This is a genomic window from Kribbella sp. NPDC050820, from assembly GCF_040653975.1.
GTDB lineage: Bacteria > Actinomycetota > Actinomycetes > Propionibacteriales > Kribbellaceae > Kribbella.
Map to the genome: position 1 here is coordinate 1 of NZ_JBFAHB010000011.1, position 57010 is coordinate 57010.

Annotated in this window: 53 protein-coding genes and 2 tRNA genes (1 of these 55 cut by a window edge); 31 read left to right on the forward strand and 24 right to left on the reverse strand. The window is 68.7% G+C overall.

What is annotated here, in order from left to right:
• Positions 1–152 precede the first annotated feature (152 nt).
• From AB0H36_RS12495 to AB0H36_RS12505, 3 genes are all read right to left on the reverse strand, one after another.
• Positions 153–431, reverse strand: coding sequence for a GntR family transcriptional regulator (locus AB0H36_RS12495; RefSeq protein WP_360520639.1), 279 nt, complete (start codon positions 429–431; stop codon positions 153–155).
• 471 nt (positions 432–902) lie between these two features.
• Positions 903–1604: a hypothetical protein gene (locus AB0H36_RS12500; RefSeq protein WP_360520642.1), complete on the reverse strand. Its 702-nt coding sequence runs from the start codon at positions 1602–1604 to the stop codon at positions 903–905.
• A 294-nt stretch (positions 1605–1898) separates the two neighbouring features.
• Positions 1899–1975: transfer RNA gene (locus AB0H36_RS12505), tRNA-Ile, on the reverse strand.
• A 128-nt stretch (positions 1976–2103) separates the two neighbouring features.
• Here AB0H36_RS12505 and AB0H36_RS12510 point away from each other — a divergent pair.
• Positions 2104–2247, forward strand: a complete 144-nt coding sequence (locus AB0H36_RS12510) for a hypothetical protein (protein ID WP_360520645.1) — start codon at positions 2104–2106, stop codon at positions 2245–2247.
• A gap of 194 nt (positions 2248–2441) precedes the next feature.
• On the opposite strand, the gene AB0H36_RS12515 is transcribed toward AB0H36_RS12510, so the two are convergent.
• The 6 genes from AB0H36_RS12515 to AB0H36_RS12540 form a co-directional block, all read right to left on the reverse strand.
• Positions 2442–2514, reverse strand: a tRNA-Asn gene (locus AB0H36_RS12515).
• Between the two features lie 137 nt (positions 2515–2651).
• Positions 2652–3191, reverse strand: a complete 540-nt coding sequence (locus AB0H36_RS12520; protein ID WP_360520648.1) for a hypothetical protein — start codon at positions 3189–3191, stop codon at positions 2652–2654.
• Positions 3192–3471: 280 nt separating this feature from the next.
• The gene (locus AB0H36_RS12525; protein WP_360520651.1) at positions 3472–4434 is read right to left on the reverse strand and encodes a sigma-70 family RNA polymerase sigma factor; all 963 of its coding nucleotides are present in this window, start codon (positions 4432–4434) and stop codon (positions 3472–3474) included.
• Positions 4435–4691: 257 nt separating this feature from the next.
• A complete protein-coding gene (locus tag AB0H36_RS12530; RefSeq protein ID WP_360520654.1) occupies positions 4692–5192 on the reverse strand; it encodes an SRPBCC family protein in 501 nt (166 codons plus the stop codon).
• Entirely contained in the window at positions 5189–5515 is a 327-nt protein-coding gene (locus AB0H36_RS12535; protein WP_360520657.1) for a metalloregulator ArsR/SmtB family transcription factor, read from the reverse strand. The genes AB0H36_RS12530 and AB0H36_RS12535 overlap by 4 nt, the downstream gene beginning before the upstream one ends.
• Before the next feature lie 21 nt (positions 5516–5536).
• Entirely contained in the window at positions 5537–7093 is a 1557-nt protein-coding gene (locus AB0H36_RS12540; RefSeq protein ID WP_360520660.1) for an amidohydrolase family protein, read from the reverse strand.
• An 80-nt stretch (positions 7094–7173) separates the two neighbouring features.
• Between AB0H36_RS12540 and AB0H36_RS12545 the strand changes: the two genes are divergently transcribed.
• Genes AB0H36_RS12545 through AB0H36_RS12555 form a run of 3 tightly spaced genes read left to right on the forward strand, consistent with a single transcriptional unit; the run spans position 7174 to position 9974 of the window.
• Entirely contained in the window at positions 7174–7950 is a 777-nt protein-coding gene (locus AB0H36_RS12545) for a uracil-DNA glycosylase family protein (RefSeq protein ID WP_360520663.1), read from the forward strand.
• Between the two features lie 39 nt (positions 7951–7989).
• On the forward strand, positions 7990–8859 hold the full coding sequence (locus tag AB0H36_RS12550; protein WP_360520666.1) for an exodeoxyribonuclease III: 870 nt from the start codon (positions 7990–7992) through the stop codon (positions 8857–8859).
• The gene (locus AB0H36_RS12555; protein WP_360520669.1) at positions 8859–9974 is read left to right on the forward strand and encodes a hypothetical protein; all 1116 of its coding nucleotides are present in this window, start codon (positions 8859–8861) and stop codon (positions 9972–9974) included. Before AB0H36_RS12550 ends, AB0H36_RS12555 begins: the two co-directional genes overlap by 1 nt.
• Here the strand turns inward: AB0H36_RS12555 and AB0H36_RS12560 are convergent.
• The gene (locus AB0H36_RS12560) at positions 9967–10467 is read right to left on the reverse strand and encodes a DinB family protein (protein ID WP_360520672.1); all 501 of its coding nucleotides are present in this window, start codon (positions 10465–10467) and stop codon (positions 9967–9969) included. The genes AB0H36_RS12555 and AB0H36_RS12560 overlap by 8 nt on opposite strands.
• 48 nt (positions 10468–10515) lie before the next feature.
• On the opposite strand from AB0H36_RS12560, the gene AB0H36_RS12565 reads away from it, so the two are divergent.
• The gene (locus AB0H36_RS12565) at positions 10516–11547 is read left to right on the forward strand and encodes an aldo/keto reductase (RefSeq protein WP_360520675.1); all 1032 of its coding nucleotides are present in this window, start codon (positions 10516–10518) and stop codon (positions 11545–11547) included.
• Here AB0H36_RS12565 and AB0H36_RS12570 read toward each other — a convergent pair.
• A complete protein-coding gene (locus AB0H36_RS12570; RefSeq protein ID WP_360520678.1) occupies positions 11528–12112 on the reverse strand; it encodes a hypothetical protein in 585 nt (194 codons plus the stop codon). The genes AB0H36_RS12565 and AB0H36_RS12570 overlap by 20 nt on opposite strands.
• A gap of 26 nt (positions 12113–12138) precedes the next feature.
• Here AB0H36_RS12570 and AB0H36_RS12575 point away from each other — a divergent pair, with 26 nt between their 5' ends.
• On the forward strand, positions 12139–12864 hold the full coding sequence (locus tag AB0H36_RS12575) for a DUF5995 family protein (RefSeq protein WP_360520681.1): 726 nt from the start codon (positions 12139–12141) through the stop codon (positions 12862–12864).
• Here AB0H36_RS12575 and AB0H36_RS12580 read toward each other — a convergent pair.
• Positions 12861–13565, reverse strand: a complete 705-nt coding sequence (locus AB0H36_RS12580; protein ID WP_360520684.1) for a M50 family metallopeptidase — start codon at positions 13563–13565, stop codon at positions 12861–12863. The genes AB0H36_RS12575 and AB0H36_RS12580 overlap by 4 nt on opposite strands.
• Before the next feature lie 130 nt (positions 13566–13695).
• Here AB0H36_RS12580 and AB0H36_RS12585 point away from each other — a divergent pair, with 130 nt between their 5' ends.
• The 4 genes from AB0H36_RS12585 (at position 13696) to AB0H36_RS12600 (ending at position 18324) form a co-directional block, all read left to right on the forward strand.
• Positions 13696–15762 carry a S41 family peptidase gene (locus tag AB0H36_RS12585; protein ID WP_360520687.1) on the forward strand — a complete coding sequence of 689 codons (2067 nt, stop codon included), beginning with the start codon at positions 13696–13698 and terminating at the stop codon, positions 15760–15762.
• A 159-nt stretch (positions 15763–15921) separates the two neighbouring features.
• Positions 15922–16623 (forward strand): calcium-binding protein, encoded by a 702-nt coding sequence (locus AB0H36_RS12590; RefSeq protein ID WP_360520690.1) that lies wholly within the window; start codon positions 15922–15924, stop codon positions 16621–16623.
• 25 nt (positions 16624–16648) lie between these two features.
• Positions 16649–17902, forward strand: coding sequence for an aconitase X catalytic domain-containing protein (locus tag AB0H36_RS12595; protein WP_360520693.1), 1254 nt, complete (start codon positions 16649–16651; stop codon positions 17900–17902).
• Positions 17899–18324, forward strand: coding sequence for a DUF126 domain-containing protein (locus AB0H36_RS12600; protein WP_360520696.1), 426 nt, complete (start codon positions 17899–17901; stop codon positions 18322–18324). Before AB0H36_RS12595 ends, AB0H36_RS12600 begins: the two co-directional genes overlap by 4 nt.
• On the opposite strand, the gene AB0H36_RS12605 is transcribed toward AB0H36_RS12600, so the two are convergent.
• Positions 18268–19470, reverse strand: coding sequence for an MFS transporter (locus AB0H36_RS12605; protein WP_360520699.1), 1203 nt, complete (start codon positions 19468–19470; stop codon positions 18268–18270). The two genes, AB0H36_RS12600 and AB0H36_RS12605, sit on opposite strands and share 57 nt — an antisense overlap.
• Positions 19471–19580: 110 nt before the next feature.
• Here AB0H36_RS12605 and AB0H36_RS12610 point away from each other — a divergent pair, with 110 nt between their 5' ends.
• Positions 19581–20423 (forward strand): phosphatase PAP2 family protein, encoded by an 843-nt coding sequence (locus AB0H36_RS12610; RefSeq protein ID WP_360520702.1) that lies wholly within the window; start codon positions 19581–19583, stop codon positions 20421–20423.
• Here the strand turns inward: AB0H36_RS12610 and AB0H36_RS12615 are convergent.
• On the reverse strand, positions 20366–22534 hold the full coding sequence (locus AB0H36_RS12615) for a SulP family inorganic anion transporter (RefSeq protein ID WP_360520705.1): 2169 nt from the start codon (positions 22532–22534) through the stop codon (positions 20366–20368). The genes AB0H36_RS12610 and AB0H36_RS12615 overlap by 58 nt on opposite strands.
• A 277-nt stretch (positions 22535–22811) precedes the next feature.
• Here AB0H36_RS12615 and AB0H36_RS12620 point away from each other — a divergent pair, with 277 nt between their 5' ends.
• Together AB0H36_RS12620 and AB0H36_RS12625 are read left to right on the forward strand one after the other, a co-directional pair.
• Complete coding sequence (locus AB0H36_RS12620; RefSeq protein WP_360520708.1) at positions 22812–23585, forward strand: SDR family oxidoreductase; 774 nt, start codon at positions 22812–22814, stop codon at positions 23583–23585.
• The gene (locus AB0H36_RS12625; protein WP_360520711.1) at positions 23585–23974 is read left to right on the forward strand and encodes a MerR family transcriptional regulator; all 390 of its coding nucleotides are present in this window, start codon (positions 23585–23587) and stop codon (positions 23972–23974) included. The genes AB0H36_RS12620 and AB0H36_RS12625 overlap by 1 nt, the downstream gene beginning before the upstream one ends.
• Here the strand turns inward: AB0H36_RS12625 and AB0H36_RS12630 are convergent.
• From AB0H36_RS12630 to AB0H36_RS12640, 3 genes are all read right to left on the reverse strand, one after another.
• Positions 23955–24683, reverse strand: a complete 729-nt coding sequence (locus AB0H36_RS12630; RefSeq protein WP_360520714.1) for a DUF427 domain-containing protein — start codon at positions 24681–24683, stop codon at positions 23955–23957. The genes AB0H36_RS12625 and AB0H36_RS12630 overlap by 20 nt on opposite strands.
• 64 nt (positions 24684–24747) lie before the next feature.
• Entirely contained in the window at positions 24748–26874 is a 2127-nt protein-coding gene (locus AB0H36_RS12635) for a fibronectin type III domain-containing protein (protein ID WP_360520717.1), read from the reverse strand.
• A 152-nt stretch (positions 26875–27026) separates the two neighbouring features.
• Positions 27027–28544: an MFS transporter gene (locus AB0H36_RS12640; RefSeq protein WP_360520720.1), complete on the reverse strand. Its 1518-nt coding sequence runs from the start codon at positions 28542–28544 to the stop codon at positions 27027–27029.
• A gap of 123 nt (positions 28545–28667) precedes the next feature.
• Between AB0H36_RS12640 and AB0H36_RS12645 the strand changes: the two genes are divergently transcribed.
• The gene (locus AB0H36_RS12645) at positions 28668–29540 is read left to right on the forward strand and encodes a LysR substrate-binding domain-containing protein (protein WP_360520723.1); all 873 of its coding nucleotides are present in this window, start codon (positions 28668–28670) and stop codon (positions 29538–29540) included.
• Positions 29541–29586: 46 nt separating this feature from the next.
• Positions 29587–31362 carry a thiamine pyrophosphate-requiring protein gene (locus tag AB0H36_RS12650; RefSeq protein WP_360520725.1) on the forward strand — a complete coding sequence of 592 codons (1776 nt, stop codon included), beginning with the start codon at positions 29587–29589 and terminating at the stop codon, positions 31360–31362.
• Here the strand turns inward: AB0H36_RS12650 and AB0H36_RS12655 are convergent.
• A complete protein-coding gene (locus tag AB0H36_RS12655) occupies positions 31351–32166 on the reverse strand; it encodes a UbiA family prenyltransferase (RefSeq protein WP_360520728.1) in 816 nt (271 codons plus the stop codon). The two genes, AB0H36_RS12650 and AB0H36_RS12655, sit on opposite strands and share 12 nt — an antisense overlap.
• Positions 32167–32184: 18 nt before the next feature.
• Between AB0H36_RS12655 and AB0H36_RS12660 the strand changes: the two genes are divergently transcribed.
• The 3 genes from AB0H36_RS12660 to AB0H36_RS12670 are packed head-to-tail and all read left to right on the forward strand — an operon-like array spanning position 32185 to position 34750.
• Positions 32185–33234 (forward strand): 3-oxoacyl-[acyl-carrier-protein] synthase III C-terminal domain-containing protein, encoded by a 1050-nt coding sequence (locus AB0H36_RS12660; RefSeq protein ID WP_360520731.1) that lies wholly within the window; start codon positions 32185–32187, stop codon positions 33232–33234.
• Complete coding sequence (locus AB0H36_RS12665; protein WP_360520734.1) at positions 33231–33740, forward strand: isoprenylcysteine carboxyl methyltransferase family protein; 510 nt, start codon at positions 33231–33233, stop codon at positions 33738–33740. The genes AB0H36_RS12660 and AB0H36_RS12665 overlap by 4 nt, the downstream gene beginning before the upstream one ends.
• Entirely contained in the window at positions 33737–34750 is a 1014-nt protein-coding gene (locus tag AB0H36_RS12670) for a monooxygenase (RefSeq protein ID WP_360520737.1), read from the forward strand. Before AB0H36_RS12665 ends, AB0H36_RS12670 begins: the two co-directional genes overlap by 4 nt.
• 284 nt (positions 34751–35034) lie before the next feature.
• On the opposite strand, the gene AB0H36_RS12675 is transcribed toward AB0H36_RS12670, so the two are convergent.
• A complete protein-coding gene (locus AB0H36_RS12675) occupies positions 35035–36582 on the reverse strand; it encodes a helix-turn-helix domain-containing protein (protein WP_360520740.1) in 1548 nt (515 codons plus the stop codon).
• Positions 36583–36672: 90 nt separating this feature from the next.
• Between AB0H36_RS12675 and AB0H36_RS12680 the strand changes: the two genes are divergently transcribed.
• The 3 genes from AB0H36_RS12680 to AB0H36_RS12690 all read left to right on the forward strand — a co-directional run bounded on the left by AB0H36_RS12680 (position 36673) and on the right by AB0H36_RS12690 (position 39335).
• A complete protein-coding gene (locus tag AB0H36_RS12680) occupies positions 36673–37938 on the forward strand; it encodes an FAD-dependent oxidoreductase (RefSeq protein ID WP_360520743.1) in 1266 nt (421 codons plus the stop codon).
• Between the two features lie 125 nt (positions 37939–38063).
• Positions 38064–38465 (forward strand): VOC family protein, encoded by a 402-nt coding sequence (locus tag AB0H36_RS12685; RefSeq protein WP_360520746.1) that lies wholly within the window; start codon positions 38064–38066, stop codon positions 38463–38465.
• Between the two features lie 66 nt (positions 38466–38531).
• Positions 38532–39335, forward strand: coding sequence for a hypothetical protein (locus AB0H36_RS12690; protein ID WP_360520749.1), 804 nt, complete (start codon positions 38532–38534; stop codon positions 39333–39335).
• A 33-nt stretch (positions 39336–39368) separates the two neighbouring features.
• Here AB0H36_RS12690 and trxA read toward each other — a convergent pair whose 3' ends face one another.
• Positions 39369–39758: a thioredoxin gene (trxA, locus tag AB0H36_RS12695; protein WP_360520752.1), complete on the reverse strand. Its 390-nt coding sequence runs from the start codon at positions 39756–39758 to the stop codon at positions 39369–39371.
• A 144-nt stretch (positions 39759–39902) separates the two neighbouring features.
• Positions 39903–40778, reverse strand: coding sequence for an aldo/keto reductase (locus tag AB0H36_RS12700; protein ID WP_360520754.1), 876 nt, complete (start codon positions 40776–40778; stop codon positions 39903–39905).
• Between the two features lie 416 nt (positions 40779–41194).
• On the opposite strand from AB0H36_RS12700, the gene AB0H36_RS12705 reads away from it, so the two are divergent.
• The 8 genes from AB0H36_RS12705 (at position 41195) to AB0H36_RS12740 (ending at position 51638) form a co-directional block, all read left to right on the forward strand.
• The gene (locus tag AB0H36_RS12705) at positions 41195–42427 is read left to right on the forward strand and encodes a conjugal transfer protein (protein ID WP_360520757.1); all 1233 of its coding nucleotides are present in this window, start codon (positions 41195–41197) and stop codon (positions 42425–42427) included.
• A gap of 49 nt (positions 42428–42476) precedes the next feature.
• Entirely contained in the window at positions 42477–42764 is a 288-nt protein-coding gene (locus AB0H36_RS12710) for a hypothetical protein (RefSeq protein ID WP_132207221.1), read from the forward strand.
• Entirely contained in the window at positions 42764–43345 is a 582-nt protein-coding gene (locus AB0H36_RS12715) for a hypothetical protein (RefSeq protein ID WP_360520760.1), read from the forward strand. Before AB0H36_RS12710 ends, AB0H36_RS12715 begins: the two co-directional genes overlap by 1 nt.
• Positions 43342–46377 (forward strand): ATP-binding protein, encoded by a 3036-nt coding sequence (locus tag AB0H36_RS12720; protein ID WP_360520763.1) that lies wholly within the window; start codon positions 43342–43344, stop codon positions 46375–46377. Before AB0H36_RS12715 ends, AB0H36_RS12720 begins: the two co-directional genes overlap by 4 nt.
• Complete coding sequence (locus AB0H36_RS12725; RefSeq protein ID WP_360520766.1) at positions 46374–48380, forward strand: hypothetical protein; 2007 nt, start codon at positions 46374–46376, stop codon at positions 48378–48380. The genes AB0H36_RS12720 and AB0H36_RS12725 overlap by 4 nt, the downstream gene beginning before the upstream one ends.
• A 6-nt stretch (positions 48381–48386) precedes the next feature.
• Complete coding sequence (locus AB0H36_RS12730; RefSeq protein WP_360520769.1) at positions 48387–49343, forward strand: hypothetical protein; 957 nt, start codon at positions 48387–48389, stop codon at positions 49341–49343.
• Between the two features lie 21 nt (positions 49344–49364).
• The gene (locus tag AB0H36_RS12735; protein ID WP_360520772.1) at positions 49365–50507 is read left to right on the forward strand and encodes a hypothetical protein; all 1143 of its coding nucleotides are present in this window, start codon (positions 49365–49367) and stop codon (positions 50505–50507) included.
• Between the two features lie 279 nt (positions 50508–50786).
• The gene (locus AB0H36_RS12740; RefSeq protein ID WP_360520775.1) at positions 50787–51638 is read left to right on the forward strand and encodes a M48 family metalloprotease; all 852 of its coding nucleotides are present in this window, start codon (positions 50787–50789) and stop codon (positions 51636–51638) included.
• A gap of 27 nt (positions 51639–51665) precedes the next feature.
• Here the strand turns inward: AB0H36_RS12740 and AB0H36_RS12745 are convergent, their stop codons facing one another.
• The 3 genes from AB0H36_RS12745 to AB0H36_RS12755 form a co-directional block, all read right to left on the reverse strand.
• Positions 51666–52766: a winged helix DNA-binding domain-containing protein gene (locus tag AB0H36_RS12745; RefSeq protein ID WP_360520778.1), complete on the reverse strand. Its 1101-nt coding sequence runs from the start codon at positions 52764–52766 to the stop codon at positions 51666–51668.
• Between the two features lie 78 nt (positions 52767–52844).
• Positions 52845–53957 carry an SDR family NAD(P)-dependent oxidoreductase gene (locus AB0H36_RS12750; protein WP_360520781.1) on the reverse strand — a complete coding sequence of 371 codons (1113 nt, stop codon included), beginning with the start codon at positions 53955–53957 and terminating at the stop codon, positions 52845–52847.
• Positions 53954–55420, reverse strand: a complete 1467-nt coding sequence (locus AB0H36_RS12755; RefSeq protein ID WP_360520784.1) for an NAD(P)/FAD-dependent oxidoreductase — start codon at positions 55418–55420, stop codon at positions 53954–53956. Before AB0H36_RS12755 ends, AB0H36_RS12750 begins: the two co-directional genes overlap by 4 nt.
• A 73-nt stretch (positions 55421–55493) precedes the next feature.
• Between AB0H36_RS12755 and AB0H36_RS12760 the strand changes: the two genes are divergently transcribed.
• Positions 55494–56081 carry a TetR/AcrR family transcriptional regulator gene (locus AB0H36_RS12760; RefSeq protein WP_360520787.1) on the forward strand — a complete coding sequence of 196 codons (588 nt, stop codon included), beginning with the start codon at positions 55494–55496 and terminating at the stop codon, positions 56079–56081.
• A gap of 109 nt (positions 56082–56190) precedes the next feature.
• Positions 56191–57010, forward strand: partial view of a M36 family metallopeptidase gene (locus AB0H36_RS12765; RefSeq protein WP_360520789.1) — the 5' portion only. 635 nt of this gene lie beyond the right edge of the window; 820 of the gene's 1455 nt are visible here — the first part of the coding sequence; it begins with the start codon at positions 56191–56193; its stop codon lies off the right edge, out of view.

Below are 57010 nucleotides of genomic sequence, written 5' to 3' on the forward strand. Positions count from 1 at the left end.
GCCGCATCCCGGCACCGGTCGACACCAACTAACCAACCGCAGAGGGGTCCATATTCAACCGTCGACAAAGGGTCCGTTTTCAGCCGTCGTTGACAAATCCCATGAAACGTGGGCCTGGCGGTTCGGCAGGCTCGCTTGTCTCTAGCTTCATTTCAGCTCTGTGAAGCACACGGCGATCTGAGCTCGGTGACCGACGCGAATGGTTGCCCATCGCCACCAGCTACAGTCGCGCGCTTTCCACGTGAAGCTGTGACGAGTCCTGCCGCAACCAGTAGCGCGACAGCTTGATGTGCGGTGCTGGCAGCTACCCCGTACCGGGTCGCCAGGGCCTTCTCGGTCGGCAGTGGATCATTCGGGCTCAGTATTCCGGCGTCGATCGCGCCACGCAGATCGGCGGCGATCCGCTGGTAAGGCTGAAGCGCCTCGTGCAAAACGCTGGCGCTGGAGCGGCGGCCTTGTCCGTGCGCGGGCTGCTTGACGTCGGTCTCGTCGGCAATCGGGTTGGGGTCGAACCTGCCGCACGTTGATCTGCCTCAGACCACCATGCGGTGTACACCCTCAGCGTTGTCGTCCCTCCACCGGAGTGGCCCAATCGGCCGGCCGCCGCGCGCACGTTGTAGCGCGCGTTGATCAGCTCGGGCGCGTTGTAGTGACGATGGTTCTTCAGCGTGGTGTTGATCCCGAGGCGCTTCGCGAGCCTCGCGTACCGCTTCGTGACTGTGTCAGGGTGATGTGGAGTCCTTCCATCAGGGACGGGGGAGTAGATGTATCCGTGCGGATTGAAGGGGATGCCTGCCTGCTCGGCGCGCTGACGGGCTCGCTGTTCCTGCTCGTCCAGTACGGCATCTGACTCGGCGTCGAGAACAACTCGCCGTTGTTGGTGGGTCTTTGTGTCCTGCTCATCAGTTGCCCGTTGTCGTTGATAAAGATCGAGCGTTCGACGCGGAGGACGGACGTTGCGCCGTTTCTGCGTTCGAGGTCGGTCCAGCGCAGTGCGCACACCTCGTCGCGGCGGTTCCCTTTGTTGGCTTCGTCGACAGGAAGGATCCCCAGTCCTCGTCCTCCTCCCATGCCGCAGTGATCAGCCGCCCGACCTCATCGACAGCGGGCGGCTGCGGATTCGGTATCGGTAGGCCTGGCTTGTCGGCGTGGTCGGCGGGCTTGACGGAGATCCACTTCCACACGACTGCTCGGTCTAAAGCCCCGCTGAGAATCCAGTGGATCTGCCGCACGGTCGAATCGCCGAGGCCTCTGCAGACGTGTGGTTTGCACATGCGGCGGCATCGGCGACAGCCCTCTGGATTGTTGCGGGGGCACCGGTGTCCTTCGTGTTCGTCACACTGATGGGGGACCGCGGTTCGGTGCTGGATGTACTTCTGCCCTCGGCAGTGGTCCCGGCATCGGCGGAGGTCGGCGTAATACGAGTCGAGTATCTCGGTGTCGAGCCGGGCTGGTTGCGTCGTCCCGAGAAGGGGCATGATGTGGTTATCGTACTTCGATCGATAGTTCCGCTTCGTGAGCGTGTCGACATCGAGCACGTTGAAGTACTTGACCATTAGCTGGTCGACCGTCGCGCGGGTCTTGGGATTGCGCTTCTCATCCACCTGGTCAGAAGCCGTGTGCGGGCCTTCTCGGCCTCGGCGGCCTGACGCGGCCCGACGGGAACGACCTCGGTGAGGTAGAGGTCCTTCTTCGTGACTGGGTCAGCACCGGCATATACCCGCACCCTGAAGGGATCCGGAGGTCAGCCGGCGGACTGAGCCCCGGCGCCGCTGGCTTCTGAAGTTGACGCGCCATGCGCAGGCCGTAGCACGGAGTTATGGCGCGAATCATGGCACGCGACGCGACGCGAGCTAGTCGAGTAGTCGCTCGAATCGCCTCTGACCTACGGTTGTGCTTGGTAGGGCGGGTGGGACTCGAACCCACGACCCAAGGATTATGAGTCCTCTGCTCTAACCGGCTGAGCTACCGCCCCGTGTGCGGGAGATCGTATCGGGTTTGGGTGGGTGGGGCGCGAAACCAGGGGTGGGTCAGGGGTTTGACTGAGGGGTGGGTGGGGTGGACCGGGCATGATGGAGGCAGGTCCCGAGGAAGGGAAGACCGATGGGCTGGTTCATATTCTTCGTGCTCGTGGTGGGCGCGGTGGCGGCGTACAAGTACCGGGTGCCGCTGATCGCCAAGCTGACCGGGCAGCCGCAGCACCGCATCCAGCGGGCGATCGATCGGCGGAAGGACAACAAGAGCTGATCAGGCGCTCGTGAGCTGGGCCGGGCGGTGGGTGCAGGGTGCCGCCGTCCGGTCTGTCGGGTCCGTCCGGTCTGTCGGGTCGCGGTGCGGCGTACGACGGCACGCGGTTGGGCGTACGACGGCATGGGGTGCGGCGTGCGCCGTACGAAAGGCATGAAAGAAGCCGGTTCCTGAGCGGATACCGGCTTGGGTTGCTCCCGCGACTGGACTCGAACCAGTAACCTGCCGGTTAACAGCCGGCTGCTCTGCCAATTGAGCTACGCGGGATCGGTGTGTATCTTGCCCCCGATCCCCGAGGACCTGAGTAGGTTAGCAGGCCCGGGTCGAACTACAAAAACGGGATTCCGGGGCAGCGAGTTGGCTTCCGGAGCAAATTCGGGGGCAGCTTCTGGGGTGGCTGCCGGTCAGATGCCGAACTCGTCGCGGACCTCCTTCAGGGCGGCTTCGGCGGCGTCGACTACGCCCGGCTGGCTGGGCTCCAATCCCTTGTCCAGAACGAAGTTCCAGGTGACCGGGGCGTCGGTGTCGGCGGGGCTGCGGCGGCCGACGATGCGGACGCCGCGCTTGCCGGTCAGTGGGACGTGGCGCCGTACGACGATGCTTGCGTCGACGCGTTCGCGGAGCAGTTGGCCGAAGCGGCCGGGGTCGTCGAGCTTGAGCTCGGTCGCGCGCAGCGGGGTGCCGAATGCGGTGGTCTCGTAGATGTGCATCACAGACGCCTCGGAGTCCCAGCCGGCGCGCTCGATCGCCTCCCAGCCGACCCGGCGGAGCTCGCCCGGGGTGTCGGTGGGGAGGTAGACGGCGGCGCGGGTGCCTGCGACCCAGTGGCCGTCGGCCAGCTGGACCGCGGCCAGGATGTCCTCCTTGCCGCCGGCCGCTTGCTTGGACGTGGCGGTCACTGACTCGGTCAGTTCGCGGGGCCAGGTGCTGCGCCGGAGTCTCACGCTCCCATCATTCCAGTTGGTCCAAGGGGGGTTGGGGTGGGTGGTGCCCCTGCCGCATGCCGCCGCGGTTTGTGCGGGTAGCTCCCGTTCGGTGCTTTGCAGGTTGGTGGTCGGGTGGTCGTTGGTGGGCAGGCAAAGCACCGAACGGGAGCAGTTCGGGGGTGAGGGGGCGGTCGGACGAGAGGTGGCGGCGTGGTCGGGCGAGGTGGCGGGGTAGTTGGGCGGGAGGTGGCGGGGTGGTTGGCGAGGTGCGGCGGGGGGGTGGGGTTGGGGTGGGTGGTTAGGCGGCGTAGTCGCGGAGGTGGGGGGTGGCTCGGCGGCGGAGGTGGCGGAGGGCTTCTCGTTCCAGGGTTCGGATTTGGTCGGGGGGCAGGTTGAGGGCGGTGGCGGTTTCTTCGGGGGTGGACGGTGGGTGGCCGTTGAGGCCGTAGCGGTGGTGGAGGACGGCTTGGTGGAGGTCGTCGAGGAACTGGAGGTGGTGGGCCAGGTCTCGGCGGAGGGCGGCTTGGAGTACGACGGACTCGTCGTCGATCAGGGCGTCGGAGTCGTCCAGGTCGAGGGTTTCGGGGTGGACTCGCCAGGCCTGGGCGCGTTCGACGCGGGCGATGGTGAGGTCGGCTGCGGTGGCCAGCTCCTGGGTGGTGGGTTCGCGGCCCAGGCGTTGGGTGAGGTCGTGCCGGATCGCGGCCAGCCGGCAGGCGTCGGCGTACGCCTGGGCGGGCATGCGGACCAGGCGTGATCGGTCGGAGATGGCGCGGCCGATCGACTGCTTGATCCACCAGATCGCGTACGTCGAGAAGCGGTGGCCGCGGCGGTGGTCGAACCGCTCGACCGCGCGCATCAGGCCGATGTTGCCTTCCTGGATCAGGTCGAGGAGCGAGATGCCCTTGCCCGTGTAGCGCTTGGCGAGCGACACGACCAGGCGCAGGTTGCCCTCGATCATCCGGCGCCACGAGCGGCGGCCGAGCGCGACCACCTGCCGCAGATCGGCCGCGTCCTGACCATCGGTGCCCTGACCAGCGGTGCCCTGACCGGCCGGGTCACGGCCGCTCAGGTCGCAACCGGCCGGCCCGCCGGCCGCCGGTTGTCCCGCGGCCAGGCGTTCGGCGGCCAGCAGGCCGGCTTCGATCCAGTACGAGTGCTCGTTGACCTCCTCCAGGGTGAGTAGTTCGTGGTGCCCGATCTCGCGCAGGTAGGCGATGAGCGCGGTGATGTCGGCGGGTTCGCAGTCGAGCTCGGCCATCCGTTCCCCTCTCTTCGTCAGAGAGAGTGCCCTGATCTGCCCCACCGCGGGGCGCTGACTTTCCGTCGGTGGATAACTACCGGAGGTCATCACACCTGCCCTGTGGACAACGGGCTGGGCCGGCCACAGGAGCCGTACGATGCGCGGCTGCGCGCGAGGCGCGACGTCCGGAGGCGTAATGCGTTGGATGCCGCCGGGCCGTAGGCCCCAAAGTGGTGGGGCAGTTCTGAGTCGCACGTGGGCCAGAGCGTGCCCGGCTACTGCCAGCTTGGGTACGTCGAGGCGACTTCCTCGTAGCGAATGGTCCAGTTGGGGAGCTGGTTCCCGGCGAGATGGCAGGTGAGGCGATCCAGGAAGGCGTGAGTGCCGGGGAGGAAGCCTCGTGCGTTGGTCGGGGAGAGGCCGATATGGGTGAAGGTCAGAAGCGTGCCTTCGCCGTCCGGGCTGAGCTCGTAGCGGACAACGCTCGACTCGACGATCCGCTGGTTCCACTCGTGTTCCAGGACGTACGGCGGGTCCCACACCAGGATGCGGCCGGTGAGGCGCTTGGCGTCGGGAGCGGCCGGCGGCTCGTCCGGCATCATCTCGATGAAACCGCCGGCCCGTGGGTCGATCGTGGTCTCGCCGAACCACGCCTTGCGCTCCAGCGGATCGGTGAGCGCGGCCCACACAGCCCCGATCGGGTGCGGCAGGTGCCGGCGGAACGTCATCGTGGCCCGGTCACCATCGATGGTGAGCTCGCCTTGCGGGTCGGTCATTCCTCAGTCTCCTTCTGGCTCAGGTGGTGCTCCAGCGCGTCGAGGTGCCGCGGCCAGTACTTGCGGTACCGGCTGATCCAGTTCTCGATCTCGAGCAGCCGATCGGCGCGGAGCGCGTAGATCCGGCGCTGGCCGTCCGGGCGGACCTCGACCAGGCCGACCTCGCGGAGGATGCGGAGGTGGCGCGAGACGGCCGGCTGGGTCAGGCGGTGCAGGTGCTCGACCAACTCGCCGGCCGGGCGGTCCCGCTCGGCGAGCAGGTCCAGGAGCTCACGCCGACTGGGTTCCGCGATCGCCTCGAACACGTCCATGGCCAGAAGCATTACAAGAAGCGTATATACAGATCAAGTGATATATCCGCGGAGCCCCGAGAGCAGTCCGTCGTGGAATGGGTTGGCGTCGACCGCGTCGAACCAGGCCGACCCGGTGGTCAGCGGTTCGTACGGCGGAATGGTGACGGGCGGCGGCGTCGCGGCAGACGGGCCACGGCGGCGGAGCTCGCTGTCCAGCTCAGGCGCCGGCATGTCGGGCAGCAGGACGAAGCTGCCGTCGGTGTCCATCGGACCGTCACCGGCGACGGCCGCGGCGAAGCCGGTCTCGTCGGCAGCGGCCAGCGCGGCGAACGTGGCGGCGGCCCGGGCCGAGGCGGCTGATGGGTTCTTCCGGATCTCCTCCAGCTCGGACAGCACCGATTTCCAGGTGACGGTCGGGTCGCCATAGTCGATCGACCGGGAGAGCCGCCCGACCGAGATCGCCGTCGCCGCCGGAGCCACCACTTTCATCAAGGACCGCAGCCCGTAGCGAGCCCGCCCGCCGACGACGACCAGGCGTACGTCGGCCTCGGTCGCCGCGATCAGATTCCGGTGGACGTCGGCATGATCGCGCCGTACGACGATCAGGTCGGCCAGCGCGCCGCGTTCGATCCGGCCGAGTGGGTGCGGCCAGACGCCCGACAACGCCTCGCCGGGATTGGACGTAGCCAGCTGCACCAATTCCTCGTCCGTGAACACCGGTGACGGCTGCGCTTTGTTCCAGATATCGGCGACCTTCAACTCCCACAGCACATTCCGGGTCCCCGACGGCGCCCAGTCCGAACCGATGCACAGCCGTACGCCGGCCGCTTTCGCCGTGGCCACGTCCGCGGTCGCGCCGTACAGCCAGTAGTTCGAGAACGGCGACCAGACCAGGCTCGACCGGCCGGCCTTCATCCGGGCGAAATCGGCCGCGGTCAGCGCGCCGCCGTGAATTGCCACCAGTTGCGGCGTGACGACGCCGACCTCGTCGAGCAGCTGGAACTCCTTGCGTAGTTTGGGATCCGACCCCTCGGCCGAGTGCGCGATGAATCCCCGCCCCTGCTGGACGGCGGCGGCGTACGGTGCCAGCGCCTCCTTGCTGTCGGCAACAAGAGTGCTGACCCGGATGAAGTCGTCGCGGGTGCCGAGTTTCTCCGAGTCGACGTTCCGGATCAGGTCGTTGTCCGGTGGTACGGCGCCCCGCGGATTGCCCTGGATCGACGTCGTCCCGCCCACGATGGCGCGCGTCTCGACGTACCGGAGCAGGGCGCGCCCGGCCGCGGCGCCGAGCAACCTGGCAGGCTGACTGATCTGCTCGCTGTACGTCGGCGCCCGCCCCCACTGGTTGTGGGAGGTCCACGGAACCGTGCGCGAAGGCTCCGTCCACAACGGCAGGCTGTTGTACATCAAATGGTTGTGCAGGTCGATCAGGCCGGGATAGATGAGGCCGCCTGCAACAAGTCGCGGCGCATTCTCGAATCCGGCGGGTACGGCGTCGAGCGGGGTGACAGCCGCGATCAGTCCGTCGTCTCCGACGTACACCGCGCCCTGTTCGAGCACCTCGCCACCGGACCGCATCGTCACGACGGTTCCACGCAGTACAAACATGTCCCCTCCCGCTCTACAATCCCCGTGCCGCCCCTGTTCACGAGCGTAGGTCAGGAATCGTTGAGGGGGAGGTATTGACGATGGCCGATTTCGATCCCGGCCCGCCGGCCGCGGTGGCCCGGCACTTCGCGAATGTGCCGAGTTATGCGGATTTCCGGCAATTGTTCTGGCACGACTGGGGCCCGGTGTTCTACCGGGGCCGGCTGAATCGCAGCGCGCGATTGCTGGCGATCGCTTCCGATCCCGGTCCGACCGAGCGGATCGCGGGCCGGACGCTGGTGGGGGATGCCGGGCAGCGCGTGCAGGGGTTCCTGGCCAAGCTAGGCCTGACGCGTAGCTACGCGCTGGTCAACGCGTACGCGTATGCGCTCTTGCCGTCGCGTGCGCAGCAGGCGGCGCCACTGCTGTCCAAGCCCGACCACCTCACCTGGCGCAACACGCTGTTCGACATGATCACCGGTCCGGACCTGCAGGCGATCGTCGCGTTCGGCACCCAGGCGCGCGCGGCGCTCAGGCTGTGGGAGAACAAGCCCGACGTGCCCGTGTTCGAGGTGCCGCACCCGTCGAGCCGCAGCCCGAAGGTGCTGGTGGACAACTGGCGCGAGGCCGTGACCGACCTCCGGGCGATCGTCACGCCGGACGACGACGGCGACCCGTCGATGCCGAACTACGGCCCGAAGTTCCTCGAGACCGACTACGCGCCCATCCCGCCGCGCGACCTGCCGTTCGGCGTGCCGCCGTGGCTGGGGGACGACGCTTGGGGCCGCAAGGACAAGCCGCGGCACAACAACAGCGTGGAGCGCCCGGCCAGCGACCTCCGCAACACCTTGGTCTGGCGGGCCCCGAAACTCGGCTGAAGCCTGAAATGGTCCGTGCCGGGGGCTACCGTGGGTCGGGTGCGAGTAGCGACCTGGAATGTGAACTCGGTGAAGCAGCGGCTGCCGCGGTTGCTGGGGTGGTTGGACGAGCGGCAGCCGGACGTGGTGTGCCTGCAGGAGACGAAGCTCGCGGACGACGCGTTCACCGAGTTGCTCGACGACGAGCTGACCGCGCGCGGCTACGAGACGGCCCTGTACGGCGAAGTGCAGTGGAACGGTGTCGCCCTGCTCTCCAAGGTCGGCCTGGAGGACGTGGTCACCGGTGTCGCCGAGGCGCCCGGCTTCCCGAAGCCGGAGGCCCGCGCGGTCGCGGCGACCTGTGGTGGCATCCGCATCCACTCCCTCTACGTGCCGAACGGGCGGGTCCCCGACTCCGATCACTACCACTACAAGCTCGCCTGGCTCGCGGCCCTGCGTGAGGTCGTCGCGGCCGGACCAGCCGACCAGATCGTCTGCGGCGACATGAACATCGCCCCGACCGACGCCGACGTCTTCGACCCGGCGGCGTACGTCGGTCAGACGCACGTGACCGCGCCGGAGCGGCAGGCGCTCGCGGACCTGATGGCCGCCAAGGACCTGCACGACGTCGTCCGCGATCGCTGGCCCGACCACCGGATCTTCAGCTACTGGGACTACCGCGCCGGCATGTTCCACCAGGACCTCGGCATGCGGATCGACCTGATGCTCGCGACCGAGCCGGTGGCCGATCGAGTGAAGGCGGCGTGGATCGATCGTCAGGCCCGCAAGGGCACCGGGCCGAGTGACCACGCGCCGGTCATCCTCGACCTCGACGTCGCGCCGGACGGCGACATCGGCCCGGTCGTGCCGCCGCCGTCCGCGCCGCGGACCGGCCGGAAGAAGACCACCAAACTCCCGCAGAACCGCTGATGCGTCGCCTGGTCGCCGCCGTCCTGGCGCTGGCATGTCTCGCCGCGTGCAGTGAGGCCAAGTCGTCGACTCCACCGGTCAACTGGACCAAGGTCGACGTCGGCGCGGAGCCCGTCACACTCACCCAGTACGGCGACCAGTTGCTCGTCGGACTGCGTGACCGCGGTGCCAAGGTGGTCCCGCAACTCGTGGTCCTGGACGGCGATCAGCGCAAGCAGGTCAAGGTGACGCCGTCGCCGAAGAGCCCGTACGCATTCGAGGCGATCTGGTACTCGATCGCGTACGACGGCAAGCAGTTGCTCGCGCTCGGCGGCGCAGCCGGTGGCGCCCACTCGAACACTCGCTGGACGGTGTGGACGGGCACAGTCGACGGCGGTCTGGTCGAGCGTCCGCAGGAGTTCAACACGTTCGGCGGGCAGACTGCCGGCGGGCTGTACTCGGCCGTCATCACGCCGAGCGGTCGCGCCTTGCTCGGCTCCTGGGGCGGTGTCGAAACCGGGAACGACGCCGCCGTCTGGCTCCCGGAGAGCGACGCGAAATGGGTCCGGCAGAACCCGGCGAAGACGGCCCTGCAGAGTACGCCGTCCCTCCTGGTCGGACCGAGCTTCGGTACGACGCTGGGCGACAGCATCGTCCTGGTCGGGTCACAGGTGCGCCTCGCGCCGAACGTGGTCGTCCAGGAGGCCGCGGTCTGGCAATCGGCCAAGCTCAACCAGGGATGGCGTGCGATCGGGCTGCCTGATCCGGGCAACCGCAGCCAGGCGATGACCGCATCCTGTGACTCCTCCGGCTGCTACATCTCCGGATACGTCGACAACCAGCTGGCCATCTGGCAGCTGTTGCGCGGCGGCCCTGCCAAGCGACTCAAAGACGTGCCGGCGATTCCGGTGGGGGACAAGGACAAGCTGCCACCGCCGCTCGCCGTCGGCGACAAGGTCGTCCAGATCGTTGCTCAGGACAACAAGGTCAAGGTGGTCAGCGGGAATGACGGCGGCTGGACCGTGCGGGAGTCGAACGACGGCCCGCAGGGTCCCGTCGTGGACGCCGCCTACACCGCCTCGAACAAGCTCTACCTGATCGTCGGCACGTCGCTCTGGGAAACCAAGCTCAACTGAGCAGACCCTTCACGTACGCCGCCTGACCCGCGTGCTGGTCGCAGTCGTTGATCACGCTGACCAGGCGGACACCGAGCGAGACCGGCGGATTCCAGTGGCGGTCGACGATCCGGTCCAGGCCCTCGTCGGTGACTGTCTTCAAGAACTCCACCGTGCGGTCGTGCACAGCATCGTGGTACCCGAGCAGCTGGTCGGCAGACAGTTGGACCAGCGCGACCTGCTTCGGCGTGTGCGCATACCCGGTGTCGGCGGCGTCGAACGGGAGCCCGAGCCGCTCGTGCCACCCGTCCGCGGTGTACACCTGCTCGTAACCGCCCGCGTCGGCCAGATGGTCGTCCTGCACGCGGGTCAGGTGCCACACCAGCCAGGCGATCGAGTTGGCCGTGTCAGCCGGTCGCGCGGTCAGAGTAGTGTCGTCGAGGTCGGCTACGACGTCGTGCACCACCTCACGGATCCGGCTGTGGGCGTCGATCAGCAGCTCACTTGTATCCATGAACAGCCACCGTAGTCGGCCGTTCGGACAGTCTGAGAAGGAGCAACCGTGGAATACCGCACTCTGGGCGCCAGCGGCGCCGTCGTCTCCACCTACGCGCTCGGCACCATGACGTTCGGCAACGAGACCGACGAGGCCGGCTCGCACGCGCAGCTGGACCGGTACGTCGAGGCCGGCGGCAACTTCGTCGACACCGCGGACGTGTACTCCGCCGGGGTCTCGGAGGAGATCGTCGGCCGCTGGCTGGCGAAGAGCTCGGCGCGCGACGACGTCGTACTCGCCACCAAGGGCCGGTTCCCGACCGGCGACACACCGAACGACGTCGGCACCTCCCGTCGCCACCTCCGCCGTGCCCTGGACGCGTCGCTCAGCCGGCTCGGCGTGGACCACGTCGACCTCTACCAGCTGCACGCGTGGGACCCGGTCACCCCGCTCGAGGAGACGCTCGGCTTCCTGGAGGACGCCGTCCGCGCGGGCAAGATCTCGTACGGTGGCCTGTCGAACTTCACCGGGTGGCAGCTGCAGAAGGCGTGCGACCTGATCGACCGGCGCGGGTGGTCGCGGCTGGTGACGCTGCAGCCGCAGTACAACCTGCTGGTGCGTGAGATCGAGTGGGAGATCGTCCCGGCCGCGCAGGACAACGGCCTCGGGCTGCTGCCGTGGTCGCCGCTGGGTGGTGGCTGGCTGACCGGGAAGTACTCGTTCGACGAGGAGCCGACCGGCGCGACCCGCCTGGGCGAGAACCCGGACCGCGGTGTCGAGTCCTGGCATCGCCGCAGCCGCAACCAGCGCGTCCGCGACGTGGTGGATGCAGTCCGGGAGATCGCTGAGGCGCGGGGCATCTCGATGGCGCAGGTAGCGCTCGCGTGGCTGGTCGACCGCCCGGCCATCACGTCGGTCATCCTCGGCGCGCGCACGATGGAGCAGCTCGACGACAACCTCGCCGCCGCGGACCTGCACCTCACAGCGGACGAGACCGCCAAGCTGAACGAGGCAAGCGACCCAGGCGCCGCCGACTACCCGTACGGCGGCCCCGGCACCGACCAGCGCTCCCGCCCGATCACCGGCGGTCGCGCCTGATCTCCACTGCCTGCCGGAGTGCAGCGTGCGACGCCACCAGCGCGCGCCGCACTCCGGCGAGCAACGGGTCGTCGCGCTTGCGCCCTGCCTGGACCCAGCGGTCCGACAGGTCCATCGCCTCGACCCGCTTGGCGACCGCGGGGCGGACCGCCTCCGCCGAGCCGTCGTAGACATAGGCATAGAGGTCGGCCATCGCGTCCTCCAGGGCCCCGTTCGCGCCGGAGTCCCGGTGGACCCGCCACCACTCGACCTCCAGCGCCGCCGCCCGCGCCGGGTCCATGAAAAGGCAGCCGGAGCGTACGACGAGCTCGTAGAACCGGCGCATGTACGCACGGGCCGCGTCCGGCTGGTTGTCGGGGTACGGTGCCCACACCTGGTTCGCACGCAGTACGTACCAGGCTCCGAGCAGTGTCCGGTGCGGTGTCATTCCGAAGGCGGCTCCGACCAGTCCGACGGAGGCGACGAGGAAGTGACGCCATTCGTGCAGGTAGTAGGCGGCCCAGGCGTCGGCTTCGCGGTTGCCGACGACAACCGGGTCGAATGTGCGTGGTCCAGATGCCCCCATGGTCCCTCCCACCCCGAGGAGATCCGATGATCGATGGTATTGCAGGTGTTGTCGCCCGGATGCAGGAGCGGCTGGACGCGTTGCCGCCCGAGCTGGCGCACCGGCGGATCTTCCTCAGCACCTACCTGCGCACCACGCAGGCGGTCGGTACGGCGGTCGAGCAAGGCCGCTTCGAGGACCCGGAGTGGGTCGAGCGGTGGGACGTGAAGTTCGCCGAGCTGTATCTGGTTGCGCACGACGCGGCACAGGGCGCTGCACGACCCTGGCGGCTTGCCTTCGGGACGCCCGCGGACATGCCGCCACTGCTGCACGTCCTGCTCGGTATCAACGCGCACGTCAACTACGACCTGCCGCAGGCGCTGCTGGCCGTGATCAGTGACGAGGACTTCACCGATCCACAGCTGATGGCCATGCGCCGTCGCGACCACGAGCGGATCGACGGTGTGCTGGCCGAGCGGGTCGCCGCGGAGGACAGGCAGCTTGGCGGCGCAAGGAGTCTGCTCGACCAGGTGCTGACTCCGCTCAACCGGCTCGCGTCGCGGCGGTTCCTGCGCGAGTCCCGTCAGGAGGTGTGGCACAACACCACCGAGTTGCAACGCGCTCGCCTCGACGGCGAAACGGCGTACGCGAACCGCTTGGCCGAGCTGGAGCTCCTCAGCGCCGCCAAGATCGCCGACCTGCTCCGCCCAGGCCAAGTGCTCCTGCGACTCGCCATCACCGGCTTCGGCGTGACACTGCCACCACCGGCCTAGTCCGGCAACACGCCTGACCACACGACGCCGACTGCCAAGCAGGCGAGCGTCACCAGTCCGAAGAAGCCAACCCACATCAGTGCCGGTACGCCGGTCAGGCGCCGCAGCTGATCCGCGTCCGAACTACGGCCGCCACCGCCTCGACGTGAGTGCTGCAACTCCAGCACGGCGCGCGGCGCAGCCAGCAGCAGGAACCACGTCAGCAAGTGTGCGAACGCGGACTGCACGTCCGGCGATCCCCACCAGGACACAGCGAACACAACCGCACCGAACACCAGCACCGACCACAGTCCGAAGAGATTGCGGATCTGCAGCAACAGGACCAGCAAGGCGAGCAGCAGTCCCCACAGCAGCGCCACGGCGTACCCACGGCTGAGCACGAAGGCTGCAGCAAGCCCGAACAGTGCCGGACCGGGATAGCCGGCCAGCAGTACGGCGATCATGCCCGGGCCAGTGGGGTGGCCGCGGGACACGGTGACCCCGGACGTGTCGGAGTGCAGCCGGATCCCGGCCAGCTTCCGTCCGACGAGCGCGGCGATCAGACCGTGCGCGCCCTCGTGCGCGATCGTCACGACCTGCCGCGTGTACCGCCAGATCGGCCGCCAGGCGATCAGCAGCAGCGCCGCGACCCCGGTGCCGATCACCACCCGGAGCGACGGATCCGGCTGCACCGACGTCAAGCTGTCCCAGACCTCATCCACCACCCCATCCTTGCAGCACAGTGGTCAACCGCTGTCCCGTTGACATCGCCCGGTGCGCGGACGACGGTGGAGGGATCGTGGCCCGGGGAGGGGCTGCCGCATTGGGGGAGAGATGTCACAGCCACGCAGTATGAAGTCGACTACCCAGAAGACGACGACGGCGAAGAAGACCAGCACCGCCAAGAAGACCAGCACCGCCAAGAAGGCGCAGGCGACGGCGACGACCGCCTCCAAGCGGGCTACCAGGAAGACCATCGCGAGTACCGCCGGGACCCGCGCGGCCCGGGCAGCGACCACCGAGGCAGCGGCGGCCGCCGTACCCCTGCCGCAGTTTCTGGCCTCGGCCGGAACGTTGACGCTCGGGCAGCGGAAGCTGCTCGTCGACCAGTCGTTGCTGATCCTCGACCAGAACTACGTGCACCTGCCGCTGAAGGCTGCGATGCACGCGGTGAACCCGTTGCAGCGGCTGCGGGTGATGCGGTCGCGGATGGAACGCCAGACCGCCGACACGATGGAGCCCGAGTGGGTGTTCCACCGGCAGATGTCGAGCATCTTCCACTCGGTGCGCGACCTGCACACCAACTACCTGCTGCCGGCTCCGTTCGCCGGCAAGATCGCCTACCTGCCGTTCATGATCGAGAAGTGCTACGACGCGGCCGGCGACGAGCACTACCTGATCACCAAAATGGTGACCGGCTACTCGGCGCCGCAGTTCGGTCCGGGCGCCGAGGTGACGCACTGGAACGGCACCCCGATCGCCCGCGCCGTGGCCCTGAACGGCGCGCAGTTCGCCGGGAGCAACGACCCGGCCAACCTGGCGCGTGGGCTGGAGTCGCTCACCCTGCGGCCCCTGCTCATCCAGCTACCGCCCGACGAGGCATGGGTCACGCTGACCTATCTCGGTCTCGACGGCTCCACGCAGGAGCTGCGCGAGGAGTGGAAGGTCACAGCGAACCTCCCGCCGATGACGGATCTGGACGCGGTCAGCGAGACTTCTGCCTCGATGGGTCTGGACCTTGACTCCGACGAGAAGGCACGGGCGAAGAAAGCGCTCTACGTACGCGACGTCGTCGAGCTGGAGCGCGGTCAGAGCTCGGCCGAACTCCGGACGCCGGCCGCGGTCGGTGCCGCGGACCTGCCGACGACGATGCCCGGCGTCTTCCGGGCCCGCGAGGTCGTCACTCCGGACGGGGCCTTCGGGCACCTGCGGATCTTCACCTTCAGCGTGCAGAACCCGGTCGCGTTCCGGGACGAGTTCGTCCGGCTGGCCGGGCTGCTGCCGCAGCGTGGCCTGATCGTCGACGTCCGTGACAACGGCGGCGGTCACATCTTCGCCAGCGAGTTCACCCTGCAGACGCTGACCCCGCGGCGAATCTCGCCGGAGCCGGTGCAGTTCATCAGCACGGCGCTCAACCTGCGGATCTGCCGCCGGCACAAGGACAACCCGGCCGGCATCGACCTCGGTCCGTGGTTCGAGTCGCTCGAGCTGGCGACCGAGACCGGGGCGGGATACTCGGCCGCGAAGCCGATCACGCCGGAGGACGGCGCGAACGACATCGGCCAGACGTACCACGGCCCGGTGGTGCTGATCACCGACGCCCGCTGCTACTCGGCGACCGACATCTTCGCCGCCGGGTTCGCCGACCACGAGATCGGAACCATCCTCGGGGTCGACGACAACACCGGCGCGGGTGGCGCGAACGTGTGGACGCACGGGTTGCTCGCCGCGCTGCTGAACGAACCACCGCCGCCGGACTCGACCTCGCCGTACGAGGCGTTGCCGAACGGCGCGAACCTGCGCGTCTCGATCCGCCGCACGCTGCGGGTCGGTGAGCTGTCCGGTACGCCGGTCGAGGACCTCGGCATCCGGCCGGACGAGACCCACAAGATGACGCGGGCCGACCTGCTCGAGGGCAACGTCGACCTGCTGAACAAGGCCGGCTCGTTGCTGGCGGCGATGCCGTACCGCAGGCTCGGCGTGTCGACCTCCTTCAGCGGTACGACGCTCACGGTCACGCTCGACGTGGATGGGATGAACCGGGTCGACCTGTACCTCGACGACCGGCCGATCAGCTCCGAGGACCTGACCGGTGCGCCGTTGAGCATCGACATCATCGACGTCAGCCCGGGGCAGCTGCTCAGGGCGGACGGCTACCAGGCCGGGACCCTGGTCGCCTCGCGCCGGCACACCGTCTGAAGGATGTAGTTCCGCGCTGACCGCTGGGGTGACGCCACTAGGTGCCTGTGGCGTCACCCCAGGCTTATCGCCAAGGCACTGCTGCTGGTGCTGTGATGTCCGTAGGTCGTGGATCGCTCGGTGAAGTCCGCGGCGACCGGCCTTAGGGGAGGGGGAGTCATGCGCAAGCTTGCTTTGGGGTCGGCGGTGCTGCTGCTCGGCACGGTGCTGCCGACCGCTGCGAACGCCCAGGAACCGCCGCTGTGCGGTCCGCCCGGCGAGGAGGTGCCGGCCACGATCGTCGGGGCGGGCACCATCGTCGGCACGAGCGGTGACGACGTGATCGTCGCCAGTGCCGGCAACGACATCGTGTTCGCCGGTGACGGCGACGACATCGTGTGCGCGGAAGGCGGGAACGACACGGTGGACGGCGGCCGCGGCAACGACGTGCTCATCGGCGACGAGCTCGACAGCGTGCCGTTCGCGCCGTCGAACGGGGCGAACAACGACGTCCTGAACGGTGGCCAGGGCGACGACCTGCTGGCCGGTCTTGGTGGCGACGACACTCTGAACGGCGGTCAGGGTGCGGACCAGCTCATCGGGTTCGGCGGGGCGGACACGATCAACGGCGGAGCCGGTGCGGACACCGCGTTCGGCGGACCGCTCGACGACGTGATCACGGGTGGCCCGGACAACGACACGCTGTTCGGCACCTTCGGCAGTGACACGATCAGTGGTGGATCCGGCGACGACTTTGTCGACGGCGACAACCCGTTCCCGCCACCGCCCGGTGGCCCGCCGTTCCCACCCGGCGGCAACAACGATGTGTGCAGCGGTGATTCCGGCACCGACATCGTGCAGAACTGCGAGGTCACGTCCTGACCCTGAGGTTGTAGTTTGTCGGGTTGTGGACAATCTGCGTCTGACCGCCGAGGACGAAGGGATGCTCGGCGGTCAGGAGGGTGGCGGGGTGGCGCTGGCGATGCGGGTGGTCGTCGGCCTGGCCCGGATCGAGGGCGCGCCGCGGCTGGTCGAGATCACCTCGGCGCACGTCGACTCCTGCCTGTACCACGGTCAGGTCAGCCTCGACTTCGCCCACAAACTCGTCGGCCTCGGCGCGCAGGTCCGTGTCCCGACCACCCTGAACGTCGGCTCGATGGACCTGCTGCATCCCGGCCTGGTCCGCACCGGCACCGAGGCCGAACGCGAGACCGCTCTCCGCGGCCGCGAGCTCATGTCCGCGTACGTCGACCTCGGATGCACGCCGACGTGGACCTGCGCGCCGTACCAGCTTCCGAACCGGCCCGGCCTCGGCGAGCACGTCGCCTGGGCGGAGTCGAACGCGATCGTGTTCGCCAACTCGGTCCTCGGCGCCCGCACCGATCGGTACGGCGACTTCCTCGACATCTGCGCCGCGATCACCGGACGAGCGCCGTACTCCGGACTGCAGACGACCGAGGCGCGGCGGGGGACCGTGGTGTTCGACTGCCGTCCGCTCGGTGAGTTCCTGCGGACGGACCTGGCGTATCCGTTGCTCGGGGTGCATGTCGGGTCGCTGGTCGGTGGCGAGATCCCTGTGCTGGTTGGAATTCCGGAGGATGTCAGCGAGGACGACCTGAAGGCGTTCGGCGCCGCGGCGGCGTCGGCCGGGGGAGTCGCCCTGTTCCACGCGGTGGGTGTGACGCCGGAAGCGCCGACCGGTCCGCCCGACGACCTGCCGACGTACGTTGTCGACCTGGACGCGATGCGCCGGACTCGGCGTCGATTGTCGACAATCGCCACGAATCAGCTCGATGCGGTGAGCGTCGGCACCCCACACGCGTCGTACGACGAATGCCGGCAGTTGGCCGACCTTCTCCGCGCCGGTCCGCCCATCCGGGTGCCGTTCTACCTGTCCACCGGCCGCGCGACCCGGGATCGTGCGGCCGCGACCGGAGTCATCAGCGCCCTCGAAGCGGCCGGTGTCACGGTCGTGGTCGACACGTGCACCTACGTGACCGCGATCCTCTCGCCGGCCTGGAAGAACGTGATGACGAACTCCGGCAAGTGGGCGCACTACGCGCCGGGCAACATCGGCGTCGACGTGGTGCTCGGCTCACTGGCGGAATGCGTCGCCTCCGCCCGCGCGGGCCGGGTCGTCATCGGGGAGCTGACGGCGTGACGATTGAGGCGCGGACGCTCCATCCCGGCACGGCGGTCGGTACGCCGATCCGCCTGACCGCACCGCTGTCGTTCTGGGGCGGAACCGACGAGCTCGGCCGGATCGTTGACGCTCATCATCCGCAGTGCGGCGAGGTCCTGGCCGGTCGCGTCCTGGTGATGGAGTCCGGCCGCGGTTCGAGCTCGGCGTCCAGCGTGCTCGCCGAGCAGATCCGCGCCGGCGCCGCCCCGGCAGCGATCATCCTCGCCCGCCCCGACTCGATCATTGCCTTGGGCGCCCTTGTCGCCCACGAGCTCTACGGCCTGTCGACACCGGTCGTCGTCGTGGAACAAGCGGCGTACGGCGAACTCCCGGCCGACCAACCCCTACAGGTCAGCGCGAGTCCCGACCACGCGACGATCAGCTGGCCGCCGCATCAGTAGCGCGGTCGCCAGGAACAGCGCCGCACACGCGGCCAGCGCGACCGGCAGACTGCTCAGCCGGGCGATCGCGGCGATGCCGACCCCGCAGACGGTCTCCCCGAGGTACTCGAGCTGGGCCAGGAAGGAGTGCGTCGTCGCCCGGACGTCGGCGGTCGTCCGCGCGTTCACCCAGATCGTGCTGATCACCCGCGTCAACGGCGTCGCTATCCCGGAGACCAGTACGACGGCGATCGCACCGACCACCGGATCCCGCGCCAGCGCGAGCATCGCCATGCTGACCACCCCGGAAACCGCCGCCCACGCGTAGTCGGTGCGGGCGTGGTCGCCGTCGATGCGCTTCCCGAGCACGCGCAACGTCAGCGCACCGACGAGCAGCCCGACCACACCGAGCCCGGTGAACCAGATGATCGGATCCGGCTCGCTCGGCCAGCCCAGGTCGAGCAGCTGCTTCTGCGTCATCCGCCTGGCCGCGTCGGACGCGCCGTTGACGAGGAAGGTCGCGGCGAAGATCAGCATGATCTCGCGATTGCGCCGTACCAGGGTGAGACCGCGGCGGAACGTCGTCCACGACCCCGACCACCGCGCGGTGCGGATCGGGACGAACCGCTCCTCGCGGAACCTGAGCGCGATGTAGACGGCGAGCGACATCATCGCGACGCCGGCCACGACGATCGTGACATCGCGCCGGGTCGCCCACGCCAGCGACCCGAGCGCGATCAGGCCGGTCGCCGCGCCGGTCAGCTGAGCCCGGGCAGCCCGCGCGAGTACGGCGGTGATGCGGTCCGGCTGATCGAGCTCGTCGGTGATCCACGCGACGTCCGACCCACTCGCGAACGTCCACGAGATGCCCCACAGAACCTGGGTCGCGAGGAGGAGCGGGAACGACGTCACCAGCCCGGTGGTGAGCATCGCCGTACCCATCAGAAGTTGCGAGATCACCAGCGACCACTTGCGGCTGATCGTGTCGGCGAACACGCCGGCCGGCACCTCGCACACCAGTGCGAAGACGCTCTGCACCGACCCGATCAGCACGAGCTGGGCGGCGGACAGGCCGGCGTCGACGACCAGGTAGACGCTCGTCACGAGCCACCACCCGTTGTGCAGCACCGCCCGCATCCAGGTCCACCGGATGAACACGCCAACCATCCCTCGAACCCTTCCGGACCGGCCTCCGCCCGGCAACGCAATTAACGCAGGCCTCGAAGTGTGAGTTGGTTCATATTCTTCGCAACTATAAGCATGTTGCAATAGTTGAAGTGCGGGCTGAGAAGGGGGTTCTCGTGGCGCAGTTGACGCTGGAGCGGGTGGAGCAACCGGTCGTGGTGCGGCCGCGGACCGGTGGCGGACGGCGGATCGTCCGTGAGGTCGGGCTGCTCGCCGTCCTGTTCGGCGCCTACAACCTCGGCCGGTTCCTGTCCGCCGACCATGCGGGATCGGCGTACCGGCACGCCGACAAGCTGATCGGCTGGGAGGCCTGGCTGGGACTGCCGAGTGAGGCGACCGTCCAGCAGCAGGCGCTGCAAATCCCCGGACTGGCCGAGGCTGCGAACGTCTTCTACGCGAGCGTGCACTTCCCGCTGACCGCAGCGGTCCTGGTGTGGTTGATGATCCGGCGACCGGCCGAGTACGGCAAAGCTCGCTGGGCGCTCGCGGCACTGACCGGGCTGGCGCTGGTCGGGCACATGTTCTTCCCTCTGGCGCCGCCGCGGATGATGCCCGGCTGGGTGGACACCGGCGTCCTGCTCGGGCAGTCCGTCTACGGCCCGACCACCGACTCCGGGGTGGCGAACCAGTTCGCGGCGATGCCGAGCCTGCACGTCGGCTGGGCGTTCATGGTCGCGGTGTTCCTGATCCGGGCGACTCACTCGCGCTGGCGCTGGTTGTGGATGGCGCACCCGGTGCTGACGTTCGCCGTCGTCGTGGTGACGGCCAACCACTACTGGCTCGACGGGCTCGTCGCGATCGCGTTGGCCCTGCCGCTGCTGCTGGTCTTCGATGCGGGGCGGGTGCGCCGCCTGAAGAACGCACCCGCCGGGTTCGATCAGCGCTTGGACAAGGTGCCGGCGGTGGCCAGCTCCTCGTCGGCGCGGACCAGGTAGGGCTCGCGGTCCAGGACCAGCCGCGCCGCGGCCGCCCCGATGTCGAACCACAGCCCGATCAGCTCGAGCCGTCCTTCGGCCTCGGCCTTGCGAACACAGGAGAAGTTGCGCAGGTTCGCCAGCTGTACGCCGACGTTCGCGACGGACAGCTTGTCGGCCGGAGACAGTTTCACCCCGGTGGCCGGGTCGACGATGTCCGGTAGCCCGACGGCACGCCGTACCGACGGCTCCAGGTGGCGGAGCCAGTTCTGCAGGCCGGAACCGGCGGGGACGTTCGCCTCCAGCGCGGCCGCGGCCGCACCGCAGTGCGAGTGACCGCAGACCACGATCGACTGCACGCCGAGGACGTCGACGGCGTACTCGATCGCGGCGTCGACGGAGTTGCTGTTCGATCCCTTCGGCGGAACCAGGTTGCCGATGTTGCGGACGCAGAACTGGTCGCCGGGACCACTCGTGGTGATCATGTTCGGCAGGATCCGCGAGTCCGCGCAGGTGATGAACAGGTGCGCCGGCCGCTGTCCGTCGGCCGCCAGTTTCGCCAGCATCGGCCGGATCTCGTCGGCCGACGCCTCGAACGCGCGGACGCCGTCCAGCATCGAGACGCGCTGGTCGGGCTCGGGGATGACCTGGCGCTGCCAGGGCAGCAGCCGCCGGGCCGCGTCGGTGTGCAGCGCGGCGCGCAACGCGACCCGGTTGAGCTCGACCGAGCCGCCGCGCGCGAGGTGACCGCGCCGCCAGTCCTCGATCGCTTCGTACGCTGCGTGATCGAGGTGATCGACCTCGAGCTCGACTCGCACCTTGGTGCCGACGGGGATCGTCCGCAGCGTCCGGACCAGCGATGCGACGCCGAGGAAGACGAGGGAGCCGCGGATCCGCACGGTCCACAGTCCGTCCTGCTCGGTCGCAGTGACTGTCGCTCGACTGAGCCGGTAGAGCACGCGTGCGAGCGCGAGCACCAAGCCGAGCAGCACCCCCTCGGCCAGTCCGAGTACGGCGACTCCGCCAGCGGTCACGACGTACACGAGTAGCTCGTCATGCCGCCGCAAGGTGCGGATGTGAGCAAGCTGGACCAGACGCAACCCGGTGACGAGCAGTACGCCGGCCAGCGCGGCCATCGGGATGAGTTCGAGCATCGAGCCCGCGGCGAGCACGAACGCCGCGATCCAGATGCCGTGCATGATCGCCGACGCCCGGCTGCGCGCGCCGGCCGCGACGTTCGTGGAGCTGCGCACGATCACGCCGGTCACCGGCATGCCACCGACTGCGCCGGACACCGCGTTCGCGGCGCCCTGGCCGATCAGCTCCCGGTCCAGGTTGCTCCGCTTGCCGCGGTGAAGCTTGTCCACGGCAACGGCTGACAGCAGTGACTCCACGCTGGCCACCAGGGCCACGGTCAGCACCGCGGTGATGATCTCCATCGGGGTGCCGTCGGGCACCGCGGGCAGAATCAGCTCCTGCAGCGGCTGGTCCGGAAGGTTGACCCGGGCAACGTCTGCCATGAAGACGGCGGCCAGTGCCGTCACCGCCACGACGGCGACCAGAGGTGCCGGAATCGCTTTGACCTTGGGCAACCTGGGCCAGGCCAGCAGGATGACGACGGTCAGCACACCGACCAGCACCGAGTGCGCGTGGTGGGCCACGAGCTGGCCGGGCAGAGCCTCCAAGTTGGCGATCAACGAGCTCTGCGCCTGCCCGCCGAGCACCACGTGCAGCTGCTGGACGGCGATGGTGACGCCGATCCCCGCGAGCATGCCGTGCACCACGGCGGGTGAGAGTGAGAGGGCGAGCCGCCCGATCCGGGTGACGCCCAGCAGGATCTGCAACAGGCCGGCGGCGCAGGTGATGCCGGCGGTCGCGGCCCAGCCGAACTGGCCGACCAGGCCCGCGACGACAACGGTGAGGCCGGCGGCGGGACCGCTGACCTGCAACGGGGAGCCGCCGAGCGCGCCGGCGACCACGCCGCCGACCACCGCGGCCACCAGGCCGGCGATCAGCGGGGCGCCGGACGCGGCGGCGATCCCCAGGGAGAGTGGAACGGCGATCAGGAAGACCACCAGCGAGGCCGGCAGGTCATGGTGGAGAACGGACTGCCAGCTACTGCGTTCGGGCACAGGTGTCCGCTCGGAACCTGGCGGAGAATGGGAAGTGGACATGGTCGGCACGGGTCCCTCCGGCGTCGGGTGCTCGGCAAGCAGCTCTGGGCATCAGGCGTCGAAACAAAGAGTGTCGATCTGGTTACCCACTGTACTGGGCTGTTCAAGGCCGCAACAGCGACAATTCCAATTCGTTGCCGACGGCCCCGACGTCCGAAAGGTGACGATTGCTCATGGCATCCACGCTGCGCCGTAGACTTTCCGGGGCCAGTGAGGGACGAGAAGGAGTCAGCACGTGGATCTGCAACTGTCCGGCCGGACTGCGGTGGTCACCGGCGCCAGCAAGGGGATCGGGCTGGCGTGCGCGGAGGCGCTCGCGTGGGAGGGCGCGAAGGTGATCGGGATCTCCCGGGACGCGGGGAATCTCGCGAAGGCGCAGGCGGAGCTGGCGGCCAAGGGGCTGGCCTTCGACGTCGAGGCGGTCGACCTGACCGATGCCGACGCGACCAAGGCTGCGTTCGCGCGGATCGGCGTACCGGACATCCTGATCAACTGTGCGGGCGCCGCCCGCCGGACGCCGATCGACGAGCTGGACAGCAAGGCGCTGCACGCGGCCATGGAGGCGAAGTACTTCACGTACATGCACGCGACCGAGGCGGTCATCCGCGGGATGGCCGAGCGTGGCAGCGGCGCGGTCGTGAACGTGGTCGGCCAGGGCGGGCGCGCGGCGAACCCGCTGCACATCGGCGGCGGCGCGGCCAACGCGGCGCTGATGCTGGCGTCGGTCGGCTACGCCAAGGCGTACGCCGGTCAGGGCGTCCGGGTGAACGTGATCAACCCCGGCATGACCCGCACCGCCCGGGTGGACGAGGGCCTCGAGGCCGCGGTCCGCGCCAGCGGCCGGCCGAAGGACGAGTTGCTCGCGGAGATGGTCGCCGAGATCCCGATGGGCCGCGCCGGCGAACCCGCCGAGGTCGCCAACGTCGCCGTCTTCCTCGCCTCCCCGCTCGCCAGCTACGTCACCGGCGCCATCATCACCATGGACGGCGGCGTCACCTCGGCGATCTGATGTTCGGCATCGGAGACCTCGCGGGCCGGTTCGGGCTGGCCACCCATGTGCTCCGGCACTGGGAAGACGAAGGCCTGCTCACCCCGGCCGCGCGAGTCGGCGGCCAACGCCGGTACGACGAGTCGCACGTCGCCCGCGTGGTGATGATCCAGCGCGCCAAGGCCGCCGGGCTCAGCCTCGACCAGATCCGTCGCATGTTCGACGCCCCCGGCGGGTCCGAGCGCCGGGCGGTCCTCACCGAGCAGAACGCCGTACTCGACGAGCAGATCCGCCAGGCGCAGGAGTCCAAGCGCCTCATCGAGCACGCCCTCACCTGCGAGGCCCCCGACTTCACCGAGTGCCCCCACTTCCACCAGCTGATCGCGGAGCTCAGTCCGAGAACGGGGTGATCGGGCGGTCCCGGAGGGTGCCGTCGATGGTGGTGTCGACCTTCTCGTCGAAGAAGGCGATGTGGTTGGCGATCGGGAGCAGGGGCGCGGTGGGGAAGTCGTACGACCAGGCGAGGTCCTTGCGGTCGCCGACCGACCACCAGGCCGACGTCGTGCCCTTGTACGGGCAGGAGGTGACGGTGCTGCTCGGGGTGAGGTGCTCCAGGCGCACCGCCGTACGCGGGAAGTAGTAGCGCGGTGGCAGCCCGGTCTCGAAGACGATCACGGTCGACGCGGACTCCGCGAGGACGACGCCGTCGACCGCGACCTGGACGTGCCGGGTCGACTTGATCGCGTCGCAGCGGGCGTACGGATTGCGGGGGTGGACGAAGACCTCCTCGTCCTCCTCGAACCAGCTGTCCAGCGCGTCCCACTGGAACCGGACCCGGTCCTTCGCGACGCCGTCGTCGTACACCCAGGCCTTCCCCGAGCCCGCGGTGTGCACCCGCGCGACACCGTGCTCGAACGTCTTGGTCTCGCCGGTGTCGGTCAGCACCCCGTCGGCCACGTCCGCGACCGGCACGTAGTACTGCGGGTACGGCGGGAACTCCCACAGGTAGATCGCATCCGACGTGTCCAGGACGACGCGGTCGCCGAGAGTCGCGCGGATCCGGCGGGGGACCGGCGCGGTCGAGCCGGGCGGGACGAGAGGTTCGGGATAGACGCTCATTCGTCCAGTAAAGGCACGGGGCCGGCCCAGGGGAAGGCCGGCCCCGCGATCTGTGGACAACCGGTCAGACGGTGATCCAGTCGATGTCGGCGATGTAGCCGCCCGGGTTGTGCACCTTGATCGAGTTGGCTCCGGCCTGGAGCTTCATCGGCAGGTAGGTGACCTGCGGTGTGCCCCAGTCGTTGTCGCCGAGGCCGTGGTAGTTCACCCAGTAGTCATCGGCGCCGTTGACGGTGAGCATGCTCTGCCGGCTGGTGTCGCCGTCGGTGTACGCGATCTTCACCAGGTAGGTCCCGGTGGCCGGCACCGTGATGTCGTTCAGCGTGACCGACGCGTCGTAGCCGATGTTGCCGATCTTCTGGCCGCCCGAGCACAGGTTGCAGCCGGAGATGCCCGCGTTCCCGGTCAGCGTGCTGGTCGACGCCTCGGCCTCGTACTTCACCGGTCCACCCGACTTCGAGGTGAACATGGTGACCGGCGCACTCGCTTCCGACGACCGGCCGCTCGACACGCCCTTCACGGTGAACGTGTACTGCGTCTGCGGCAGCAGCCCGGTCACGACCGCGCTCGTGCTCGAGCTGGTCGCCACCTGCTTGCCATTGGCAAACACCTTGTACGACGTCGCGCCGGTGCTCGGCTGCCAGCTCAACGCCACGGTGGTCCGGTTGACGTCGGTCGCGGTCAGGTCGGCCGGCTTGCTCGGCGACGCCTTCTTCTCCGGCGTGATCTTGTACAGCTTCGAGCCGTGCGCGGGCAGCTCCGCGCTGACCTGGCCGGAGACGCCGCGGGTGTTCTGGTCCGCCCAGACGTCCCGGACGGTGGCCTTGCCGGTGATGCCGAGCTGGTCGAAGTTCCCGGTCACCGTGGCCGGGGTCTCGGCCAGGTTGAACAGGCCGACCGTGACGCTGCCGTCGGGGTTGTCGGCGTACCAGACCTGCTGCAGCTGGTCCTGGTTCAGCGGGCGGGCCGGGTTGCCGGACTGGTTGATCGCGATGACCTCGCGGTTGGTCAGCAGCTTCAGGCCGTACGCGTCCAGCTTGGTCATGTCGTCACCGACGAACAGCGGCGCGGCGTTGATCGCCCAGAACGTCATGTAGCTCCGCCGCTCGGCCTCGTTGATGCCGTCCATCTCGCCGACGCCGACGTTGATCGCGTCCAGGTTGTTCCAGTGCCCCGGTCCGGCGTCGTCGATCCACTGCGGCAGGTCCCACCAGCGCTGTTTCACCGAGCCGTCCCAGCGGACGATCGTGTCGCAGTAGCACTCCACGTCGGTGTCGATCCGCCAGCCGTTCGAGTTCTGCTTCCACACGTCGGCGTACCGGTGGCTGAGCGACCAGGACAGCGTGTACATCATCGGGCGGCCGGAGTTCTGCACGGCGCGCCACCAGGCCTCGACGTCCTCGGTGTTGTTGTGGTTGGGGTCGTCCGGGGCGCCCTTCCAGGAGCCTGGGCCGACGCCGTCCATCTTGATGAAGTCCACGCCCCAGCTGGCGAACAGGTTCGCGATCGAGTCCGCGTACTTCTGCGCGCACGGGCTCGCGTAGTTGATCTTGTACGCCTGGTCCCAGCCGTTCGTCGTTCGCAGGTCCGGGTAGACGATGTCGCGGGTGAAGCATCCGGGCGCGTCGTAGATCGGTGTGTTGCCGTCGCGGTAGACCTCGAAGCCGAGCCCGACCACCGTGTAGATGCCGAACTTCAGGCCGAGCCTGTGGAGGTCGTCGCCGACTGCCTTCATGCCGCGCGGGAACCGCGTCGGGTTCGCGGTCGGGCGGCCGTACTCGTCACCGCCGAGCTGCCAGCCGGCGTCGATGTTGATGTACTCGTAGCCGTACGGCTTGAGCTTGGTCGCCATCGCGTGGGCCTGGGTGAGGATGTTCTGCTCGGAGATGAAGCTGCCGGGGCCGTCCGGGTTCACGCCCGGGTAGTTGGTGGACTGCAGGCTCCAGCTGGACCAGCCCATGTACGGCTTGGCCGCAACCTGCGGGTACGTCGCCGGCGTCGCCTTGGCGCTCGTCGTCAGGTCGGGGACGCCTTGGAAGGCGGAGTCCGGCTCGACCAGCGCCGGCTTGGGGCCGGGCTGGTCGGCGGTGGGCGGGGCCGCATCGGCCGGTGCGATCGCGGCGGCCGTCGACACCAGGGCGACGGAAGCCAGCACGGCCGCGGCGGTACGGCGTCTGGTCAGGTTCAGCACGATGTGATCCCTCGGGGGGAGGAGAGAGCGGACCTCGCCGAGCCTAGGTGTGCTTAATTTACGTCGTCAAGTATTCAGACCGCACACCTTGAGAAGCCACCGACCACAAAGTGTGCCGAGAAATGGTTGGTGGGTTCTCAAGGTGCGGAGGGTCAGTGGTGTTGCGGGCGTCGGCGGGGGCGCATCGGTCGGGTGTGCGGGTCGATGCGCTGGTGCTGGCGGCGGCCCAGGGTGAACGGGCGCGAGGTACGCGTGATCCGCGGGCTGGCCGGGGCCGACAGCCGGATCTCGGTCTGCTCGAGGTTGACCCGGACCGGAGCCTGGTGCCAGGGCGAGCGGGTGCGGACCAGGACCAGCCGGAACCGGCCGTCGCGGCGGAGCCGCAGTGCGATCGCGATCGTCGCCGCGGCCGGGATCAGTCCGGACAGCAGCAGGCTGCTGCGCGCGCCCCAGGTCTGGGCGAGGAAACCGACCAGCGGACCGCCGATCGCGCCGCCGCCGATGAACACCAGGTTGTAGATCCCGGAGACCCGCCCGCGCAGCCCGTCGGGCGTGGTCAGCTGAACCATCGACTGCGCGGCGGTCAGGAACATCAGCGTCGCCATGCCCAGCGCGGCCAGCAGCGGGATGAAGGTCCACAGCGAGGGCTGGATCGCCGCCAGGATCTCCATCACGGCCAGGAAGGACGCGATACCGACCAGGTTCCGCAGCCGAGGCGTCCGGACCCGCCGTGCGGACAACAGTGCGCCGGTCAGTGCGCCGACCGCGACGACGGAGTTCAGTACGCCGTACCCGGTGGCGCCGATGTGGAAGACGCGGTCGGCGAACGCGGTCAGCGTCACCGGCAGGCTGATCGCGAACATGCCGTAGATCCCGACCAGCGCGATCGCCCAGCGGACGGCCGGCTCGTGGAACGCGTACCGCACGCCGTCCCTCAGCCCGTCCCGGATCCGCATCCCGGCACTCGCCTTGCGGGCCGCCTGCAGCCCGGGCATCTCGTGCTCACGCATCCGCAGCAGCGCGGAGATCGAGGCGAAGAACGTGATCGCGTTGATCGCGAAGGCCCAGCCGGCGCCGAGCGCGCCGAGCAGCACGCCGCCGAGCGCCGGGCCGACCATGCTGCCCAGCTGGAACGTCGACGAGACCATGCTGATCGCGTTCCGGACCCGCTCCTTGCCGACCAGTTCGGGGACGAAGGACTGCCGGGTCGGGTTGTCGACCGCGGTCGCGAGGCCCAGGAACAGCGCCATCAGGTAGACCTGCCAGACCTGGACCGAGCCGGTGAAGGCCAGGACGGCGAGGACGGCGGCCCCCGTGCCCATCGTCGTCTGGGTGACCAGCAGGACCTTCCGCTTCGGGAAGCGGTCCGCGATCACCCCGCCGTACAGGCCCAGCAGGAGGGTGGGGAGGAACTGCAGCGCGGTGGTGATGCCGACCGCGGTGGCGCTGCCGGTGATCGTGAGCACCAGCCAGTCCTGGGCGATGCGCTGAATCCAGCCGCCGGTCGAGCTGACCAGGAGTCCGCTGACCAGGAGGCGGAAGTTGCGGACCTCCAGGGCGCTGAACGTCTCCCGGAATCCGGGCCGGCGCCGCGGGTCGGTCGCGGTCTTGCTGTTGTGGGTGTGGAAGTCGGGGACGGATGGGACAGTACCGGTGGCCCGGGAGGTCAAGAGCGTTCCCTACGCGAGTGGACTGGTCAGGGGAGGACACGTCCATCCTCACGGTCGGTACTGAATTCTGATAGCGAATTACTCCTATTACTCTTATCGCGTCGCGTAATAGGAGGTCCATCGATGTACGACCCGGATCAGCTCCGCACGTTCCTGGCGGTCGCGCAGTCGCTCAGTTTCACCCAGGCCGCCGAGCGGCTGGGTATCCGGCAGCCGACGGTCAGCCAACACGTCCGCAAACTCGAGGTTGCGGTCGGGCGGCCGCTGTTCCTGCGCGACACCCGGACGGTCACACTGACCGCGGACGGCGAGGCGATGGCCGGGTTCGCCCGGACCATCCTGGCCGCGCACGAAGAGGCGGCCGGCTACTTCACCGGCTCGGACCTGCGCGGCCGGCTGCGGTTCGGCGTCACCGACGACCTGGCGCTCACCCCGCTGCCGCGGATCCTGCGCGACTTCCGGCAGCTGTACCCGCGGATCGACCTCGAGCTCACGGTTGCCCAGAGCCCCAACCTGCTCCGCCGGGTGGAGTCCGGCCACCTCGACCTCGCCTACGTCAAGCACAGCGTCGGCACTGGCTACGAGCCGAACGGCCGGCTGGTACGGCGGGACCCGCTGGTCTGGGCCGGGATCAACGGGACCCGGATCGCGCCCGACGGCCCGGTGCCGCTGGTCGCGTACCAGGCGCCCAGCCTGAGCCGCTCGCTCGGTGTCCAGACTCTGGAACAGGCCGGTCGCTCCTGCCGGATCACCTGCATCGTCCGCGGTGTGAACGGCGTCCTCGCGGCGGTCCGGGCCGGCCTCGGCATCGCGATCTTCGCCCGCTCGCTGATGCCCGCCGACCTGGTCGAACCGCCGCCGAGCGCCGGTCTCCCCGAGCTCCCGTCCATCGACCTGGTGCTGATCACCAATCCGCGCGCGTCGAAGGAGCCCGCCGAGGCGCTGACCGCCGCGATCCTCGGCAGCAACGCGCCACTCAAACCCGACGCCGCATAAAGGAGACGTCTACGGGCACCCGAGGGGTGACACCGAGGGAGGTCTCATGAAGACGGTTGGCGACTACCTGCTCGAGCGGCTCCGGGACTGGCAGGTGGACACCGTCTTCGGCTATCCGGGCGACGGCATCAACGGCATCCTCGCCGCCTGGACGCAGGCCGAGGAGGGTCCGCGCTTCATCCAGTCGCGGCACGAGGAGATGAGCGCCTTCCAGGCCGTCGGCTACGCCAAGTTCACCGGCCGGGTCGGCGTCTGCCTGGCCACCTCCGGCCCCGGCGCGATCCACCTCCTGAACGGTCTGTACGACGCCAAGCTCGACCACGTCCCCGTGGTCGCCATCGTGGGCCAGACGAGCCGGTCCGCGATGGGCGGCTCGTACCAGCAGGAGGTGGATCTGCACACCCTGTTCAAGGACGTCGCCAGCGAGTACGTCGAGACCGTCAACGTGCCCGAACAGCTGCCGAACGTCCTCGACCGGGCGATCCGGACCGCGCTGGCCCGGTCCGCCCCGACCGCGGTCATCGTGCCGTCCGACGTCCAGGAGCTGGAGTACACGCCGCCGGAGCACGCGTTCAAGATGGTGCCGTCGAGTCTCGGGTTCGCGGCCGCGGTGGAGGTGCCGGACGAGGGGGGTCTGCTGGCGGCGGCCGACGTACTGAACAGTGGGGAGAGGGTCGCGATCCTGGTCGGCCAGGGCGCCCGGGGTGCGCGGCGGGAGCTCGAGACGGTCGCCGAGCTGCTGAACGCGGGGGTGGCGAAGGCGCTGCTCGGCAAGGACGTGCTGAGCGACCATCTGCCGTACGTGACCGGGTCGATCGGGTTGCTGGGGACGCGGCCGAGCTGGGACCTCATGCAGGGCTGCGACACGCTGCTGACGGTCGGGTCGAGCTTCCCGTACTCGCAGTTCCTGCCCGACTTCGGCCAGGCGCGGGCGGTCCAGATCGATGCCGACCCGACCATGATCGGGATGCGGTACCCGTACGAGGTCAACCTGGTCGGCGACGCCGCGGCCACGTTGCGCGAGCTCACGCCGTACCTGCTGCAGAAGGAGGATCGGTCCTGGCGTTCCGGGATCGAGGACGGCGTGCAGCGGTGGTGGGAGGTGATGGCCGCGGCCGCGATGGTCGAGGCGGACCCGGTGAACCCGCAGCGGTTGTTCCGCGACTTCTCCGAGCGGTTGCCCGAGGACTGCATCGTGGTCGCGGACTCCGGCTCGGCGGCCGACTGGTACGCGCGGCAGCTGCGGTTCGACGAGACCACGCGCGGCTCGTTGTCCGGCACGCTGGCGACGATGGGCTCCGCGGTGCCGTACGCGATCGGCGCGAAGATCGCGCATCCCGGCAAGCCGGTGGTCGCGTTCTCCGGCGACGGCGCGATGCAGATGAACGGGCTGGCCGAGCTGATCACGATCAAGCGCTACTGGCAGGAGTGGAGCGATCCGCGGCTGGTGATCGCCGTACTGCACAACAACGACCTCAATCAGGTGACGTGGGAGATGCGGTCGCTGCAGGGCGCGCCGAAGTTCCCGGACTCGCAGACGCTGCCGTCCGTGGACTACGCGGCGTTCGCGCGGTCTGTGGGGCTGGCGGCGATGACGGTCCGGTCCAGCGCGGAGCTGGGTTCGGCCTGGGGTTCGGCCCTCGCGGCGGACCGGCCGACCGTGCTCGACGTGCACTGCGACCCCGACGTACCGCCGATTCCGCCGCACTCGAGCTGGGACCAGATCCAGAAGACCGCCAAGTCGCTGTGGCGCGGCGACGAGGACCGCTGGGGCGTGTTGAAGGAAGGCGTGAAGACCAAGTTCCAGGAGCTACGGCACTAGCGCGTCGCCCCGGATGACCAGCGCTGCCACGCTGACTGCGGCGACCGCGATGGTGACCAGGAACGGTGCGTTCTTCCAGACCAGGATCACGGCCAGCAGGACGGCGACCACGCCGAGCACGAGCCAGCCGATCACACCGGCCGGGCCGGGTGGGGCGAGGACCAGGAGGATCGTGGCCGCGGCCAACGGGACCGGGGCGAGCAGGCGGGCCGCGCTGCCGAGGCGTTGCGGCCAGCCGCGGACGCCGGTGGCGAGATCGTCGGCCAGATCGGGTACGACGTTTGCCAGATGGGCACCGACTCCGAGCAGGGCGGTGGCCGCGGTCGCCCACCAAGGCGCCCAGGTGCCCGTGGTGCCGAGCGTCACGAACGAGGGGAGTGCGCCGAACGCGACGGCGTACGGGAGCCAGGAGACGGCGGTCGACTTGAGGCCGAGGTTGTACGCCCAGGCGCAGGCGACGAAGAGCAGGTGCATCAGGCCGGCGGCGATCCCGTTGGCCAGTGAGACCGGGACAGTGACGACCAGCATGACTCCGGCGCCGATCGCGAGCGTGCGGCGACTCACCAGTCCACGTACCACAGGCTTGTCCTGCCGGTTCACAATGGTGTCGCGGGCGGCATCTATCGCGTCATTGCTCCAGCCGATCGAGAGGTGTCCGGTGAGGATCGTTGCGGCGACGAGGAGACACCCGGCCGGACTGCGCCCGGCCGACCAGGCCACGGCCGTGGTGAGCGCGGTGACGGCAGCAGTCGGGCCGGGGTGGCATGCGAGTGCCAGACCTCGCACCGTCGTCAGAACACTCACCGACGTAACGATGCCACGATGACGCGGATCGCAGCGGTCCGGCCCGCGTTGCCGCCGTACCGCTATCCGCAGTCTGCTCTCACCGACGCGTTCGCCTCGATCTGCCTGCCCGACGGCAGCGGTACGGCGTTGCTGCGGCGGCTGCATGCGAATGCGGGGGTGTCGTACCGGCATCTGGCGCTGCCGCTGGAGCAGTACGCCGTACTGAAGGACTTCGGTGAGGCCAACGACGCGTGGATCGCGGCAGCCGTGGACCTGGGGGCTGAGGCGGTTGCTGGGGCGGTGAAGGATGCGGGGCTGACGCTGGACGACGTCGATCTGCTGATGTTCACCACGGTGACCGGGGTGGCGGCGCCGTCGATCGACGCGCGGGTCGCGTTGCGGTTGGGGCTGCGAGAGGATCTGAAGCGGCTGCCGTTGTTCGGACTGGGGTGTGTGGGCGGGGCGGCGGGGATCGCTCGGGTGCATGACTACCTGAAGGCTTGGCCGACGCAGGTCGCCGTCCTGCTGTCCGTGGAGTTGTGCTCGTTGACGTTGCAGCGGGACGACTCGTCGTTGGCGAACCTCGTCGGCGGCGCGTTGTTCGGGGACGGTGCGGCGGCGGTGGTGATGACCGGTTCGGAGCACCCGCTGGCCTCGGGGCCCTCGGTGGTGGCGACGCGGAGCCGGCTGTACCCGAACTCCGAGCGGGTGATGGGGTGGGACATCGGCTCGGGCGGGTTCCGGATCGTGCTTGGGGCGGATGTGCCGGACGTCGTACGGACCTATCTCGGTGGCGACGTGCGGGCGTTTCTGGCCGCGCACGGGCTGACTGTCCCGGAGATCGGGACGTGGGTGAGTCATCCGGGTGGGCCGAAGGTGCTGGAGGCGGTCGCGGAGACGCTCGACCTACCGCCCGGGGCGCTGCAGCTGACCTGGGATTCGCTCGACGCGGTCGGCAACTTGTCGTCCTCGTCCGTGTTGCACGTGCTCGGTGAGACCCTCCGACGAGATCCTGTCGGCATGGGACTGCTACTGGCCATGGGCCCCGGCTTCTGCTCCGAGCTGGTTCTGCTGGAGTGGCCGTGAGTTGGTACGTCGTTCTCGTCGTCCTGGTCGGGTTCGAACGGGTCGCCGAGCTGGTGGTGTCGCTGCGGAACGCGCGATGGAGTTTCGCGCAGGGTGGCGTCGAGTCGGGGCGTGGGCACTACCCGTTCATGGTCGTGCTGCACACCGGGTTGCTGGTGGGGTGTCTGGTCGAGGCGGCCTATCGGCCGTTCATCCCGTGGCTCGGGTGGACAATGTTCGCGGTGGTGCTGCTGTCGCAGGGGTTGCGATGGTGGTGCATCGCGGTGCTTGGGAAGCAGTGGAACACGCGGGTGATCGTCGTACCAGGGCTGCAGCTGGTTGCACGTGGCCCCTATCGATGGATGCGGCACCCGAACTACGTCGCCGTGGTTGCCGAGGGCATCGCGCTGCCGCTGGTCCACACGGCGTGGGTGACGGCGGTGGTCTTCACGGTGCTGAACATCCCGTTGCTGGCGGTCCGGATCCGGACCGAGGAGGCGGCCCTGGACGCCGCCCTGCACAAGTGATCGACCTCCTGGTCGCCGGCTCCGGCCCCGCCGGTGCTGCCACCGCCATCCGCGCCGCCCTGGCCGGCCTCTCGGTGGTGGTCGTCGAGCCGCGCTCAGCCCCGATCGACAAGGCTTGCGGAGAAGGCATCGCGCACAGTGCCGTGGAGTACTTGGGCCGTCTCGGGGTATCGCTCGACGGCCGCCCGTTCTACGGCATCCGCTACCTCGACGCGGGGCATCAGGTCGATGCTCGCTTCACCACCGGACCAGGCCTGGGCGTCCGCCGCACCACGCTCCACCAAGCCTTGGCGGATCGCCTGACCTCGTTGCGCGTGCCGATTGTCGAGTCCCGCGTCGCTGCTATCACGCAGAACACCACCTCGGTAACAGCAGCAGGCATCACAGCTCGCTACCTGGCCGCCGCCGACGGCCTGCACTCAGGCATCCGCCGCCAGCTAGGTCTGGCCGGTGCACCCGGCGCCACCCGCCGCGGCCTGCGCCGGCACTTCCACGTAGCTCCATGGACCGATCTGGTCGAGGTGTACTGGTCCGGGCTGGGCGAGGCCTACGTGACTCCGGTTGCCGACGACCTGGTCGGCGTGGCCATCCTCACCTCCGAGCGTGGCACGTTCGACTCGCACCTCGACGCGTTCCCGGCCCTGAAGCGCCGCCTGCGCGGCGCGTGCCCGGCGAACGCCGTGATGGGGGCCGGCCCACTCCGCCAGCGAGTGCGGGCACGGGTGGCTGGGCGGGTGCTGCTGGTCGGCGACGCGGCCGGGTACGTCGACGCACTGACCGGCGAGGGCATCGCCGTCGGACTGCGTACGTCGGCCGAGCTGGTGGACTGTGTCCTGAAGGATCGGCCGTCCGACTACGAGGCCGCCTGGCGGCGAGTGTCCTGGGAGTGCCGGCTGCTCACCGGCTCGTTGCTCTGGGCCCGCAACAGGTCGTTGCTCGCGCCCCGCATCGTGCCGGCGGCCACGCTGCTCCCCGGCGTCTACTCGCACATCGTCAACCGCTTGTCCTGAGCAAGGATTTCGCTGTGTCCTTCTCCTGGGGCCCGGCGATCGCTCAGACAATCGCCGGGCCCGGAGAAGCCCGAGCTTCCTGGTGAAAAGCTCGGACCGGCCGGTCCAGCCTCCTGGTGAAAGGCTGGAACGGTGCCCCAGCTTCCTGGTGAAAAGCTGGGACAGTCCTTGGGGGTCGTGCTCGGTGTTCCTGAGGAAGACTTAATCAGTCGGATGTTGCCCAACAGTTGCCGGAATATGAAGCCTTGTTACGTAGGGTTGTGGCGTACATCTCAGTGCCCGTCTTAGTGCTCGGTGCGCACCGCGGCGATCTGCAGCTGGAGCGCGAGGCGTTCGCGCGGACTCGACAGATCCAGCTCTGCGATCTCGCCGATCCGTTTCATCCGGTGCCGCAACGTGTTCGTGTGCAGATGCAGTTCCCGCGCCGCGCGCTGCGGCTGACCCGGGTACTCCAGCCACGCCTGCAGCGTTTCGACGAACCCGGTGTCGTGCTCGATGTCGTGCCGCAGCAGCGTCGCGAGCGGTCCGTCCAGCTTGCTGGTGTCGAGCGAGGTGACTGCCCGGTGAACAGTCAGCACGTGCCACGCCTGCTCCACCGGCAAGGCGGGTCCTGGTGCAGCGCCCCGCCGTACCAGGCCTAGCAGCTCGACCGCCTGGGCACGTGAGCTCGGCAGGTCTGCCGGACCGCGTGCCTGCCCACCTGCCGCCGCGATGGTGCCTGGCGCTGTCTTGGCCTGCTCAGTGACGAGCTTGCTCAACCAGCTCCACGAGCCGGGCCCGTCCGTGTCGGTGACGACTGCCAGGACCGTGCCGTCGAGGTCTGCGAGCTGCGGCTCGCTCCACCCGTGTCTGCGACCGGTCGACTCCCACAGGTCGAGCTGCTGCGGTACGTCGTACCCGTCTGGCGAGCCAAGGGCGACAACACGCCATGGCTGCGGTGGGAGCCGTACGTCGATCGGGTTGTCGGGGGAGAACTGCCTAAGGATCGTCCGCAACCTGTCGATCGCACTCCGCCGCGCCACGTCGGCCTGCGCGCGCAGCCGCAGCAGGTGCAGCGCCAGCACCGACGCAGCGTTGCTCAGCTCGGCCGTCACCTCGTCACTGACCGGGCCGTCCACCACAGCCCAGATAGACCCCAGCCACTCGCCACCAGCCCGCACAGGTACGACGAGACGCGGCCGAATCCCGTTGGGTCCGTCAGGGACCAGGAACGGCTCGCTGGAACGTGCAAGCCGACGGAAGATGCCACGGGCCCGGAAGTGCGCGATCACCTCGGGCGGTACGCGACGGCCGACGATGGTGGAGACGCGGGTCGGGTCGGTGAAGTCCTGGCCGGAGGAGTACGCCAGCACTCGCGACTGGTTGTCCTCGATCGTGACGGGCGCGTCCACGATCGCAGCGGCGGCGTCGGCGAGTGCAAACAGCTCCTGGTGCACGCCGGCGTCTCCGGCGGCAGGGGAGTCGGGTGCTGCGGCCCTGTCGATCACACCGCGTAGCAGCCAGACCACGTGCGCCCAGGTGACGCTCGGCTGCAGTGCTACGAGGGTGAGCAGCCACCGCTCGGCTGCCGCGACCACGGTGGGGTCGTGGGCGAGCGTCGTACGCAGAACGACGCCTGAGGCGCTGCTGGCAGCGCAGCGCTCGACCAGCTCGACCGCATCCTCTGCGTCGCGGAGGCCCAGGCCAAGCACGAGGTCACCGGGCTGGCCGGTCGCGGGCTCCTGGGGGTCGGCGAGGAAGACGTCGCGGACCTCGCCGTCGCCCTTGCCGGTCACCACCACCTCGAACAGGGCAGGGCCGACGGCGACGATCAGGTCAGGCGCGGTGATCATGGAGTTATTGTGCTCTGAGCACAGTCATTTGTCTCTTCAGTGGTGTGATCGCACCATGACAGCGGTGCGCGGCGGCCGCACCATCGATACATGGTCGCTGTTGGTTCCACACACATCGTTCCCGATCGCGTCGCTGTCGTCGGCGCGGGCATGGTCGGACTCGCCACCGCCTGGTTCCTCCAGGAGGCCGGCGTCGAGGTCACCGTGCTCGACCGCGAAGGCGTCGCCGCGGGCGCGTCCTGGGGCAACGCCGGCTGGCTGACGCCCGGCCTGGCCACCCCGCTGCCGGAACCGGCAGTCCTCAAGTACGGCGTCCGCGCGGTGCTGAGCCCGTCCTCACCGGTGTACGTTCCACCGACCGCGAGCCCGCGGCTACTCAAGTTCCTCACCGGCTTCGCTCGCAACAGCACCGCCGGACGCTGGAAGACCGCGATGGAGTCGCTGGTCCCGATCAACCGGCAGGCCCTGCCCGCGTTCGACTTCCTGGCCAAGGCCGGCGTCGAGGCGCAGACCTACGAGGCCAAGTCGTTCCTGGCCGCGTACCGCACCGAGGCCGAGCGCAGCGTGCTGCTCGAGGAGATCGAGCACATCCACGCGGCCGGCCAGGGCATCGAGTTCGAGGCGATCAGCGGTGACGACGCCCGTGAGATCGAGCCTTCGCTGTCGGACGAGATCGGGGCCGCGATCCGGTTGCACGGACAGCGGTTCATCAACCCGGGCGACTACGTGAAACTGCTGGCCGAGTCGGTCACCGCCCGTGGCGGGCAGATCATCAGCGGGGTCGACGCGCTGGACATCGTCGACGAGATCCGGGGGGTCCGCCTGGTCACCGGCGACGGTGAGACCGACCCGTTCGACGCCGTGGTGATGGCGACCGGCGCGTGGCTCGGGGACCTGTCCCGGCAGTTCGGGGTGAAGACCGTCGTACAGGCCGGGCGTGGGTACAGCTTCAGCGTGCCGATCGAGCACGTGCCGGCCGGCCCGGTCTACTTCCCGGCGCAGCGGATCGCCTGCACACCGCTCGGCGACCGGCTGCGGGTCGCCGGGATGATGGAGTTCCGCAAGCCCGACGCGAAGCTCGACCCGCGCCGGATCGACGCGATCGTCGAGGCGGCCCGGCCACTGCTGCGGGACGCCGACCTGGACGCGCGCACCGACGAGTGGGTCGGACCGCGGCCCTGCACCCCGGACGGCCTCCCGCTGATCGGCGCGACCGCGTCGCCGCGGGTGTTCGCCGCCGGCGGTCACGGCATGTGGGGCATCACGCTCGGCCCCATCACCGGACAGTTGCTGGCCGAGACCATCACCACCGGCCGCACCCCCAGCGAGTTGGCTCCGTTCGACCCGCTCCGCTGACGACAACGGGATGGACCCCGGAGCGGGCCCTGGCGATAGATCTCCTGCCCAGGGCCCGCTCCCGTCGTTTTGTCGGCGGTGGGTGACATCGTGGTCCTCCTCGACCTTACGAGGAGGACTTCTTCATGGTGCTGCGCTGGTACACCCTCGTCATCGACTGCCACGACGTGCGCAAGCAGGCCGCCTGGTGGGCCGAAGCGCTCGGCTGGAGGACGATCTACGAGACCGACGAGGAGTGCGTGAACATCCCCGGCTGGGTCGACGAGCAGGCCGTGCGCGACACCCCCTGGGAGCGGATCGGTCCCGGCATGACCTTCGTCCCCGTCCCCGAGGGCAAGGCCCTCAAGAACCGCCTCCACCTGGACCTCGCCCCGCACACCACCCAGGACCGCGACGCCGAGATCGCCCGCCTGGAGGGCCTGGGCGCGCGCCGCGCTGACGTCGGCCAACCCGAGGATGCCTCCTTCACGGTCCTCGCCGACCCCGAAGGCAACGAATTCTGCATCCTGAGCTCTCGCGCCACCTGACCGTTGCCGAACGTCGAGACAGAGCGCACCATCGGTCTCAACCTCAACAGTCAGGAGGCCGGGGGGATGCCAAACACGTACGACGGCCCGCCGACCGCGGCTCGCAACGCTCCACCGCAGTTCCAGCAGCGGGCTCCGATCGAGCGGCAGCGGAAGAGCAGTTGGCTCGATCAGGCACCGAGGACGCTGGATGTCGTCGCTCGGGCGGCTTGTCTGCTGGCGGGGGCGGCCTTGCTGGTCACGAGCATCGTCGCGCTCTTCGCGGACGTCGATCAGACGAGCCTGTTCGCCGTACTCGTCGCGGGTCTGCTGTTGCTGATCATGCCGACGATCGCCGATCGGATCCGGAAGCTCAGGCTCGGCCGGTTCGAGGTGCAGCTGGTCCGCCAGATCGCCGCGAGCGCCCGGGGCGCGGCCCAGACGCTGCAGCGGCTCGGCCTCGGCCGCGAGCTCGACGCCTACGCCACCGTGTACACCGAGTTGCGCGGACCGGAGCTCTCGGACGTCCGGGGGATGGTCCTCGACCGGATCGTCGACCGCGTGGCGGGCGCCGCCCGGGTCGAGAAGTTCGACAAGGACGAGGTCAGAACGATGTTCACCGAAGGCACGCCGGTCATGCGCGTGCTGGCGCTCGGCCTGATGGAGGGCGATCCGTCCTTGGTGGACGCTGCGGTGCTGCACGAGGCGGTGAGCCGATCCTCGAGCGCGAACGAGCAGTACCACGCGCTGAGGCTGGTCCGGGACCAGTGGAGCCGGTTGACGCCGCCCGAACGCTCCAACCTGCGGTCAGCGATCGAGGCGAGTTCTCAGATCGAGCCCGGAACGGCCCGGCACCGGCTGGCAGACGAAATCCGGATGCTCACCGTGTGAGCACCCGGATTCGTTCGACAGTGCTGTGTGCTGTCAGTGGCTGTGCGGCTCGCTGCCGTGCTCGGCCTCGTGGGCGGCGATCTGGGCGCGGACCTCTTCCATGTCGACCGCGCGGAGCTGGCCGATCAGATCCTCGAGGGCGGCGGCCGGGAGCGCGCCGGGCTGCGAGTACAGGACGACGCCGTCACGGACTGCCATCAGCGTCGGGATCGAGCGGATCTGGAACGCCTGGGCGAGCTCGACCTGCGCCTCGGTGTCGACCTTGCCGAACGTGATGTCCGAGTGCGTCTCGGACGACTTCTCGTACACCGGTCCGAACATCTTGCACGGGCCGCACCAATCGGCCCAGAAGTCCACCAGCACGAGGCCCTCGCCACTGACGACCTCGTTGAAGTTCTCCTGGGACAGCTCGACCGTTGCCACTACGACCTCCGAAGTTAGACGAATACAGCCTCTACAACACCAGGCCGGCCGCCGGTGTTCCCGTCCGGCTCGCGGGTCCGGCGTACAAGCGCTTGACCCTGACCGGAATGCGGATCGGCGAGTGTGACCTGGCACACGTCGAGGTCAGATCGGCATGTCCACGAAGGGTGACGAGTAGTCCTGCACCTCGTCGAGGATCGACGCGGCGTCCTCCGCACTGATGTCGGCCCGCTCCCGCTCGGCGATCACCATCTGCTGCAGCAACCGGGTCTCGCCGGCAGTGGCCAGGCCGGTGATCTCCGGGTGCCCATTGAGCAGCCACGCGGTCGCGGCCGTGATGTAGCGCTGCTCGTCGAACGGCCGGTACCAGGTGTCGTACGACTTCTCCTCGCCGTCCCGCCAGTTGCGCCGGGCAATCATCTTGATCGTCATCAGGGCCGCATCGGAAGCCTTCACCGTGTCCACGAGGGCCGCATAGTCGGCGGCGTACTGCGGATCCGTCGACAGCCGGTAGTTCAGCGGCGTCAGCACACTGTCGAAGTCGAAGCGGCGCAGGCCCTCGGTGTGCACGGCCGGCGCCTGCGCGGTGTGGCCGGTGATCCCGATCGCCCGGACCAGTCCTTCTTCCTTGGCGCGGACGGCTGCTTCGAGCGATCCGCCTTTGCCGGTGACGAGATCGAGGTTCTCCAGGTCGCACACGGCGTGCATCTGGATCAGATCGACATGGTCGGTCTGGAGCCGCTCGAGGGACCGGTTGATTTCGGACCAGGCCTCCTCGTAAGTCCGGCGGCCGGTCTTGGTCGCGAGGAAGATCCGGTCCCGGATCTCCGGCATCCGCGGACCGAGCCGGATCTCCGCGTCGCCGTAGTCGGCGGCGACGTCGAAGTGGTTGATGCCGGCGTCCAGGGCCTCCTGGATCGAGGCGTCGGCCCGATCCTGGTCGACCCCGCCGAGCGACGCGGCGCCGTAGATCAGTACCGAGCTCTCGTGGCCGAGTCTGCCCAGTCGGCGAGTTTCCATCCTGGTCCTCCAGGGGGTAGCAGGGTTACTGCGACCCTATGCCCGCCCCGGCGTTTTGACCCCTCGCCACGGGAGAGTTTTCCACAGGCTGGACGTATCGATCAGTTACTATGCGTGACTAGTTGATGCGCTCTTTACCATGTTGTTCGCACGGATCTTCGAACCTGTCCGCGGTGTGTGGCATGGTGTGCGCTGCCTGATCGACTTGATCGGGCATGAGAGAGGAGCTATGACGACCGTACCGAAGGTGTCACCCTTGCCCGTTGAGGGTGACACTTCCCGCGAGCGGGGTAACAGTATGGCTGCGGGGAGCGATGGAGCATCCGGATCCTGGTCTCAGGCCTCCCGGAGGGCAGTTGCTTGCCGTATTGTCCCGGCTACTGTCCGCGTAACTGCTGTCTGAGGGGCGGGTAGCGATGAGTTGGTGGCGAACGTTGCTGAATCTGCCGCCAAAAGGTGAGCACTGGTCGGACCAGCGCCGCACAAAGAAGCCGGGCAAAGGACGCCCGTCGAACACCGCACCGGAGTGGTGGGACCACCCGGATGGCCCGGTGTCACCCACTCCTCGCCAGGCACAGGGCGTAGCCGCGCAGTACTCGGCTCCACAGCCGCACCCGCCGACCGGCGGAGTGATGGCTCCGCCTCGTCGTCCGTCCGCTCGTACGCCGGACAGCGCGCACCGCACACCCGAACGTCTGAAACAGCGCTCACCTCACGGTACGCACCCCGCACCCGGTCCGGTCCGGGAGCCGCTCGATCACGGACAGCCGCCGTGGTCGACGGAGCCCGAGTCGTCGTTCTCCACCTGGGCCCGGCGGTTCTTCCGCGGCCTGGTGGTCGTCGTGCTGCTGCTCGCCGCGATCAGCGGCATCCGCTCCTGGGTCGCGCCGAACCGCGCCCCGGAGACGGTCGTCAGCAACCAGAACAGCTTCCCGGTCGACGAGGCCCGTGCGGTCGCGACCAGGTACGCCGTTTCCTACCTGAACTGGGACGAGGCGAACCCGGACGCCCGGCCCAACCTGATCACCCTCGACCTGGCGGCCGGCCTGGACAGCCGGGCCGGGTGGAACGGCCGCGGGAAGCAGACCGCCGACACGGCGTACCCGGGAGAGGTGAAGGTCGACTCCGCCGGCGTCACCGCGGTGGTCGACGTACGTGTAGAGGTTCGGTCGTTCACCAAGCGCGGGCAGGCCTGGGTTGCCGGTCCGTACTCGTGGGAGCGGCTGTCCGTACCGGTCGCCCGGACGGCGTCGCGGGTGGTGGCCAGCGGGCCGCCGACGTTCGTGCCGGACGAGCGGGCCGCGCTGCCGGAGAACATGCCGGAGGCCGGCATCGCGGACGACGAGCTGACCGCGGCGACACTGAAGGACGCGGAGGCGTTCTTCAGCGCGTACGCGGAGTCCGACAACAAGGTATCGGCAGTGACCGCGCCGGGCTCGACCATCCGCAGTCTGAACGGCTCGGTGAAGTTGGCCGAGCTGAAGGACTGGCAGGTCTACACCGGCAACGACGACGAGCGGCGAGCGACCGCCGCCGTCACCTGGGACGGGGCGGGGGAGACCACCCTGGACCAGACGTACACGCTCACGCTGCGGCGGACAGTCGCCACGGACGGAGCACAGCGATGGCAAGTGGCTGCCGTCGGATGACACCAGCAACCCGCCGTCGGATGACCGAGGCAACAAGGGAGACACCGCAATGATGACGCACGAACTTGCCGCGAGCGTGGTTCAGCTCGCCGCGCCACTGGTCGACAGCAACGTCCCGACGGGCGCGGACTTCAAGGACTGGGTCCTGGTCATCGCGGGGAACATCTTCATCGCCATTCTCGTGCTGCGTGCCATCGGGCACTACTTCAAGCGCGAGTGGGGCGAGCTGTTCGGTCACATCGCGGCCGGGGTGCTGGTCGGAGGGCTGATCTACGCCAACAACCAGACCATCAACGTGCTCAAGGGCTTCTGGGGATTGCTGTCCGGAGGTAATTGATGCGCGTCGGCCGTACCCTGACCCACCACTTCGAGATCGAGACCCGGCAGTACGACCTGCTCGGCATCGACCTCGGAGAAGGCGCCCGGCGCCGGATGATCATCTTCGGAGCGGTCATCATCGTGCTCTGGGTCGCGCTGCTGATCCCGTTCATCGGGGTGCCGCAGAAGTCCACCGTCAGCCTGTACATCGTTCCGCCGTTCGTGATCACCGCGTTCGGCTGGCGACCCGGTAAGTTCCACGAACGCCGCCGCCGCGTGACCGAGTGGGCGCTGGCCGTCCGCTACGCGTTGCGCGCCCACCGCCCGATCATCGGTCTCGGCGCGCGGGCCGCCGACAAGACGGAGTACCTGCCATGGCGTGAGCGCGTCGCGACCCACAAGGTGGCCAACCTGGCGAAGGCCAGAGTGACGCCGGAGTGGGAACGCGAGGTCGTGGTGGAGCTGGATCCGAGGGTCCGCGCCGGCGCGGACATCACGGTGAACCAGCGGGCCCGCCTGCTCGGGGCGGATCACGTGCAGCGGGTCAGTCGCAGGACGTCGTCTGGGCTAGGCCGATCGGAGAGGAAGGGGCACGGATGAAGATCGCTGACAAGCTCCTGAACCTGGTGGGGGTCGGTCGTGAGCGCGGCCTGCCGCCACCTCGTCTTGTTGCCATCGCGGACGGCCTGCTCGTCACCGAGCGCAGCGCCGAGGCGTGGTTCCTGATCTCGGTGGCCAACACCGACCTCGCCACCGAGGCCGAGCAGGACGCGGCCCTCGACGCCGCGGTGAGCGCCGCCGCGACCATCCTCGGCGACCGCCTCAGCCACCTGAAGGTGGTCTGGGGACGCTCGACCGGCCAGGACTACATCGACAGCGTGACCGGCCACTACCGGCTCGGCGACCACGAGTCCTGGGCGCAGACCAGGGCCGACCGCATCGACGAGATGCGGATGCCGGAGCGGTACGTCGCCCTCGGCGTCCACCTGTCCGACCGCGACCCGCGCGCCACCGCCCAGGTCCGCGGCTCGATCAGCGACGCCCTCGGTACGACGTCCTGGCGCGTGAGCGCCCGTGAGCTGGCCCATCTCGACGAGCGGGTGCGCAAGCTCGCTCGCCAGCTGGGCTCGACCGTCTGGCGGGCGCACACCGCGCCGGCCGAGGTGATCTCCTGGCTGATCAGCCGCGAGATGCACCGCGGCGCCGTCGCCGCCCCGCGCCGTGGCCTCATCACCGGCGCGTCGCTGGCCCGGCTCACGTCCGGCCGGGTGGTGCCGTACACCGACCACCTGCGCATCTACGACACCCGCGGCCAGATCGCGGCGTACACGACCGTGCTCGCGATGACCGACTTCCCCGAGGAGCTCGAGACGCCGGGCGCGGGGGAGTGGCTGCGGACGCTGTCGGAGATCAAGGCGATCGACGACGACGGCGACGAGATCGACGTCACCGTGGAGGCATCCGTCCGGTTCCGGGTGCTGACCAAGAAGACCGCTCGGCACCTGGTCGACGAGACCCGCAAGAGCGCCAAGGAACAACGTAGGTCCGCCGCCAAGGGCACCGCGGAGGAGACCGCTGACGAGATCGTGGAGACCGAGCGCGTGATGCGCGAGGTCAAGCGCGACATCAACCGCAGCGGCCTGACCCTTGTCGAGGACCACCCCCGTCTGCTGGTCAGCGCGGACACCCGCGAGGACCTGGAGGCGTACGTCGACGCCGTCATCGCGCACTACGCCGACCGCGGCATCAGCGTCGCCGTCGGCGCGGACGAGCAGCGCGACCTTTGGCTGGAATCCTTGCCAGGCGACCAGTTGCGCGTTCCCGACCTCGGTCACGTCCGGGAGTCGACAGCCTTCTTCGGCTCCTGGTTCTGGGGTGGCGCGTCGATCGGCGACGCGACCGGCCCGGCCATCGGCTACCTGACCGGGTCGACGCCCGGTCTGGTGCGTTTCGACGCGGCCGCCGGTTCTGCTCTGGGTGACGCGACGACGACCCTGTTCCTCGGCCGTTCGGGTCGAGGCAAGACGACGGCCGCGATGCTCGGTGGTCTGGACTCGGCCTTCGCCGGCGCGTGGGTGCCGCTGCTCGACCTGAAGGGTGACGCGGCCGGCGTGTCCGCAGTCGCTGCGGAGTACGGCGTACCGACTGCTGTCGTCGAGATCACCGCACAGTTCTCCGGCGCTGCCGACCTGCTGCGCGTGCTGCCGGTCGACGACGCGTTGCTGCAGGCGCCTTCACAGCTGATGCTGCTGCTTCCGCCGCATCTGCGAGGTGCGGCTGAGGCTCCCGTCGTGGCCGCGACTCGTGCAGAAATCCAGTCGCCCGATCCGTCCTCGTGGGGCGTCATCCAGCGACTGTGCGCTTCTGACTCGGAGACGGTGCGGACTGTCGGCTTCGCACTGCGGGACCTCGTCGAGACCGGCCTCGGTTCGGTCGTCGCCGGTCCGCCGTCCGGCCTGTCCTCGCTGACCACCAACCCGGGCCTGTGGGTCGTGCAGATGCCTGGCCTGACCCTGCCCTCACCCGAGTCGGCGCCGGAGTCCTGGTCGCCGATCGAACGTGTCGGCATGGCCTGCCTGCGCGGCTGCCTCGCCTGGATGGTCCGTACGACGGGCCGCCGCGAGTTCCGTGGCCGCTCCAAGGTCGTCATCGTCCCCGAGGTCCACCTGCTCACGAAGACCCCGGACGGCGCGTCCTTCCTCGACTACATCGCCCGTGTCGGCCGTGCCCTCGGCGCGTCCCTGGTCCTCGACACGCAGGACCCCGCATCCATTCTGAAGCTGCCGGGCCTGGTCGAGCAGATCACCACCCTGTTCGCGTTCAGCCTGCGCTCCCGCGAGCAGGTCGACTCCCTGCTCGAACTGCTCGGCCGCCCGCAGACACCGCCGTACCAGACCCTTGTCCGCGGCATCAACACCGCCGCCAACGGCAAGAGCATCCGCCACGGCCACTGCATCATGCGCGACCGCTGGGACGAGGTAGCCACCGTCCAGATCGACATCCCCAGCCAGCAGGTGGCCGCCCTCCTCCGCACGACCCCCGAATCCGAGCACGCCACCGAACCGGCCCAGCCCGTCCTCCCGCCCGTCGAAGTCGACCCCTTCGCCGAAGACGAGGAAACCCCCCAACCTGCCGCCACCGCCACAGCCCAAGCCGAGGCCCACACCCAGGCCCCACCCCAGCCAGACCCGGCCTACGCCGAGCCGACTCCCAACGGCTCGCCGCACCCCGAGCCAACTCCCAACGGCTCGCCGCACCCCGAGCCGACTCCCAACGGCTCGCCGCACGCCGAGCCGACGTACACGGAGCCCACGCAGCCGATTCCGACGCAGCACCACTCCCAGCCTGCGCCGGAGCCGACGCCTGCCGAGCCCACGTACGCCGAGCCACCAGCACCCCCCGCCCCCGCGGTAGCCCAGCAAAACGGCCACCCCCCAACCCCCAACGGCCAAGACCACACCCACCCCCTCCGCTACGAGTCCCCCATCGGCCCCGACGAGGTCTACGACCAAGAAGCCGACGAAGCCGCCTACAACGAAGCCATGTACCCCGCCTACGGCGACAACGGCTCCCCGTCCCCCGACGACGACGCACAACGCCCCAGCTCCTCAAACAAGGAGCACGTCGCATGACCTGGCAGCGCCGAACCAAAACGGCGCTAACCGCCCTAGCGATCTCCACGATCCTCATGAGCCAGGTAGCCCTTGCCGCCGACCCGAACCAGGGACCCACCAACCCGGCAGGCTTCGCTGATCTCCTCCCGACCCCGGACCTGACTCACGGCGACACCCGCACGTTGTTCGAGCAGTACAGCCCGATGGTCTACGGCCTGGACTTCGACACCGGGATCTCGGACTCGTTCAACATGATCTTCAACGGCTACGCGTATCTCGTGATGATGTACATCGTCGCGCTGACGCGCGCAGCGATCTCGGTAGGTTGGTGGCTGTTCTCGTTCACTGATGTCAAGCCGCTCACCGACGCGACATCGGCCGTCATCGGCGAGACCGGCAACCAGTTGGTCGGTTGGCTTCTGCCATCCGCCCTCGCCTTCGGTGCGGTCGCCGCCTACACCCAGCGACGGGCCACAGGAAGTGCCATGGGCCAACTGGTCTGGGTCTTCGTCGCAGGCGTCCTGAGCATCAGCTTTGCGCTGGCTCCTGCCACCTGGCTCCGTGGGGTCGATGGAGCCCGCCAGTTGGGCGCGGGTGCCGTGATGACCGCCTCGTCCGATGCGTTGGGACCGACGATGCAGACCCCGATCCCGTGGCCGGAGCCAGGGTTCGCCGGTACGCCGAGAGACACTCTGCTCAGGAAGTCCGCAGACGCAAGTTGGCGCGGGTTTGCTGTCACACCGTGGTGCATCGCCGAGTTCGGATCGATCGCTGCTTGTGAGAGATACGGCAAGGGGATGCTGGACGTCGGCAGCAACCCCGCTGACAGGCGTGAGTACATCAACAAGGTCGTCGTCCCCGCCGAGGGCGGTGAAAACTCACCGACTGCCAAATGGGTCAAGGGGGACAATCCATTCGGCCGCACGGCAGTAGTCATGCTTGCTGCCATCGCGGCCACTCTGTTCGGCTTCCTCAACATTGGCCTCGCATTCACAGCCTTGATGGCGTTTATCGGTGCGCTGCTCCTCCTTGTCGTCGGTGTCTTTTTTGCATGTCTGTGGATCATTCCAGGCAGACCCCGCCAGTGGGGCTTGAACTGGTTCGAAGCACTCGTCGGTCTCGTGCTGCAATCATTTCTCGCGATGCTCGTGTTCGGCACCGCGCTGACGTTGGTCACTGCGGTATTCACCCTGAGTGGGTCACTGGGCTGGCTTCCCGTGACCGGCCTGGCAATTGCCGTCCTGATCGTCGGGTTCAAGCTGCGCCGGCTGTTGGACAGTCTCACCACGATGATGCGCCCCGGTGCTGGAAGCATCATGCTCGGTGGTCTTGCCCGACGTGGTGCGATGACCGCTGTTAGGCGAATCATGGGTGCGCTAGGCAGTCGAGGTGCGGCACCGGTTCCGGCCGAGAGGGCCCGCGACCGCGCACGTACCGGAGAGAGCGCCACCCAGCGCGTGTCGTCCGTGCGTGTGTACAGGCAGGCGCCCGTGGTTGGTTCGCTGTCTCGGGGAGGTGCGGCTAGTTCGCCGTATGAATTGACGGCGGGGCCTGAGCGGCGTAAGGCGGATGCTGCAGGCGGCCCGGGTGGGTTCGGGCCTGGTGGGCAGCAAGCTGGTGCTGAGGGTGGCGCTGTGCGGGCAGCAGGCGTGTCCGGGCCGGCCCGGAGCACGTCGGCCTTGAATCTCGCCCGCGCACGAGCGCAGTCCAAGGGCGAAGGCCGCCGTACGATCTCGATCTCGGCGGCCAACGTCGCGTCGACCAGCAGCTCAGGGAACCGCGGCACCCCCGCAGAAGCCCAGAAGGCCCGTCACTCCCGCCGGCCAGCCCCAACCCCAGCCGCGGTCAGCGAGCCAAGGTACGAGCCAAGGGCATACACGCACTCGGCCAGCCTCCGCGAGGGGCCGCCCAAGGGTCGCCAGCGGCGTCGGGCGGCGACGGCTCCGCAGCCTCGCCGGTTCCGCGAGTACTCCGCCATCACGAAAGACGGCGTGACCATACACGTGCCGACGCGCAGGTGATCGCGGATGGCACGCAAGCACCGATCGACTGAGGACCGGCGGGAAGGCGCACGTCGCGCCTCGAGCCGGCACGCCCGCGAAACCGGCCCCGAGTACGACGAGTACGGCGACTACGACGAGTACGACGACCGCGGAGAGCGCCGGCACCCGGACGCGCCGGACAGTTGGCGTTCGCTGATGAGCACGGACTACGACTACCCGGAGGAGATGCGCGACCTCCGTGGTCGCGATCGCCGTCGCGCGAAGAAGGAATGGCGGCGCGACGACCACGCGCAGCGGATGGCTTGGTTGCGCAACCAACGTCAGGCCGAGCCGACCAGCCCGGCCGTCATCGTCGCGCTGGTCATCCTGCTGGCGATCATCATCCTCGGCCTCGGTGGCGGCCTGCCGCGCCTGCTCGGCCAGGAAAGCTCCGACGACGGCGCTCCCGTCGGCCTGCTGACCCCGGGGCGTTCGGTGGTCCTGCCGACCGCGCCGTCGAGCACCCAACCGGGCCAAGGTACGTCCGAATCCACCCCTCCGCCGCTGACGACGCCGCCACCGCAAACCCAGCGCCCCGCGGCCGAAGCGACCGCGCTCGCCACCGACGTGGTCGGCACCTGGGCACGGACGTTCTACACGCGCGATCCGGCCGCGGAGTCGTACTCGGACCTGGTCGCCAAGTCGGCGCAGTACATGACGGCTGAGGTCGCGTCCAGCTTCACCTCGGCCGGCGATCCGACGTACGACGCACTGAAGAAGGACGGCGGGAAGTCGACAGTCGTCTCCGCACCGGTGAGCGCGCCACCGGCCAACGCGGATGCGCCGGTCGACACGCCGGACCGAATCACCAGATTCGTCAAAGTCACCATCAACGTCACCGGAAAGAACGCTCAGCGATTCGACGTACCCCTGCTCGTCACGCTGGTGAATCAGGACAACCAATGGGTCATCAGCGAAGTGTCAGGCGGTACCGGGCCATGACCACGTTGGTGGAGGGCTGCGATGTTCGATGAGCGTGATCTCGGCAGGGGCATTTTCGCAGTCGCGAACCGGGGTGTGTTCGTCAAGGCCGCGGCGGCTCTGGCGGTGGTCGGGGTGGCGAGCCTGCTGATGCTCGCTCCGTTCGGCGGGACGGGCAAGCCGCAGGCGGCCTGCTTGCCGCTGGCGCCGGGGCAGGCCGACAACCCGATGCCGAACGGTCCGCTGCGGGCTACCCAGATCGGCTGGGCGAAGATGATCGACGAGGTGGCTGTTCAGCGCGGGCTTCCCGGGCGGGCGACTCTGATCGCGCTGATGACGGCCCTGGTGGAGTCGAATCTGCAGAACCTGACGTACGGCGATGCCGACTCGGTCGGGCTCTTCCAACAGCGGCCCGGTGCGGGCTGGGGCGACGCTCTCAAGATCACGTCGGACCCGGTGTACTCGATCAAAGCCTTCTTCGGTGGTAAGGACGAGCCAGAGCCCCCGGGCTTGGTGGACATCGACGGTTGGCCGTCGATGGCCCTCGGGGACGCGGCCCAGCGAGTGCAGGTGTCCGCGTTCCCCGAGCGCTACGCCACGCGCGAGGGCGAGGCGCGCCAGATCGCCGCACAGGCCGGCATCGACCTGACGCGCACCGGCAACCCGTACGCCGGCCGAGCCGGCACAGCGCCGACCGGCGACATCGAGGGCGTCGACCAGGACAACGACTGCGATGGTGGGGACCTGATCTCCGGCAAGCCGGTCAACGGAGTGTGGCCGCCGGAGGAGCAGAGCGTCACCGACCCGACCGGCACCGGCGGCATGGTCACCCCGCGTACGGCGGCCTGGGTCGCCCAAGCCCGCCAGAACCTCGGCACCCTCAGCATGAGCTGCTGGGACGCACACCTCTGGAACCCGACCAGCGACCACCCCCGCGGCAAAGCCTGCGACGTCATGGTCGGCACCGACGCCCGAAAATCGTCCCCGGCCCGCGCCCGCGGCGACCAGATCGCCAACTGGGCCGTGAAGACCGCCGGCCAGACCGGCGTACGCTACGTCATCTGGTACGGCAAAATCTGGTCCGCCCGCCGAGGCACCTGGATCCCGTACAACGGCGGCGGCGTCTACAGCCCCACCGACGCCACCGGCGGCCACTACGACCACGTCCACGTGTCGCTGTACTGATAACGGATGACGACGGCCGCCAGAACGAAACTGTCGTAGGAAGAGAGCATCCAGATGACAGGCCCCGGGAATCACGACGAGCACAACGGTGCCTGGCCGCAGGGCCCTGGACCAGGTCCGGAGCAGCCGCCGAACCCGGCCGTTCCGCCGAACACGGCGCCACCTCCGTGGGCCCAACTCCCGCCAGCCGGTGGAAGCCACGCTGAGCCAGGGGCGTCGCGGCCACGACCATCAGTTGTCCTTCCGGAACCTTCTGCATGGACGGCTCTGCTGGCTGCTGTGCCGTGGTTCTTCTGGAGTCTTGTTCTCGTCACGTGGATCGCCGGCGCCATCGGCTTCGGTTGGGGCTGGATCGTGGTAGCCATCTGGATTCTGTCTGGCGCATTGAGCTTCCTGCCCGCGACAGAGGACCTGATGGCCAGGTATCTCTTCCGGCTGCGCAAACCGACTCTTGTCGAGCAACAGCGGTTGGGACCGGCCTGGCACCATCTCTTGCAGCGCGCTGGCGTTCGTGAGGGCCGATTCTCCCTATGGGTCCAGGAGTCGGATGACGTGAACGCGACGCCTACGCCAGGGCACGTCGTTGCGACGACAAGATGGGCGCTCTACACACTGCCGCCCGCGCATCTCGAGGCTGCCCTGGCGCATGAGCTCAGTCACCACCTGGGCGGGCGTGCCTGGCTCAGTCTGCTCAGCTTCTGGTACTCGATCCCGGCGCGGTGTGGACTGATTGCGGCCCGAGGCATCGCGCGACTGATCAGGCGTGTGCCAGCTGTCGGATGCCTCATCGTTGGATTCCTCGTCATGGCCTATGTCGGGCTTGCACTCGCTGTCTTTGCCTTGGGCTATGGCCGAATCTGGCTCTTCCTGTACTTGACTCCCTTTATCGCTCCTCCGTTCCTTGCATGGCTCAACCGCTGGCACGTCAAACAGGCGGATCGAAAGGCCGCGCAAATGGGGTACGGCGAGACGTTGGTGCAGGTCCTCTACGGCTGGCAGATGCAGCATCAGCAGACTCTTGGCCGGGAGACGAGTCGCAAAGACCAAGTCATGAGCAACACTCCTGCGCTGACCGAACGGGTGAGCACTCTGGAGCAGGCCGGCACCCAGGCACCGCCGAACTGGAGCTGAGTTCGTCCGGCACCGAGGTTGACCTTTTCAGCCCGTGAACTTGACCTCGTGGGTAGCGCCTGGGGACGTGAAGGCCAGGAGGTTGTGGGCTTCGGTTTCCAGGGCGGTGCGGATGGGGCGGGTTAGGGGGACTATGGGCTGGATTTCCAGGGTGGCTTGGGTTTTGGTGGTTTTGGTTTGTTTCCAGAGGGCGGTGGCTTGGCCGTTGTGGAGGGTGGAGCCTCGGGTCAGGACCTCTTGGAGGGTTAGGGACTTGCGGGTTGCGGTGTCTATCCAGCGGGAGCGGTCGGCGTGGGAGAGGAGGAGGTTGTCGTACTCGGGGAGGAAGCGGGTGGGGACCTCGGTGTGTTCGTCGGGGAGCGTGATGTCGGGGAGGTCGTAGAGGGTGCGGCCGGAGTCGGCGTCGGTGTAGGTGCGGAGGTCCAGGCGGTCGAAGACCTCGGACAGGCGGGTGAGGCCGGACCAGGTTTGGGCGTCTGCGACGGAGGCGGGGCCGTAGGCGGCGAGGTAGCGCAGTACCAGGTCGTCGACGGACGGGTTGGGGTCGACGGGGGAGCCGAGCCAGAGGTCGGCGGTGGACATCGCGGGGTTGCCGCCCTTGCCCCAGATACCGCGGGGCGGGGTCTGGATGGTGGGGAGCAGGCAGCGTACGGCGTGGGCGAGTGCGGCCGGCTCGCGGTCGGGCCAGAGCGGACCGAGGTGGTCGCGGAGTTGTACGGCGGTCGCGGGGCCTTCGGCCATGCGTTCGATGCCGGCCTTCAGTACTGCGTCGATGTCGAGACCCTCGAGCCGATGACGCCCGTACGTCATGTTCTGGAACACCTCGCGCTCGAGCCGCGGCTGCGTCACCGCGCGGAACGCGAGGAAGTCCCGGCTCGACATCAGGTGGATCGTTGCTCGCATCATCGAACCGCGGACTGCCTCACGACGCTCGAGCAGCCCGGCGAGCTCGGCGGGGTCGAAGTTGTTCAGGCGGGTCCAAAGGCCGACGTACGGCGCGAGTGGCGACTGTGCCTGCATGCCGACGAGGTGCTCGATCGCCTCGAGCGCGGTCGCATCGCGGCGCTCGATCAGCCACTGGCGGTGCAGGGTGGCGCGGTTCTGGGCTTGCAGGCTCAACTTCGACATGGCTGATCCTCTCCTGGTTTACGGATCAAACGCTAGGAGAGGAAGAGGCCAGGATCGGTCCTCTACTGAGAACCGGAGTCAGGCCTCTCGGGTCCGGCTGAAGGTGGCGAGGCGGGCGTTGTAGGCGCGGCGGGCGGCGTCGTCGACGGTTAGGCCGCGGTCGTCGCCGGCCAGGCGGCGGGCGAGGGCCATGGCTGACGCGGGGACGAGTCCGTCGAGGACCTTCCAGCCGCCTAGCCAGCGCGGGACTGTCAGTTCGGCCTGTTGGGTTCGGCAGGTGCGCAGTACGGCGGCTGCGACGTCTTCCGGGTCGACCGTCGGCAATAGACCGCCGAGGCGGACGCCGGAGGACAAGGAGGTGCGTACGGCGCCGGGCAGTACGGCGCTCGCGGTCACGCCGGTGCCGTGGAGCTCACGGCGTACGGCGGCGGTCAGGCCGACGGCGGCGTACTTCGACGCGTTGTAGACCGCCATCCCGGGGAACGGGATCTTGCCGGCCATCGAGGCGATGTTCACGACGTGGCCGTTGCCGCGGGCAATCATGCTGGGGAGGACCAGGCGCATGCCGTGGATCAGGCCCCAGACGTTCACGTCGAGGGTGGTGCGGCTGAGCTCGTCGGGTTCGTCGAGGAACCGGCCGAGTGGCATCACGCCGGCGTTGTTCACCAGGATGTCGATCCGCCCACTGTCGGCAATCACATTGTCAACAAAAGACAGGAAGGAGTCGCGGGAGGTGACGTCGAGAAACCAGGGCCCGTGGATGCAGCCACTGGAGAACTCGGCGCAATCGGTGGAGTGTGTGCCGGGTCGTAAGGCGGTGGGGTCGGCGGACGCGGCGCGAGGGTGAGGGGAGTAGTTGGTCGGGTCGGGGAAGGCGCCGGGGTGCGGGGAACTGGCGTCGTGCGGAGACGGTGTGCCGGGGGAAGGTGGGTCGGGGCGTGGGTCGGTGGGGGAGGGGGCTGGGTGTGGACGGGCGGGGGTTGCGCGGGTGTTGTCGGGGGACTGGGCCGTGGTGGGGTGGGGTGGCGGGTTGCTGAGGCTAGTGGGGTTGTCGGGTGTTGTGGGGGCGTCGAGGTCGCCTGTGTAGACGATGGCGCCTGCGGTGGCGAAGGCTTGGGCTGTGGCTAGGCCTATGCCTCGGGTGGCGCCGGTTACTACTACTACCGCGTTGGTTAGGAGGAGGGGTTTCATCGGGCTGGCTCCAAGGGGGCGGTGATGGTGTACGCGGTGGGGTCGAAGTGGGAGACGCGGGTGCGTAGGCGGGCGCTGGACCAGGGCCAGCTGAAGCTGTTGCGGCCGTTGGTGTCGTGGTAGTAGCTGGCGCAGCCGCCGGTTTCGTAGACCGTGCCGGTCAAGGCGGACTGGACTTCCGAGAGGAAGGCGGCCTGCACCTCCGGGCGTACGTCGAGACTCGACCAGCCGCGGTGGATCAGCGAAGACACCGCGGCGAGCACATGGTCGAGTTGGGCTTCCAGGATCATGAAGGCCGACGTGTGGCCGGTGCCCAGGTTCGGCCCGAGCAGGTTGAACAGATTCGGAAAGCCGGAGACCGCAGTCCCCAGGTAGGCCTGCGGCGACCCCTTCCAGTGATCGGCGAGGCTGAGCCCGGAACCGTCGAAGACCTTGGAAGCAACCGGCAGATCGAGGATCCGGAAACCGGTGCCGAGCACAACCACATCGGCCTCGACCCGAGACGCGTCCGCGCCGACGACGTACCGGCCGTCGAACCCGGTCACCGCAGTCGGATGCACCGACACGTTGCTCTGGGCAAGCGCTGGGTAGTACGTGTTCGACATCAGCAGTCGCTTGCACCCAAGCGTGTACGACGGAGTGAGTGCCGCCCGCAACGACGCCGACCGCACCGAACGACGCAGATGCAGCAACCCCACCTGCTGCACCGCCCGCATGATCCACGGATGCCGGAATCCGAGCCCCAGCGCCTCCATCCCCAAGTACTCGGCCCGCCGCAGCAACCGCTGCAACACCGGGAACCGCCGAAACGCCCACCGCTCCACGCCCGGCACATGATGATCCGGCTTCGGCAACACCCACTGCGCGGTCCGTTGAAAGACGTGCAGAGATTCGACCTCCGGCTGGATCGCCGGAATGAACTGCACGGCCGACGCACCCGTGCCGATGACGGCAACCCGCTTGCCGGCCAACGAGACCGAGCGATCCCACCGTGAGGAGTGGAAGACCGGCCCGGAGAAGCTTCCCGGGATCGACGGCATCAACGGCTCGTGCCATGGACCCGTGGCCGTGATCAGGATCCGCGCCTCGAACGGTCCGGTCGAGGTCTCCAGTGACCAGAGGGTGCGATCCGGATCCCAGGATGCGCGCACCAGTTCGACGCCGAAGCGCAGATGCGGCAGCACGCCGTACCGCGATGCTGTGTCGGCGAGGTATTGCCGGATCTCCGCCTGCCCCGCGAACGCCCGAGTCCACGAAGGATTCGGCGCAAACGAGTACGAGTACAAGGCCGACGGCACATCGCACGCACACCCCGGATAGGTGTTGTCCCGCCAGGTCCCACCCAGCGACGACGCCTTCTCCAGTACGACGAAGTCCGTGATCCCCGCCTGCCTCAACCGAATCGCCGCGCCGAGCCCGGAAGCCCCGGCGCCGACCACGACGACATCCAGAACGTCAGCCATCAGTTCACCTCCAGAAACCAACGGTATCCGAATACCAAGGGAATGCCAATACCGCAGGCACTAGAGTCGGACCATGCCGAGAATGACCCGCGCGGAGAGCCAGGCGCGGACCCGCGAAACCCTGGTGGCGACCGCGACCGAGCTGTTCCTGCGGGACGGGTACGGCGCGACGTCGCTGGAGAAGGTCGCGGACGAGGCCGGCTACTCCAAGGGCGCGGTCTACTCGAACTTCCGCAACAAGGACGAGCTCTGCCTGGCCGTGGTCGACGCGATCCGCGCCGACCAGGCGCACCGGATGGCGGTCGCGCTGGAAGGGGCCGCCACGCTCGAGGCTATGCTCACGTCGTTCCAGCGCTGGGCCGAGGCCACCATCGGCGACCAGGCCTGGACCGTCTTCGAGGTCGAGTTCGCGACCCGGGCCCGCCAGGACGACGTCGTACGGCGGGAGCTCGCGCAGCGGAACGCGCAGATCCGGGACGCGGTCACCGTCCTCCTCGAGGAACACGCGAAGGAGTTCGGCATCACGCTGCCGATGCCGGCGGCGGACTGCGCCACCGCGCTGCTCAGCCTCGGCGTCGGGCTGGGCGTCCAGCGCGCGATCGACCCCGACGTCGGCGTCTCGGTGCTTCCCAACGTCATCCGCCTGCTGGCAGGTGGCTGATTTCCCTTGCGACCCCGAACTTCTGCTTCCCACCGGCCGGCGGGAGAACTAGGGTTCGACGGACCGTAGTTGTTGCGTTACGCAACTCGTCCACCTAGGAGGGGAACACATGGCGAAACGCGTGATCGCGGTCGTCACTGCCGGTCTGGCCACCGTCTCGGTGGGGATGTCGTTCACCAGCGCTGCGGGGGCGGCGCCGGAGGCAAAGCCGGTGAACGACCTCGAGCTGATCAAGACCAAGACCTCGCTGCTCGGCAAGCACTACTGGTACCAGCAGACGTTCAAGGGCCTGCCGGTCGTCAACGGGTACTACGCCAAGCACGTGACCACATCCGGCGGCGTCCAGATCGCCGACGGGCGCGACGCCGTACCGGCGAACCTGGACGTGACCGCCAAGGTGCCGTCGGCAACGGCTACGAAGTCCGCCAACGCGGCGGTCAGCGCCCGCGCTGCCCGGGCCCGGATCGCCGGGCCGGAGAAGGACGTCACGCCGGCTCCGGCGGCGACCGACGGCGCCGCTCAGCTTGCCGTCGTCGGCGGCCCGGACGCGCGACTCGTCTGGAACGTCACCAGCCGGTCGGCGCAGGGTGTCACCCGCTCACTCGTCGACGCGAAGTCCGGTGCCGTGGTCGAGTCGAAGGTGATCAGTGACCACGCCGACGGTCGCGGCATCGTGTTCGACCCGAACCCGGTGGTCAGCGAGCGGGACGAGAAGCTGACCGACCAGGACGACGCCAACACCGACGAGCTGTTCCCGGCGCACAAGAGCGTGATCCTGCGCAACCTGGCCGGCAACGGCAAACTCGAGGGAACCTACGTCACCATCGTGAAGGCCAAGGGCGGACTGGCCGAGAGCGCGAACAACCAGTTCCTGTACTACCGCGACGACGACCGGTTCGAGCAGGTGATGGCGTACTACCAGGTCAACC

Excerpts from the sequence above, each read along its gene's own strand:
- AB0H36_RS12750 (WP_360520781.1), bottom strand. The coding sequence starts at position 53,957 with ATGAAACCCCTCCTCCTAACCAACGCGGTAGTAGTAGTAACCGGCGCC.
- AB0H36_RS12720 (WP_360520763.1), top strand. The coding sequence starts at position 43,342 with ATGAAGATCGCTGACAAGCTCCTGAACCTGGTGGGGGTCGGTCGTGAG.
- AB0H36_RS12530 (WP_360520654.1), bottom strand. The coding sequence starts at position 5,192 with ATGACCGACCCGCAAGGCGAGCTCACCATCGATGGTGACCGGGCCACG.
- AB0H36_RS12555 (WP_360520669.1), top strand. The coding sequence starts at position 8,859 with ATGCGTCGCCTGGTCGCCGCCGTCCTGGCGCTGGCATGTCTCGCCGCG.
- AB0H36_RS12630 (WP_360520714.1), bottom strand. The coding sequence starts at position 24,683 with ATGAGCGTCTATCCCGAACCTCTCGTCCCGCCCGGCTCGACCGCGCCG.
- AB0H36_RS12675 (WP_360520740.1), bottom strand. The coding sequence starts at position 36,582 with ATGATCACCGCGCCTGACCTGATCGTCGCCGTCGGCCCTGCCCTGTTC.
- AB0H36_RS12660 (WP_360520731.1), top strand. The coding sequence starts at position 32,185 with ATGACGCGGATCGCAGCGGTCCGGCCCGCGTTGCCGCCGTACCGCTAT.
- AB0H36_RS12725 (WP_360520766.1), top strand. The coding sequence starts at position 46,374 with ATGACCTGGCAGCGCCGAACCAAAACGGCGCTAACCGCCCTAGCGATC.
- AB0H36_RS12715 (WP_360520760.1), top strand. The coding sequence starts at position 42,764 with ATGCGCGTCGGCCGTACCCTGACCCACCACTTCGAGATCGAGACCCGG.
- AB0H36_RS12710 (WP_132207221.1), top strand. The coding sequence starts at position 42,477 with ATGATGACGCACGAACTTGCCGCGAGCGTGGTTCAGCTCGCCGCGCCA.
- AB0H36_RS12705 (WP_360520757.1), top strand. The coding sequence starts at position 41,195 with ATGAGTTGGTGGCGAACGTTGCTGAATCTGCCGCCAAAAGGTGAGCAC.
- AB0H36_RS12570 (WP_360520678.1), bottom strand. The coding sequence starts at position 12,112 with ATGGGGGCATCTGGACCACGCACATTCGACCCGGTTGTCGTCGGCAAC.
- AB0H36_RS12730 (WP_360520769.1), top strand. The coding sequence starts at position 48,387 with ATGGCACGCAAGCACCGATCGACTGAGGACCGGCGGGAAGGCGCACGT.
- AB0H36_RS12605 (WP_360520699.1), bottom strand. The coding sequence starts at position 19,470 with ATGGTTGGCGTGTTCATCCGGTGGACCTGGATGCGGGCGGTGCTGCAC.
- AB0H36_RS12650 (WP_360520725.1), top strand. The coding sequence starts at position 29,587 with ATGAAGACGGTTGGCGACTACCTGCTCGAGCGGCTCCGGGACTGGCAG.
- AB0H36_RS12735 (WP_360520772.1), top strand. The coding sequence starts at position 49,365 with ATGTTCGATGAGCGTGATCTCGGCAGGGGCATTTTCGCAGTCGCGAAC.
- AB0H36_RS12540 (WP_360520660.1), bottom strand. The coding sequence starts at position 7,093 with ATGTTTGTACTGCGTGGAACCGTCGTGACGATGCGGTCCGGTGGCGAG.
- AB0H36_RS12510 (WP_360520645.1), top strand. The coding sequence starts at position 2,104 with ATGGGCTGGTTCATATTCTTCGTGCTCGTGGTGGGCGCGGTGGCGGCG.
- AB0H36_RS12700 (WP_360520754.1), bottom strand. The coding sequence starts at position 40,778 with ATGGAAACTCGCCGACTGGGCAGACTCGGCCACGAGAGCTCGGTACTG.
- AB0H36_RS12535 (WP_360520657.1), bottom strand. The coding sequence starts at position 5,515 with ATGCTTCTGGCCATGGACGTGTTCGAGGCGATCGCGGAACCCAGTCGG.
- AB0H36_RS12755 (WP_360520784.1), bottom strand. The coding sequence starts at position 55,420 with ATGGCTGACGTTCTGGATGTCGTCGTGGTCGGCGCCGGGGCTTCCGGG.
- AB0H36_RS12525 (WP_360520651.1), bottom strand. The coding sequence starts at position 4,434 with ATGGCCGAGCTCGACTGCGAACCCGCCGACATCACCGCGCTCATCGCC.
- AB0H36_RS12545 (WP_360520663.1), top strand. The coding sequence starts at position 7,174 with ATGGCCGATTTCGATCCCGGCCCGCCGGCCGCGGTGGCCCGGCACTTC.
- AB0H36_RS12760 (WP_360520787.1), top strand. The coding sequence starts at position 55,494 with ATGCCGAGAATGACCCGCGCGGAGAGCCAGGCGCGGACCCGCGAAACC.
- AB0H36_RS12625 (WP_360520711.1), top strand. The coding sequence starts at position 23,585 with ATGTTCGGCATCGGAGACCTCGCGGGCCGGTTCGGGCTGGCCACCCAT.
- AB0H36_RS12645 (WP_360520723.1), top strand. The coding sequence starts at position 28,668 with ATGTACGACCCGGATCAGCTCCGCACGTTCCTGGCGGTCGCGCAGTCG.
- AB0H36_RS12685 (WP_360520746.1), top strand. The coding sequence starts at position 38,064 with ATGGTGCTGCGCTGGTACACCCTCGTCATCGACTGCCACGACGTGCGC.
- AB0H36_RS12680 (WP_360520743.1), top strand. The coding sequence starts at position 36,673 with ATGGTCGCTGTTGGTTCCACACACATCGTTCCCGATCGCGTCGCTGTC.
- AB0H36_RS12575 (WP_360520681.1), top strand. The coding sequence starts at position 12,139 with ATGATCGATGGTATTGCAGGTGTTGTCGCCCGGATGCAGGAGCGGCTG.
- AB0H36_RS12560 (WP_360520672.1), bottom strand. The coding sequence starts at position 10,467 with ATGGATACAAGTGAGCTGCTGATCGACGCCCACAGCCGGATCCGTGAG.
- AB0H36_RS12590 (WP_360520690.1), top strand. The coding sequence starts at position 15,922 with ATGCGCAAGCTTGCTTTGGGGTCGGCGGTGCTGCTGCTCGGCACGGTG.
- AB0H36_RS12585 (WP_360520687.1), top strand. The coding sequence starts at position 13,696 with ATGAAGTCGACTACCCAGAAGACGACGACGGCGAAGAAGACCAGCACC.
- AB0H36_RS12690 (WP_360520749.1), top strand. The coding sequence starts at position 38,532 with ATGCCAAACACGTACGACGGCCCGCCGACCGCGGCTCGCAACGCTCCA.
- AB0H36_RS12745 (WP_360520778.1), bottom strand. The coding sequence starts at position 52,766 with ATGTCGAAGTTGAGCCTGCAAGCCCAGAACCGCGCCACCCTGCACCGC.